This is a genomic window from Luteibacter sp. 3190, from assembly GCF_031456385.1.
In the GTDB taxonomy this organism is placed as follows: domain Bacteria; phylum Pseudomonadota; class Gammaproteobacteria; order Xanthomonadales; family Rhodanobacteraceae; genus Luteibacter.
Genome location: NZ_JAVDUO010000006.1, coordinates 1 through 56,335 on the forward strand (window position 1 = coordinate 1; position 56,335 = coordinate 56,335).

General features: G+C 67.5%; 52 protein-coding genes and 4 tRNA genes (1 of these 56 cut by a window edge). 16 read left to right on the plus strand and 40 right to left on the minus strand.

Going from position 1 to position 56,335, the window contains the following annotated elements:
- From J2X58_RS18075 to J2X58_RS18095, 5 genes are all read right to left on the minus strand, one after another.
- A partial coding sequence (locus J2X58_RS18075) for a GTP-binding protein (RefSeq protein WP_255364620.1) occupies window positions 1-224 on the minus strand: 224 nt, incomplete at its 3' end.
- A gap of 63 nt (window positions 225-287) precedes the next feature.
- A tRNA-Thr gene (locus J2X58_RS18080) sits at window positions 288-363 on the minus strand.
- Window positions 364-389: 26 nt separating this feature from the next.
- Window positions 390-463, minus strand: a tRNA-Gly gene (locus J2X58_RS18085).
- A 17-nt stretch (window positions 464-480) separates the two neighbouring features.
- A tRNA-Tyr gene (locus J2X58_RS18090) sits at window positions 481-566 on the minus strand.
- A gap of 251 nt (window positions 567-817) precedes the next feature.
- Entirely contained in the window at window positions 818-1,303 is a 486-nt protein-coding gene (locus tag J2X58_RS18095; RefSeq protein ID WP_090055000.1) for an acyl-CoA thioesterase, read from the minus strand.
- 101 nt (window positions 1,304-1,404) lie between these two features.
- On the opposite strand from J2X58_RS18095, the gene J2X58_RS18100 reads away from it, so the two are divergent.
- Genes J2X58_RS18100 through J2X58_RS18110 form a run of 3 tightly spaced genes read left to right on the plus strand, consistent with a single transcriptional unit; the run spans window position 1,405 to window position 4,092 of the window.
- Entirely contained in the window at window positions 1,405-3,315 is a 1,911-nt protein-coding gene (locus J2X58_RS18100) for a SpoIIE family protein phosphatase (protein ID WP_310050124.1), read from the plus strand.
- Complete coding sequence (locus J2X58_RS18105; protein ID WP_310050126.1) at window positions 3,296-3,715, plus strand: ATP-binding protein; 420 nt, start codon at window positions 3,296-3,298, stop codon at window positions 3,713-3,715. Before J2X58_RS18100 ends, J2X58_RS18105 begins: the two co-directional genes overlap by 20 nt.
- Window positions 3,712-4,092 carry an STAS domain-containing protein gene (locus tag J2X58_RS18110; RefSeq protein WP_090055002.1) on the plus strand — a complete coding sequence of 127 codons (381 nt, stop codon included), beginning with the start codon at window positions 3,712-3,714 and terminating at the stop codon, window positions 4,090-4,092. Before J2X58_RS18105 ends, J2X58_RS18110 begins: the two co-directional genes overlap by 4 nt.
- A gap of 4 nt (window positions 4,093-4,096) precedes the next feature.
- Here the strand turns inward: J2X58_RS18110 and J2X58_RS18115 are convergent, their stop codons facing one another.
- The 9 genes from J2X58_RS18115 to J2X58_RS18155 all read right to left on the minus strand — a co-directional run bounded on the left by J2X58_RS18115 (window position 4,097) and on the right by J2X58_RS18155 (window position 12,351).
- The gene (locus J2X58_RS18115) at window positions 4,097-4,564 is read right to left on the minus strand and encodes a MarR family transcriptional regulator (protein WP_310050129.1); all 468 of its coding nucleotides are present in this window, start codon (window positions 4,562-4,564) and stop codon (window positions 4,097-4,099) included.
- Window positions 4,565-4,772: 208 nt separating this feature from the next.
- Window positions 4,773-5,864 carry a redox-regulated ATPase YchF gene (gene ychF / locus J2X58_RS18120; RefSeq protein ID WP_090055005.1) on the minus strand — a complete coding sequence of 364 codons (1,092 nt, stop codon included), beginning with the start codon at window positions 5,862-5,864 and terminating at the stop codon, window positions 4,773-4,775.
- Window positions 5,865-5,897: 33 nt separating this feature from the next.
- Window positions 5,898-6,476 (minus strand): aminoacyl-tRNA hydrolase, encoded by a 579-nt coding sequence (pth, locus tag J2X58_RS18125; protein WP_090055007.1) that lies wholly within the window; start codon window positions 6,474-6,476, stop codon window positions 5,898-5,900.
- Between the two features lie 51 nt (window positions 6,477-6,527).
- Window positions 6,528-7,169 (minus strand): 50S ribosomal protein L25/general stress protein Ctc, encoded by a 642-nt coding sequence (locus tag J2X58_RS18130; protein WP_090055008.1) that lies wholly within the window; start codon window positions 7,167-7,169, stop codon window positions 6,528-6,530.
- Window positions 7,170-7,248: 79 nt separating this feature from the next.
- On the minus strand, window positions 7,249-8,187 hold the full coding sequence (locus J2X58_RS18135; RefSeq protein ID WP_090055010.1) for a ribose-phosphate diphosphokinase: 939 nt from the start codon (window positions 8,185-8,187) through the stop codon (window positions 7,249-7,251).
- 72 nt (window positions 8,188-8,259) lie between these two features.
- Window positions 8,260-8,336, minus strand: a tRNA-Gln gene (locus tag J2X58_RS18140).
- 66 nt (window positions 8,337-8,402) lie between these two features.
- Window positions 8,403-9,791, minus strand: coding sequence for a 4-(cytidine 5'-diphospho)-2-C-methyl-D-erythritol kinase (ispE, locus tag J2X58_RS18145; RefSeq protein WP_310050133.1), 1,389 nt, complete (start codon window positions 9,789-9,791; stop codon window positions 8,403-8,405).
- 158 nt (window positions 9,792-9,949) lie between these two features.
- A complete protein-coding gene (lolB, locus tag J2X58_RS18150; protein ID WP_254779188.1) occupies window positions 9,950-10,582 on the minus strand; it encodes a lipoprotein insertase outer membrane protein LolB in 633 nt (210 codons plus the stop codon).
- Window positions 10,582-12,351: a tetratricopeptide repeat protein gene (locus J2X58_RS18155; RefSeq protein ID WP_310050135.1), complete on the minus strand. Its 1,770-nt coding sequence runs from the start codon at window positions 12,349-12,351 to the stop codon at window positions 10,582-10,584. The genes lolB and J2X58_RS18155 overlap by 1 nt, the downstream gene beginning before the upstream one ends.
- Window positions 12,352-12,443: 92 nt before the next feature.
- Here J2X58_RS18155 and hemA point away from each other — a divergent pair, with 92 nt between their 5' ends.
- From hemA to ppk2, 3 genes are all read left to right on the plus strand, one after another.
- On the plus strand, window positions 12,444-13,715 hold the full coding sequence (hemA, locus tag J2X58_RS18160; protein ID WP_090055016.1) for a glutamyl-tRNA reductase: 1,272 nt from the start codon (window positions 12,444-12,446) through the stop codon (window positions 13,713-13,715).
- 43 nt (window positions 13,716-13,758) lie between these two features.
- The gene (prfA, locus tag J2X58_RS18165) at window positions 13,759-14,841 is read left to right on the plus strand and encodes a peptide chain release factor 1 (protein ID WP_090055017.1); all 1,083 of its coding nucleotides are present in this window, start codon (window positions 13,759-13,761) and stop codon (window positions 14,839-14,841) included.
- Window positions 14,842-15,000: 159 nt separating this feature from the next.
- Window positions 15,001-15,771, plus strand: coding sequence for a polyphosphate kinase 2 (gene ppk2, locus J2X58_RS18170; RefSeq protein WP_310050139.1), 771 nt, complete (start codon window positions 15,001-15,003; stop codon window positions 15,769-15,771).
- Here the strand turns inward: ppk2 and J2X58_RS18175 are convergent.
- The 12 genes from J2X58_RS18175 to J2X58_RS18230 form a co-directional block, all read right to left on the minus strand.
- Window positions 15,765-16,679 (minus strand): hypothetical protein, encoded by a 915-nt coding sequence (locus J2X58_RS18175; protein WP_310050141.1) that lies wholly within the window; start codon window positions 16,677-16,679, stop codon window positions 15,765-15,767. The two genes, ppk2 and J2X58_RS18175, sit on opposite strands and share 7 nt — an antisense overlap.
- Window positions 16,680-16,733: 54 nt before the next feature.
- Window positions 16,734-17,249, minus strand: a complete 516-nt coding sequence (locus tag J2X58_RS18180; protein WP_310050143.1) for a hypothetical protein — start codon at window positions 17,247-17,249, stop codon at window positions 16,734-16,736.
- Window positions 17,250-17,444: 195 nt separating this feature from the next.
- Window positions 17,445-17,876, minus strand: coding sequence for a hypothetical protein (locus J2X58_RS18185; RefSeq protein WP_310050145.1), 432 nt, complete (start codon window positions 17,874-17,876; stop codon window positions 17,445-17,447).
- A gap of 273 nt (window positions 17,877-18,149) precedes the next feature.
- On the minus strand, window positions 18,150-18,602 hold the full coding sequence (locus tag J2X58_RS18190; protein ID WP_310050148.1) for a hypothetical protein: 453 nt from the start codon (window positions 18,600-18,602) through the stop codon (window positions 18,150-18,152).
- A gap of 168 nt (window positions 18,603-18,770) precedes the next feature.
- Entirely contained in the window at window positions 18,771-19,301 is a 531-nt protein-coding gene (locus tag J2X58_RS18195) for a hypothetical protein (protein ID WP_310050150.1), read from the minus strand.
- Between the two features lie 1,174 nt (window positions 19,302-20,475).
- Window positions 20,476-21,333: a cytochrome c oxidase assembly protein gene (locus tag J2X58_RS18200; RefSeq protein WP_310050152.1), complete on the minus strand. Its 858-nt coding sequence runs from the start codon at window positions 21,331-21,333 to the stop codon at window positions 20,476-20,478.
- Between the two features lie 2 nt (window positions 21,334-21,335).
- Window positions 21,336-23,189, minus strand: coding sequence for a Gldg family protein (locus J2X58_RS18205; protein ID WP_090180906.1), 1,854 nt, complete (start codon window positions 23,187-23,189; stop codon window positions 21,336-21,338).
- A 2-nt stretch (window positions 23,190-23,191) separates the two neighbouring features.
- A complete protein-coding gene (locus J2X58_RS18210; RefSeq protein WP_090180908.1) occupies window positions 23,192-23,926 on the minus strand; it encodes an ABC transporter permease subunit in 735 nt (244 codons plus the stop codon).
- The gene (locus tag J2X58_RS18215; RefSeq protein ID WP_090180910.1) at window positions 23,923-24,858 is read right to left on the minus strand and encodes an ABC transporter ATP-binding protein; all 936 of its coding nucleotides are present in this window, start codon (window positions 24,856-24,858) and stop codon (window positions 23,923-23,925) included. Before J2X58_RS18215 ends, J2X58_RS18210 begins: the two co-directional genes overlap by 4 nt.
- A gap of 118 nt (window positions 24,859-24,976) precedes the next feature.
- Window positions 24,977-26,362: a polyketide cyclase gene (locus J2X58_RS18220; protein ID WP_090055034.1), complete on the minus strand. Its 1,386-nt coding sequence runs from the start codon at window positions 26,360-26,362 to the stop codon at window positions 24,977-24,979.
- 228 nt (window positions 26,363-26,590) lie between these two features.
- Entirely contained in the window at window positions 26,591-27,232 is a 642-nt protein-coding gene (locus tag J2X58_RS18225; RefSeq protein WP_090055035.1) for a response regulator transcription factor, read from the minus strand.
- On the minus strand, window positions 27,229-28,494 hold the full coding sequence (locus tag J2X58_RS18230; RefSeq protein ID WP_090180912.1) for a sensor histidine kinase: 1,266 nt from the start codon (window positions 28,492-28,494) through the stop codon (window positions 27,229-27,231). Before J2X58_RS18230 ends, J2X58_RS18225 begins: the two co-directional genes overlap by 4 nt.
- 189 nt (window positions 28,495-28,683) lie before the next feature.
- On the opposite strand from J2X58_RS18230, the gene J2X58_RS18235 reads away from it, so the two are divergent.
- From J2X58_RS18235 to J2X58_RS18255, 5 genes are read left to right on the plus strand one after another with little or no spacing between them, the layout of a single operon-like run.
- A complete protein-coding gene (locus J2X58_RS18235; RefSeq protein WP_090055039.1) occupies window positions 28,684-29,280 on the plus strand; it encodes a GNAT family N-acetyltransferase in 597 nt (198 codons plus the stop codon).
- Complete coding sequence (minC, locus tag J2X58_RS18240) at window positions 29,277-30,050, plus strand: septum site-determining protein MinC (protein WP_310050158.1); 774 nt, start codon at window positions 29,277-29,279, stop codon at window positions 30,048-30,050. The genes J2X58_RS18235 and minC overlap by 4 nt, the downstream gene beginning before the upstream one ends.
- A gap of 33 nt (window positions 30,051-30,083) precedes the next feature.
- Window positions 30,084-30,896 carry a septum site-determining protein MinD gene (gene minD / locus J2X58_RS18245; protein WP_090055043.1) on the plus strand — a complete coding sequence of 271 codons (813 nt, stop codon included), beginning with the start codon at window positions 30,084-30,086 and terminating at the stop codon, window positions 30,894-30,896.
- A 2-nt stretch (window positions 30,897-30,898) separates the two neighbouring features.
- A complete protein-coding gene (gene minE, locus J2X58_RS18250; RefSeq protein WP_090055045.1) occupies window positions 30,899-31,162 on the plus strand; it encodes a cell division topological specificity factor MinE in 264 nt (87 codons plus the stop codon).
- Between the two features lie 8 nt (window positions 31,163-31,170).
- A complete protein-coding gene (locus J2X58_RS18255) occupies window positions 31,171-31,689 on the plus strand; it encodes a hypothetical protein (protein ID WP_310050161.1) in 519 nt (172 codons plus the stop codon).
- 113 nt (window positions 31,690-31,802) lie between these two features.
- On the opposite strand, the gene J2X58_RS18260 is transcribed toward J2X58_RS18255, so the two are convergent.
- Window positions 31,803-33,071, minus strand: a complete 1,269-nt coding sequence (locus J2X58_RS18260) for a multidrug effflux MFS transporter (protein WP_090055049.1) — start codon at window positions 33,069-33,071, stop codon at window positions 31,803-31,805.
- A 113-nt stretch (window positions 33,072-33,184) separates the two neighbouring features.
- Between J2X58_RS18260 and crcB the strand changes: the two genes are divergently transcribed.
- Both crcB and cfa read left to right on the plus strand, forming a co-directional pair.
- On the plus strand, window positions 33,185-33,574 hold the full coding sequence (crcB, locus tag J2X58_RS18265) for a fluoride efflux transporter CrcB (protein ID WP_090055051.1): 390 nt from the start codon (window positions 33,185-33,187) through the stop codon (window positions 33,572-33,574).
- A gap of 53 nt (window positions 33,575-33,627) precedes the next feature.
- Window positions 33,628-34,752: a cyclopropane fatty acyl phospholipid synthase gene (gene cfa, locus J2X58_RS18270; RefSeq protein ID WP_090055052.1), complete on the plus strand. Its 1,125-nt coding sequence runs from the start codon at window positions 33,628-33,630 to the stop codon at window positions 34,750-34,752.
- Window positions 34,753-34,771: 19 nt separating this feature from the next.
- Here cfa and J2X58_RS18275 read toward each other — a convergent pair whose 3' ends face one another.
- Complete coding sequence (locus J2X58_RS18275; protein WP_310050165.1) at window positions 34,772-35,056, minus strand: hypothetical protein; 285 nt, start codon at window positions 35,054-35,056, stop codon at window positions 34,772-34,774.
- A gap of 148 nt (window positions 35,057-35,204) precedes the next feature.
- Between J2X58_RS18275 and J2X58_RS18280 the strand changes: the two genes are divergently transcribed.
- Window positions 35,205-35,411 (plus strand): hypothetical protein, encoded by a 207-nt coding sequence (locus tag J2X58_RS18280; protein ID WP_090055055.1) that lies wholly within the window; start codon window positions 35,205-35,207, stop codon window positions 35,409-35,411.
- On the opposite strand, the gene J2X58_RS18285 is transcribed toward J2X58_RS18280, so the two are convergent.
- The 9 genes from J2X58_RS18285 to recQ form a co-directional block, all read right to left on the minus strand.
- Window positions 35,386-35,805: a hypothetical protein gene (locus J2X58_RS18285; protein WP_310050168.1), complete on the minus strand. Its 420-nt coding sequence runs from the start codon at window positions 35,803-35,805 to the stop codon at window positions 35,386-35,388. The genes J2X58_RS18280 and J2X58_RS18285 overlap by 26 nt on opposite strands.
- 213 nt (window positions 35,806-36,018) lie before the next feature.
- Complete coding sequence (locus J2X58_RS18290) at window positions 36,019-38,454, minus strand: GH92 family glycosyl hydrolase (RefSeq protein WP_310050170.1); 2,436 nt, start codon at window positions 38,452-38,454, stop codon at window positions 36,019-36,021.
- 24 nt (window positions 38,455-38,478) lie between these two features.
- On the minus strand, window positions 38,479-39,858 hold the full coding sequence (locus J2X58_RS18295; RefSeq protein ID WP_090055897.1) for a glycoside hydrolase family 125 protein: 1,380 nt from the start codon (window positions 39,856-39,858) through the stop codon (window positions 38,479-38,481).
- A gap of 53 nt (window positions 39,859-39,911) precedes the next feature.
- Window positions 39,912-42,587 (minus strand): glycoside hydrolase family 2 protein, encoded by a 2,676-nt coding sequence (locus J2X58_RS18300; protein WP_310050172.1) that lies wholly within the window; start codon window positions 42,585-42,587, stop codon window positions 39,912-39,914.
- The gene (locus tag J2X58_RS18305; RefSeq protein ID WP_310050173.1) at window positions 42,587-45,211 is read right to left on the minus strand and encodes a TonB-dependent receptor; all 2,625 of its coding nucleotides are present in this window, start codon (window positions 45,209-45,211) and stop codon (window positions 42,587-42,589) included. The genes J2X58_RS18300 and J2X58_RS18305 overlap by 1 nt, the downstream gene beginning before the upstream one ends.
- A gap of 640 nt (window positions 45,212-45,851) precedes the next feature.
- The gene (zwf, locus tag J2X58_RS18310; RefSeq protein WP_310050176.1) at window positions 45,852-47,669 is read right to left on the minus strand and encodes a glucose-6-phosphate dehydrogenase; all 1,818 of its coding nucleotides are present in this window, start codon (window positions 47,667-47,669) and stop codon (window positions 45,852-45,854) included.
- The gene (locus tag J2X58_RS18315) at window positions 47,666-49,492 is read right to left on the minus strand and encodes a glycoside hydrolase family 15 protein (RefSeq protein WP_310050177.1); all 1,827 of its coding nucleotides are present in this window, start codon (window positions 49,490-49,492) and stop codon (window positions 47,666-47,668) included. The genes zwf and J2X58_RS18315 overlap by 4 nt, the downstream gene beginning before the upstream one ends.
- Before the next feature lie 131 nt (window positions 49,493-49,623).
- Entirely contained in the window at window positions 49,624-51,282 is a 1,659-nt protein-coding gene (ybaL, locus tag J2X58_RS18320; protein WP_310050180.1) for a YbaL family putative K(+) efflux transporter, read from the minus strand.
- Window positions 51,283-51,478: 196 nt separating this feature from the next.
- Window positions 51,479-53,296, minus strand: coding sequence for a DNA helicase RecQ (recQ, locus tag J2X58_RS18325; protein WP_310050182.1), 1,818 nt, complete (start codon window positions 53,294-53,296; stop codon window positions 51,479-51,481).
- Between the two features lie 179 nt (window positions 53,297-53,475).
- On the opposite strand from recQ, the gene J2X58_RS18330 reads away from it, so the two are divergent.
- Window positions 53,476-53,763 carry a hypothetical protein gene (locus tag J2X58_RS18330; RefSeq protein WP_310050184.1) on the plus strand — a complete coding sequence of 96 codons (288 nt, stop codon included), beginning with the start codon at window positions 53,476-53,478 and terminating at the stop codon, window positions 53,761-53,763.
- Between the two features lie 3 nt (window positions 53,764-53,766).
- Here the strand turns inward: J2X58_RS18330 and J2X58_RS18335 are convergent, their stop codons facing one another.
- Window positions 53,767-54,135, minus strand: a complete 369-nt coding sequence (locus J2X58_RS18335) for an MGMT family protein (protein WP_310050310.1) — start codon at window positions 54,133-54,135, stop codon at window positions 53,767-53,769.
- A 73-nt stretch (window positions 54,136-54,208) separates the two neighbouring features.
- On the opposite strand from J2X58_RS18335, the gene J2X58_RS18340 reads away from it, so the two are divergent.
- Entirely contained in the window at window positions 54,209-54,613 is a 405-nt protein-coding gene (locus J2X58_RS18340; RefSeq protein WP_090055074.1) for a hypothetical protein, read from the plus strand.
- A gap of 335 nt (window positions 54,614-54,948) precedes the next feature.
- On the opposite strand, the gene J2X58_RS18345 is transcribed toward J2X58_RS18340, so the two are convergent.
- Together J2X58_RS18345 and J2X58_RS18350 are read right to left on the minus strand one after the other, a co-directional pair.
- A complete protein-coding gene (locus J2X58_RS18345; RefSeq protein ID WP_090180960.1) occupies window positions 54,949-56,073 on the minus strand; it encodes an inorganic phosphate transporter in 1,125 nt (374 codons plus the stop codon).
- A gap of 13 nt (window positions 56,074-56,086) precedes the next feature.
- A protein-coding gene (locus J2X58_RS18350; RefSeq protein ID WP_090055078.1) for a pit accessory protein crosses the window boundary here: on the minus strand, window positions 56,087-56,335 show its 3' end. 381 nt of this gene lie beyond the right edge of the window; only the last 249 of its 630 coding nucleotides appear in the window; its start codon lies beyond the right edge, outside the window; it ends in the stop codon at window positions 56,087-56,089.

A 56,335-nucleotide genomic window follows, 5' to 3' on the forward strand; every position in this document is an offset into this window, starting at 1 on the left:
CGGGTCGGCGATTCGTATTCCACGTGCGCGGTCGAGATCGTGATGCCGCGCGCCTTCTCTTCCGGCGCCGCGTCGATCGAACCGTAGTCCTTGAATTCACCGCCGAAACGCTCGGCGCCGATCTTCGTCAGGGCAGCCGTGAGCGTGGTCTTGCCGTGATCGACGTGACCGATGGTGCCGACGTTGACGTGCGGCTTCTTACGTTCGAACTTACCCTTTGCCATGAGCGCTAAACTCCGCTGGAGCCAATGAGATAGTAAAAAAGGAACCGCCGCGGACGACGAAGATGGTGCTCATGACTGGAATCGAACCAGCGACCTCTTCCTTACCAAGGAAGTGCTCTACCGACTGAGCTACATGAGCACGTGACGCAGTGCGCGTAGAAACAATGGAGCGGGAGACGGGAATCGAACCCGCACAATCAGCTTGGAAGGCTGAAGTTCTACCATTGAACTACTCCCGCACCGCGCGGAACTCGTATGGTGGAGGAAGGTGGATTCGAACCACCGAAGGCGTAAGCCAGCAGATTTACAGTCTGCCCCCGTTGGCCGCTTGGGTATTCCTCCAACAAAGAACGCCTATTGTCGCGAGCGTCCTGGAACCTGTCAACAACTTCCGCACGTGGAAATCACGCGTGGCGACCGTTTCACAACGGTGTCGACGACCCGCCGGGACGGGTTCCGGTCGGGGGCCGCGAAGTGTAGCGACGACGCCCGACGAATGAAAGGCCTCCGTCGCAGGTAACGCTGTGGGAAGCGCGCTCGCGCGCGAACGGGTGCTTGCCGCGTCCCACAGGATGGCCTCTCCGGCTGATGGCTCAGGCCTCGCGCGTCGCCAGCACGAGCGGCTCCATGGCGCGCGACATCTCCATGAGCTTCAGCGCGTATTCCTGTAGCCGGACGTCGCGTTCCTCCACGGGCTTCCATGGCGGTACCGGCGTCGGCTTGCCGCCGTCCGGCTTGTCCAGCGCCACGAACACCATGACGCAGCTGGTCGCCAGGCGCTGCTCGCCGCTGCGCAGGTCGCGGGCGAGCACGTCCACGGACAGGTGCATGCTGGAGGTGCCCGTATGGATCAGCCGTGCCCTCACGGTGACCAGGTCGCCAATGAGGATCGGCGCCAGGAACTGGATGCCGCTGACCGACGCGGTGACGCAATAGGCGCCGCTCCAGCCCACCGCACAGGCGTAGCCGGCCTGGTCGATCCACTTCATCGCCATGCCGCCATGCACCTTGCCGCCGAAATTCACATCGGTCGGCTGGGCCAGGAAACGAAACTCGACTTCACGCTGGGTGCCGGGCATGCCCTTACCTTGCTGGGGGAAAGTCTCATTATGACGTTCCGGCGGCTTGCCGGGCTGCTCCGGCGGGCATAGATTCGGGTCATAGCCCACCGGAGCCACCCATGGTCCTTCGCAGCGTCGCAACGCGGCTCGCCCTGGGCGTCCTGCTGGGCTCGGCGATCGTGCTGATCGTGACCGGTGGCCTCATGCTCTCCCACACCCGCGAGCAGATGCTCGCGCAGACCGAGCAGGAGGCCTCCGCTGTCTCAGGCTGGGCCGCGACGCGCATCCAGGGCCGTCTCGACGCCGTCGCCCGCGTGGCGCGCGTCCTGGCTGGCGTCCTGAAGACGCGCCGCGACGAGGCCCCTGCCCTGATCCGCGACACCCTGGCCGTGAATCCCGAGATCGTGGACATCACGGCGGGCTTCATTCCCCACAACGGCGCCGCCCGGGAGGCCGACGCGGCGATGGCGCGCCGCGCGCCCGACGGCGCGCTGAGCATGGGCAGTCGCCTCGCCGATCCCGAAACCTACTGGACAGCCCCTTGGTTCGTCCGCGGCCTCAATTGCGAGCACGGCTGCTGGCAGTCGCCCTTCCACATGGCGGGACGCAACGACACGCTGGTCGGCTATTCGGTCGCCATCCCGGGTTCCACGACGTCGGTCGCCGGCGTGGCGGACGTCACGATCAGCCTCGGCTGGCTGCAGCAGCTGCTGGGCGAACTGAACAAGCCCGATCACGCCGCGGCGTTCGTGGTGGATGCCGACGGCATGTTCCTCGCCCACGACTGGACGTCCTACGTCGGCACGCGTGGCAGCAAGCCCTTCGTCGCCGCGCTGAAGGAACACCGCAACCCGGTCCGCATCACGCCGGAGATGGGCGGCCGGGTGAGCGAGCCGGTCTGGGTCTACCTGGTGCCGATCGCCGGCACCACCTGGACCGCCGGACTGACCATGCCGGAGCGCGAGGTGCTCGCCGACCTCCGCCGCACCTACTATGTCGACATCCTCCTGGGCCTGGTCGCCCTCGCCGGCGTCTCGCTGATCGCGCTGGTCATCACGCGACGGATGATGGCCCCGCTCGGCATCCTTTCCGATCGCGCGGAGGACGTGGCCCGGGGCGAACTCGACTTCGCGCTGCCCGACGTGCGCCGCAAGGACGAGGTCGGGCGCCTGACGCGCGCCTTCGACCAGATGCGCCGCCAGCTCGCGGGCCACATCGACAGCGCCAAGCAGCTCGCCCGCGAGCAGGAGCGCATGGCCAGCGAACTGGACATCGCCCGGCAGATCCAGCTCGCGCTGATTCCCGAGGCGCACTGGCTGGCGGACGACGGGCGCGTCGAACTGCACGCCGCCCTGCGCCCGGCGAGCGCGGTGGGCGGCGATCTCTACACCTACTTCGCGCTCGGCGCGAAGCACATCTGCGTGATGGTGGGCGACGTCTCCGACAAGGGCATCCCGGCCGCCCTGTTCATGGCGCGCACGATCACGCTGGCGCGCACGATCGCCACGCACGCGCGTTCGCCAAGCGACATCCTCGGCGCGCTGAACCGCGAGCTGTGCAAGGGCAACGACACGTGCATGTTCGTCACGCTGCTGTGCGGCGTGCTGGAAACCGAGACCGGCCTCCTCACGCTGGCCAGTGCCGGCCACGAGCAGCCGGTGCTGCACGCGGGCGGCAGCGCGCTGTTCGTGGACGTCGAAACGGGCCCCGCGCTCGGCCTCGACCGCGATGCGCGTTACCCTGTGCGCGTACTCACGTTGCTTGGGGGCGACACCGTGCTCATGTACACCGACGGCGTCAGCGAGGCGCACGCGGCCAACCAGAAGCTCTTCGGGTCGCACGCGATCCTCGACAGCGTCGCGCGCCTGCAGGATGGCGCGACGCCCGAGGCCTACGTGGAGCAGGTGCTCGGCGACGTCGACGCGTACGTCGCCGGCGCGCCGGCATACGACGACATCGCCTTGCTCGCCCTCACCTGGCACGACAGTCGCGTGACGGAGGTGCCGCTCGATGCGGTTGCGCATTCCTAACCGGCTCGAGGACGTCTTCCTCGCGCTGGACAGGGCCGAGGGAACGCTCGACCGCGCCGAGGTCGATCCGTCCTGCCGCGCGGACGTGCGCCTCGTGCTGGAAGAGCTGCTGGTCAACACCGTGCGCCACGGCTACCCCGACGGGCGCGAGGGAAGCATCGAGATCCTGCTCCGGGTGGAGACGGACGTGGTGCACCTCGAGCTCCGCGACGACGCGGTGCCCTTCGATCCGCTGCAATACGAAACACCCGAACTGCCCGGCGACATCGCGCACCGCGAGATCGGCGGCCTCGGCCTCCACCTCGCGCGCAGCATCGCCAGCGACTTCCACTATGCGCGCGATGCCGACGGCAACCGTGTCGTCATCCGCTTCGACCCTTCCGACGAGCCCGCCACATGACCCTCATCGTCCGCAGCGAAACCCCTTCGACCCACCGCACCGTCGTCTGGCTGGAGGGCCGCCTCGACGCGGCGAACTACGCGGCGCTCGACGAGGCGCTGCGTGACATCACGCCGCTGGTGGACAACGGCGGCACGCTGGTCGTCGACCTCTCCGCGCTCGAATACATCAGCAGCGCCGGCCTGCGCAGCCTGGCGCAGTTGCGCAAGAGCATGCACGACCGCGACGCCCGCACGCTGCTGCTGAACCCCCAGCCCCAGGTGAAGAAGGTCTTCGAGATCGTGAAGGCCGTGCCGATCGCCGAGGTATTCGCCACCGTGGCCGAACTCGACCAGTACCTCGACCACATGCAGCGCCAGGTCAGCGGCACCGGCTGAACGATCAGCGGCGGTTGTTCTCGACGAGGCCTGAGCGCAGGGTCTCGAGCTGGTCCTTCAGGCTGACGAGCGTGTCGACATCGCAACCGGTGGCGCAGAACACGTCCACCGGCACGTCGGCCGCCTTCTCGCGCATCGCGCTGCCCGCGTCGGTCAGCGTCACGATGACCTGCCGCTCATCCTCGGTGCCGCGCGTCCGCTCCACCAAGCCGGCGGCCTGCAGGCGCTTCAGCAGCGGGGTGAGCGTCGCGGAATCGAGGAACAGGCGCTCGCCCAGTTCCGACACCGTGATGCCGTCGCGCTCCCACAGCACCATCATCACCAGGTACTGCGGGTAGGTGATGTCCAGGTTCGCCAGCAGCTGGCGGTAGAGCTTGCCCATCGCCAGGTTCGCCGAATACAGGGCGAAGCACAGCTGCCCGTCGACCGTGCGGGGCACCTGGGTACCGGCGGGAATGGAGGGCTTGCTCATGCCCCCGGAATCTAGGGGCGAGGCAGTTCGATTGCAAGCGATTGAATTGCCCGCCAGTAGGCTGGAGCGGGACGGGCCGGGACGCCGATGGAACCTCGAGCTGGCAGGAACGACACGCCTCGCGAAAAGCTGTCGCGGCCGGGTCCGCTCCCACAGGGGCACTCCACGCTGCCCCTGAAAAAAACCCCGGCGGGGCCGGGGTTCGTCGTTACACGTTGAAGCGGAAGTGCAGGACGTCGCCTTCCTTGACGATGTAGTCCTTGCCTTCGAGACGGAGGCGGCCGGCTTCCTTGGCTCCCTGCTCACCGTTGAACTTGATGTAGTCGTCGTAGCCCACCGTTTCGGCGCGGATGAAGCCGCGCTCGAAATCCGTGTGAATGACGCCGGCGGCCTGCGGCGCCGTGGAACCGGCGCGGACCTGCCACGCACGGACTTCCTTCTCGCCGGCCGTGAAGTAGGTCTGCAGGCCGAGCAGCTTGTAGCCGGCGCGGATCACGCGGTTGAGGCCCGGCTCGTCGAGGCCGAGGTCCTTCAGGAATTCGTCGCGGTCGGCGTCGTCGAGCTGCGAGAGCTCTTCTTCGATCGCCGCGCAGACGGGCACGACTTCCGCGCCTTCCTCCACCGCGCGGGCGCGCACGGCGTCGAGGTGCGGATTGTTCTCGAAACCGTCTTCCGCGACGTTCGCGATGTACATCAGCGGCTTCATCGTGATGAGGAACATGTCCTTCACCAGCGCCTTCTCGTCGGCGTCGAGGCCGGCGGCGCGCGCGGACTTGCCCTGGTCGAGGGCGTCGCGCAGCTTCTCGAGCACCGGCTTCTTCGCCAGCGCGTCCTTGTCGTTCGCCTTCGCCGAGCGCGTCGCGCGGTCGAGCGCCTTCAGGACGGATTCGAGATCCGCGAGCGCCAGCTCGGTGTCGATCGTCTCGATGTCGGCGATTGGATCGACCTTGTTCGCGACGTGGATGACGTTCCCGTCTTCGAAGCAACGCACGACGTGCGCGATGGCGTCGGTCTCGCGGATGTGCGCGAGGAACTTGTTGCCCAGGCCCTCGCCCTTCGAGGCGCCGGCCACGAGGCCCGCGATGTCGACGAATTCCATCGTCGTCGGGATCACGCGCTGCGGCTTCACGATGGCCGAGAGCGCGTCGAGGCGCGGATCCGGCACCGGCACGATGCCCGTGTTCGGCTCGATCGTGCAGAACGGGAAGTTGGCGGCGGCGATGCCGGCCTTGGTCAGCGCGTTGAAGAGGGTGGACTTGCCGACGTTAGGCAGGCCGACGATGCCGCATTTGATGCCCATGGCGAATCTGTGTCCGATGAGATGTGGGAGTGGTCAGGCGACCGTGTGCAGGCGCTTCATGGCTTCCTCGAACTTGCCATCGAGCGCCAGCGGCAGCACGTCGAACGCGCGCCCGATGCCGTGCATGATGGCGTCCTCGTCGGCCGCGCTGGGACGTCCGAGCACCCAGGGGGTGACCTTGTCCTTGTGCCCCGGGTGGCCGATGCCGACCCGCAGGCGGTGGAACTTGCCGTGACCCAGGTGGGCCATGATGTCGCGCAGTCCGTTCTGGCCGCCGTGGCCGCCGTCGAACTTCATGCGGACGGTGCCGGGCGAGAGGTCCAGTTCGTCGTGGGCGACGAGGCACTCTTCCGGCGCGATCTTGTAGTAGCGCAGCGCCGAGGCGACGGCGATGCCGCTCTTGTTCATGAACGTCGCGGGCTTGAGCAGCCAGACCGTCTCGCCCCCGATGCGCAGCTTGCAGGTCTCGCCGTGCAGCTTGCCGTCGAAGGTCCAGCGCTCTCCCTGATCCATCGCCAGGGCGTCGACGCACCAGAACCCGGCGTTGTGCCGGGTCCTGACGTATTCGGCCCCGGGGTTACCGAGGCCGACGATAAGACGAAGTGTCGCCATTGCGAGAAGCGGAGCCGGCCCGCGGCGCGGAGGCGCGCGGGCCGGTGCCGATTACTTCTTCTCTTCGGTCGCGGCGGCGTCGCCACCTTCGGCGGCCGTCGGATCGACTTCTTCCTGGATCGCGGCCACGGTGACGACGGCGACGTCGTGCTCCTTGCCGAGGCCCAGTTCCGGGATTTCCACGCCGGCCGGCAGCTTGAGGTCGGACAGGTGGACGATGTCGCCGGCCTTCAGGTCGGCCAGGTCGAGTTCGATGAACTCCGGCAGGTTCTTCGGCAGGCACGAGACGGTCACTTCCGTCAGGTTGTGCGAGATCACCAGACCGGCGGTCTTGCCGGCCGGGGACTTCTCCTGGTTCAGGAAGTGCACCGGAACGGCGACGCGGACGGCCTCGTTCTCGTTAACGCGCTGGAAGTCCATGTGCAGCATGAGCTGCTTGAACGGGTGCTTCTGCCAGTCCTTGATCAGGACGCTCTGCTTCTTGCCGTCGACCGTCAGTTCGATGACCGACGAGTAGAACGACTCGAAACGCGAACCGAGCAGGATGTCGTTGTGAAGGACCTGGATCGCCTGCGGGGCTTCGCCCGCGCCGTACACGATAGCCGGCACGTAGCCCGCAATGCGAAGGCGGCGGCTCGCACCCTTCCCTTCGATCTTGCGGCTCGTGGCGGTGAGCTGATGATTGGTAGCCATGGTGTTGCCTCAAGTAAACCGCCTCGCGGCGGTGGGTAAAGGACTCCCCCGCGACCAGGGGAGCCCGAAAAAACGAAGATCAGTCGATGTAGAGCGAGCTCACCGATTCGCCGTAGGCGATGCGGCGGATCGTCTCCGCGAGCAGTTCCGCGACCGACAACTGACGGATTTTCGCACAGTTACGGGCGTTGTCGCGCAACGGCAGCGTATTGGTCACCACCAGCTGGTCGAGCTGGGAGTGCTCGATGTTGTCGATCGCGGCCCCCGAGAGCACCGGGTGGACGCAGTAGGCGACGACCTTGCGGGCGCCCTTTTCCTTCAGCGCGGCGGCCGCGGCGCAGAGCGTGCCGGCGGTATCCACGATGTCGTCGACCAGGACGCAGGTCTTGCCGTCCACGTCGCCGATGATGTTCATGACCGTGGCCACGTTCGCCTTCGGGCGGCGCTTGTCGATGATCGCGAGGTCGGCGTCGTCGAGGCGCTTGGCGAGCGCACGCGCACGCACCACGCCGCCGACGTCCGGGCTGACCACGATCAGGTCGTCCATGCTGTGGTGACGCCAGATGTCGGCCAGAAGCACCGGCGAGGCGTACACGTTGTCGACCGGGATGTCGAAGAAGCCCTGGATCTGGTCCGCGTGCAGGTCGATCGTGAGCACGCGGTCCGCGCCGGCCGTGGCGATCATCTTCGCCGCCAGCTTCGCCGTGATCGGCACGCGCGCCGAGCGCGGGCGACGATCCTGGCGGGCGTAGCCGAAGTACGGCATGACCGCCGTGACCGTGCCGGCCGAGGCGCGCTTGAGCGCGTCCACCAGCACCAGCAGGTCGAACAGGTTCTCCGCGCTGGGAGCGCCCGTCGGCTGGATCACGAAGACTTCCTGCTTGCGGACGTTCTCCTCGATCTCGATCTGGGCTTCGCCGTCGCTGAACCGGCCGATGAGGGCCTTGCCGAGCGGGATGCCCAGACGGGCGGCGACATCGTCGGCGAGCGCGCGGTGCGCGTTGCCGCTGAACAGCATCGGGGTGGACGTATCCACGGAGGAACTCCTGGCGTTTGGTGGGTTGGTGTTCGGCTCTGCCACCGCGGACGGTGGCTGGGGCGGCAGGATTCGAACCTGCGCATGCGGGAATCAAAATCCCGTGCCTTAACCAGCTTGGCGACGCCCCAACAATTCGTTCCGGCGAGCCGTGCGGCGCGCCCTCGCTTTGCCGCAGCCCGCGGCCCTACCCGACGTTACGACACGATTCCCTTCGCCCCGATCCGGTTCCGCGCGACGAGCAGCGGTGACGGATCGATGCCCGCGGCCACGTGGGCCGTGAAGCCCCCGGGACAGCGCGAAGCGACGCCGAGCGCCGCCTCGTGGGTTCTCGTTTCCAGGAAGACGCAGCCGCCGCTGCCGGACAACCGCGCATGACCGAAGCCACCCAGCCAGTCCAGCGCCGCTGCCACCCGCGGGTGCCTCGCGCGCACGACCGGCTCGAAGGCGTTTTCCGCCGAAGCCCCGGAAACAAAGGATGAAATTGTCGCCCGCGGGGCCTGGCGTGTCAATTCGGGCGCCGCGAAAAGCGCCGCCGTGGGGACGTGCTCCCGGGGGTCCACCACCACGTACCAGCGGCGCGGCAGGTGCATCGGGGTCAGCGCCTCGCCCACCCCCTCGGCCCAGGCGGAACGCCCGCGGACGAAGACCGGCACGTCGGCGCCGAGCGAGAGGCCGAGCGCGGCCAGCGCGTCCTCGTCGAGGCCCGTGTTCCATAGCGTGTTGAGACCGACGAGCACCGACGCGGCGTCGGAACTGCCGCCCCCCAGGCCGCCGCCCATCGGGATCCGCTTCGACACCTCGATCTCGGCGCCCATCGCGGTGCCGGTATGCGCCGCCAGGAGCCGGGCGGCCCGCACGGTCAGATCGGCCTCCTCGGGCACGCCGGGAACGGCCTTCGGACGCGTGATCGCGCCATCCGTCCGCACCCGCAGGCGGACCTCGTCGCCCCAGTCGAGCAGGCGGAAGACCGTCTGCAGTTCGTGGTAGCCGTCCTCGCGGCGGCCGACGATGCGCAGGAACAGGTTGAGCTTGGCCGGTGCCGGCCAGACGGTCCAGTCGCCTTCCGCCAGCGGTTCGAGCGGCCGGCTCATGAACACGCGGAGGTGGTCGGGGAAGCCGTTCTCGCGATCGCGCCGCAGCGCTCGCGCGAAGTCCGGCGCATGCTTGTCGACCACCGCGAAGCCATGCTTCGCGTAGAACGGCGCGTTCCAGGGAACGTCGGCCAGCGTGCCCAGGTCCACCCGGCGATACCCCGCCTCGCGGGCCCACGCGCAGGCGTGCTCGAGCAGCGCCGCGCCGATCCCCTTGCCGCCGAAGGCAGGCAGCACGTCGATCTCGGCGATCCCGATGGCGTGCTCGGCCCCGTCGGTGTCGAGGCACACGAAGCCGACCACGTCGCCGTCGACCACCGCCACCCAGACCATGCCGCGGGCGATCAGATCGCGCACCGTGTCGACGGGCAGCGACATGCCCGAGTAGGAAGGCCATGCCTCGTGCCCCCGGAAAAGCTCGACGGCCGCGCGCTCGATCGCGCAGAGGCGTTCGGCGTCGTCGTCGTGGGCGCGGGAGATGGTGAAATGCATGGCGGAGCCGCGTTACGGAAGCCGCGCAGTATAGCGGCGGCCCTCCGCGATCGATGACGGATAGGCCCCCGCGTAGGAGCGGACCTGGCCGCGATGGGTGCTTGCCGCAAGCACCCATCGCGGCCGGGTCCGCTCCTACGGGGCAATAAAGGTGGGGATCAGCGGCCGAACGACCAACTCTCGATCGACAGGCGGACCTTGTACGGCGGCCGTTCGGCGAAGACGCGCGAGGGCATCGCCGGCTGCCTGTCGGTGTCCCATTGCCGGTAGTCGACGGTCCAGCCGTCCTGCACGAGCCGCGACGGCAGGCGATCCGCGCCGAAGGCGATGTCGGCGGGGCCGGTATCCGCGCGCAGGCCGAGCACCCAGCGTTTCAGTTCGGCGAGCGGAATCTGCCAGCCCACGGTCTGCGCCATGAGCGTCTCGGCGTCGGGGCCGCGGCGCGTCCCGCCATCGAGGCCTTCCAGTTCGGCGCCCGCGGGCCCGCCCGTCAGGCGGAACGTGCGGCCGGTGACGGGACCGCGCACGACGAACTCGTAGCGATCGCCGTCCTGGCGCCAGCTCAGGCTGCCCGACCCGGAATCCTTGTCGCTCGCCACCGAAAGGCGGCCTTCGAGCGTCCAGTGATCGGTATCGGCGAGCGAGCGCTCGCGTTCTTCCTGCAGCCCAAGCGTCACCGCGTCGCCGGGCTGGCGCACCGGCGGGCGCGTGGTGGCGCAGGCGGCGAGGAAGAGGATCGACAGCGCGGCGAGAACACGGATCGGATGCGGCATTCGCGAAAGGGGCGCCATCAGGGTTTCAGTTTCCGCTCGGTCTTTTCGAGCGACGCGTTCCTGGGGTCGATGCGGCGGACCTCGTTGAGCAGCTTGCGCGCCTCGTCGTGACGGCCGCGGCTCCACAGCACTTCGGCGAGATGCACGCCGATGTCGCCATCCTTGCGCTGCGCCCAGGCGCCGCGCAGGGTGGCTTCCGCCTGATCGAGCCGGCCCTGGCGGAATTGCAGCCAGCCCCAGGAGTCGGCCACGGACGGATCGTCGGGACGCGCGGCGCGCGCCGCCTGGATCAGCGCCTGGGCCTCGCCGAGGTCGCGGTCGTTGTCGGCCAGCGTGTAGCCGAGCGCGTTGCTCGCCTCGATGTCGCCGGGCTTCAGCTCGAGCACCTTGCGGAAGTCGCTCACGGCGCGGTCCACCTGACCCGCCTCGGCGTAGGCGAGACCGCGGCCGTAGAGCATGTCGGTGTCGTCCGGCTTCACACGCAGCGCCTTGTCGTAGGCCGCGGCGGCCGCGTCGAAGTGGCGCCCGTCCATGTTCAGTTCGCCTTCGAGGGCGTAGGCCTGGCGCAGCTGCTCCGGCCGGTCGGCGTAGGTGGTCTGCAGTTCCGCCACGATCTCCTGCGCGTCGTCGTCCTTGCCCTGTTGATGCAGCACCACGGCACTGCGGACGGAGGCATCGAAGATATGCGGGTCGTCGTCGCCCACGGCGGCGTACCAGTCCAGCGCGTCCTCCTGCTTGCCCAGCAGCTCGGCGAGCTGCCCCAGCACGAAGGCGTTCTCTTCCTGCACCGCGTCGGGGCGGCGGCGGATCTCCTGATACAGGCGGCCGACCGCGGCCTTGTCGCCGGCGCGCGCGGCGAGGCTCATGCGCAGGGCGTAGGTATCCGGGTTCTGCGTCCCCGTGGCGAGGAGGGTGCCGGCAGTCTTGAGATCGCCGTCCTGAATCAGCAGCGTGGCGTAGGCGAGGCGCAGGCGCGGGTTCTTCGGGTCCTTCGCGACCGCCTTCGCGAAGAGCTTGCGGGCGCCGGCCTTGTCGCCGGCGCGATAGGCCTGCTGGCCAGCCCACGCGTAGGTCGTGCCGTCATGGAACTTCGCCAGCGCGGCCTCGCCGATGCGCTTCGCATAGTCGTGCCGGCCGAGGTTCTCGCCCAGTTCGCTCATGGCGAGCCAGGCCGTGGCGTCGTCGGGCAGGCGCTGCGGGGTGGCGATGCGCTCGAGCAGCACGCCGGCCTGCGCCGCGTCGCGGGCGCCGACGACGATCCGGCCGAACTCGCGCCAGGCATCCGGGCTACCGGAGGCGACGAGGATCTCCAGCTGCCGCTGGGCTTCGTTGGTGTCGCCACGGTCCAGCGCCATCCGGGCGCGGCCGCTCGCCAGGTCGGCGGGCGTGGCGCCCAGCGCGGCCCAGCGGTCGAGCGCCTTGCCGGCGGCCGCCTGATCGTGGACGGCGAGGGCCAGCTCGACCGCGCGCGAGGCGACTTTCGGGTCGTCGCCGATCGCCGCGGCCTTGCCGTAGGCGTCCGAGGCGGTCTTGAGATCGTTGGACGCCAGCGCGAAGTCGCCGGCCATCAGCTGCGCCTGCAGGTCGCGCTCGGGCGGGACGATGGCCACGTGCAGCCGGTCGAGCGGCTGGACGCCGGTCCGGACGGCCTGCGGGGCCTCGCCCGGCGAGGGGCCATGGCCCGTGGTGGCGCAGCCGGCCAGGACGACGCCGAGGGCGCCGGAAATCACAAGATGCCGCACTCGCTTGAACTTGGACCGACCGGTCAGCACACTACTCTCCGTCATCTGGAGGACACATCCGGACAATCCCCGGCCCTCCTGTCAGCGCACAATGCGCCCTTAGCTTAGCCGACGCCACTCAAGCCGACCTCAGAGTCATGCCACTCATCGCCCTCGGGCTCAATCACCTCACGGCGCCGGTCAGCCTGCGCGAGCAGGTGGCCTTCGACGCCGCGGTGACACCCGAGGCGCTCGGCGACCTCACCCGGCAACCCGGGGTCGAGGAGGCGATGATCCTTTCCACGTGCAACCGCACCGAGCTGTACTGCAGCGTGGCGGAAGGATTCGAGGGCACGCCCGGCCAGTGGCTGTCGCGCCAGCACCGATTGACCCCGCAACGCCTCGACGAGTTCCTCTACCGTCACGACGAACACGACGCCGTCAGGCACATGTTCCGCGTCGCGACGGGGCTGGACTCGATGGTGCTGGGCGAGCCGCAGATCCTGGGCCAGGTGAAGGACGCCTACCAGCACGCGCGCTCGGCGCAGAGCCTGCGCGCCCCCATGGAGCGGCTCCTGCAGCACACCTTCGCGGTGGCCAAGCGCGTGCGGACCGATACCCGCATCGGCGCCCACACGGTGTCCGTCGCCTACACCGCCGTGCGCCTGGCCGAGCAGGTGTTCACCGACCTGCGCCAGGCCTGCGTGCTGCTGATCGGCGCCGGCGAGACCATCGAACTGGCCGCGCGCCACCTCGCCGACAAGAACGTGCGCCGGCTCATCGTCGCCAACCGCACCCTCGAGAACGCCCAGGAGCTGGCCGGCCGCTACGCCGGCTACGCGATCTCGCTGGCCGACCTGCCCCGCCACCTCGCGGAGGCCGACATCGTCATCACGTCGACGGCGTCGCGCCTGCCGGTGGTGACGCGCGCGATGGTCGCCGACGCCATCGCCGCGCGCCGGCGTCGCCCCATGTTCATGGTGGACATCGCCGTGCCGCGCGACATCGAGCCCGAGGTGGCGACGCTGGACGACGTCTACCTCTACGGCATCGACGACCTGCGCCAGGTGATCGACGAGAACCGCCGCTCGCGGGAGCTGGCCGCCCGCGAGGCCGACGCGATCATCGATCTCCAGGTCGAACGCTACATGGCCTGGCGCCGCGCCCTCACCCTCCGGAATCCGGCGGTGGACATGCGCGCGGCGGCCGAGGCGCAGCGCGACGAGGTCCTCGCCCGGGCCCAGGCCATGCTGGGCAAGGGCCGTCCGGCCGAGGAAGCCCTCGCATTCCTCGCCAACACGCTGACCAACAAGCTCCTGCACACCCCCAGCGCGCGGCTGCGCGACGCCGCCATGGCGGGCGACCTCGACCTCCTCCACGCGGCCGGCCGCCTGTACGGACTGGACCCGGACGACGACGTTTCCGCATGATGTACGGCTTGGGACTCGCCCAGAGCCGGACCTCACGCACCGCATGACCCCCTCGATCCGCCGCAAACTCGAAGCCCTCGCCGAACGTCACGAGGAGATCGGCCTGCTGCTCGCGCAGCCGGACGTGCTCGCCGACGGCCAGCGCTTCCGCGATCTGTCGCGCGAATACGCGCAGCTCGAACCCGTCGCCCTGTCGCTGAAGGATCACGACGAGGCCGAGCGCGAACTGGCCGAAACGCGGGCGATGCTCGACGATCCCGAGATGCGCGACATGGCCGCCGACGACATCGCGCGGATCGAGGCGCACCTCGCGCGACTGGACGGCGAGCTACAGGTGCTGCTCCTGCCGAAGGATCCGCGCGACGAGGGCAACCTGTTCCTGGAAGTGCGCGCGGGCACCGGCGGCGACGAAGCCGCCATCTTCGCGGGCGATCTGTTCCGCATGTACGCGCGCTACGCCGAACGCCAGCGCTGGCACGTGGAAATCCTCAGCGCGAGCGACGGCGAGCACGGCGGCTACAAGGAAATCGTCGCCCGCATCGAGGGCCGCGGCGCGTACTCGAAGCTGAAGTTCGAGTCCGGCACGCACCGCGTGCAGCGCGTGCCGGAGACCGAATCGCAGGGGCGCATCCACACGTCCGCCGCCACCGTGGCCATCCTGCCCGAGCAGGACGAAGTCGGCGACATCGAACTGCGCGACGCCGACCTGAAGGTCGACACCTTCCGCGCCTCGGGCGCGGGCGGCCAGCACGTCAACAAGACCGACTCCGCGATCCGCATCACGCACCTGCCCACGGGCACGGTGGTCGAATGCCAGGACGAACGCAGCCAGCACAAGAACCGCGCCCGGGCCATGAGCCTGCTCAAGGCGCGACTTCTGGATGCCGAGCGTAGCAAGCAGAGCGCGGCCCAGGCCGAATCGCGCCGCCTGCAGGTCGGCTCCGGCGACCGCAGCCAGCGCATCCGCACGTACAACTTCCCGCAGGGCCGCATCACCGACCACCGCGTCAACCTCACCCTGTACCGCCTGACCGAAGTCATGCAGGGCGACCTCGACGAGCTGATCGACACCCTCACCCGCGAGAACCAGGCCGACGAGCTGCAGACGCTCACCGCGGGCGGTTGACCGTCCTGCGAGCACCCATCGCCGATACGATCGGCTCCCCCCTTCGGTAGTCATGCTGCTACCCGAGGGTGGTGTCGGCGGTCCGGTGTCGCGTCGAGGCTGACGACACCGTGACGCTCACTGAGGCACAGTTCGCGGACCACACGGGAGGCATCCGGCATGGGCAAGAAAAAGAAGTACGAAAAAGCGCTCGAGGAACTCCAGGTCGAGCTCGTCGGCCTGACGCGCTGGCTCAGGCACACCGGCAAGCGCATGGTCGTCGTCTTCGAAGGCCGCGACGCAGCCGGCAAGGGCGGCACCATCAAGGCGATCACGGACAAGCTCGACACGCGCGCCGCGCGCGTCGTGGCGCTCTCCAAGCCCACGCCGACCGAAGACACGCAGTGGTATTTCCAGCGTTACGTCGCGGAGCTGCCGGCGGCGGGTGAACTCGTGCTGTTCGACCGCAGCTGGTACAACCGCGCCGTCGTCGAACCCGCCATGGGCTTCTGCACCGAGGAGCAGTACGACCGCTTCATGAAGGCCTGCCCCGTCTTCGAGAAGATGCTCGTCGACGACGGCATCATCCTGCTGAAGTACTGGCTCTCGGTCGATCAGAAGGAACAGGAAGAGCGCTTCGCCGAACGCGCGGCGGATCCGCTCAAGCGCTGGAAGCTCTCGCCCGTCGACATCAAGGCGCGCGACAAGTACGCCGAGATCGGCGACCTGCGCGACGCCATGATCCAGCACACGGACACCGAGGACGCCCCGTGGTTCGTCGCCGACTTCAACGACCAGAAGACCGGCCGGCTGAACCTCATCCGCCACCTGCTCGACCGCATTCCCGACAAGCTGACGCCGGACAAACCCTTCGACCTGCCGCCCCTCGCCGGCAAGCCGAAGAAGGACAAGGTCACCGCGAAGGCACAACGGGTGCCCGAGGTCTACTGATCGCCACGATCGCCCGCTGAATCGAGCATCTTCACCAGGGTCAGCAGCTCGTCGCGCGGTGCGTCGGCGAGCTGCCGGATGGAGATCTCCGACCATTCCGCGATGCCTTGCGCGTTCGGTCGGGCGACGAGAGCCGAAGGGCTTTCGTCGCGGAGGGGCCCGTAGGATGGAAGCACGGGAAGTTCGAGCGCGTTTTCCGCTGCCACCGACGCACCGTACGCGGCCAACGATGCCGTCGACGCCCACCCCCTCCAGGCGCGCTCCGCGTCACTCATGCCCGCCGAAATCCGGGCATCGCCCAGATAACTCAGCGCCTCGTGCCAGGGTCCACGGCGCTTTTCGTCCATCGAAGAGGCAAGTTCGTAAACGCTGGTTCTGAAGGATGTGTCGCGCTCGCTCATCGTCATGGAGGCCAGGTGCCGCTCGACCGAAGTGAACGCTCCCGAGTCGTCGAATGCGATCTGCGAGAGGGTCATTCTGTCGAGCGACTCGAACGGATTGGCCGCCGACACATCGGCGTGGATCTTCGCGCCACCGTAATAGATCACCGATACGCAGTTGCTCGCTTGCCTGGCGAGCGTCAGCCTGTCGCTGGACCCGTCGCGAGGGACCTCGTCGAAGACATCCGCGCGGATGCCCTCCGCGCGGATCTGGCTACCGATCGACGCGACGAAGTCACTGAACGTCGCTGCCGCCGCCTCGGGATCAACGATACGCCCCCGCCCCACCGACGCAAGCGCCAGACCGACGCGGGACAGCGAAAGACCGCCACCCGCGGGGTCCGCGCGCCCTGCCGCCTCTTGCTTCGCGAGCATGTCGGTGTAAGGTGCGCCATTGACGATGCGCACCGTATCTCCCGCCCGCATCTCCCTGTCGATCGACAGGCAATCTGCACGAACAAGTTCCATGTGCCCTCCTTGCGCGAATGCCGCGGCAACGAGCCGCGACGCGGTTGAATGCGGTTACTGCGAAATCATGAAGGTGACTTCGTAGTCGTAAGGGGGTGACCATGGATGGAACACGTTCACCCAGCAGAAAGGGCTGAGGACTTGTCCGTAACCGGCACCGTTGCCGGCATAAACGGGACCCGTGGACGTCACTTCATGACCAGCCTGAAACAGGCAGCCACCGGGTACCTGTCCGCTCGCAAAGTCGGCACTGACGCTGCTACTGAAGCTGCCCATCCAGAGCGTGACGGTCTCGGTGCGCCATGGATCGATCACATGAGGAAGGCCGTACGTCGACGAGACGTTTGTGATTGGCTTGGCCGTGTTGTTCGTGATGTTCACTTTGACGTTCATCGCAGAGGCGGGCAATGCGAAGGCGCACCAAAGCACTGACAGCACTGCGGCTTTTGCGGGACCTGCCCGACCTCGCCGCGACACATGAGTCCTCAGGGCAACTTCGCCCGACAACACCAGCGGCTGCCGCCCGCGATCTTCGGGCGCAAACTCGTTACCATCGATCAATCGTGTCATGCCATTTCCTCCCGTGAGCGAACAAGCCGCATCGAATGCGACGGCGCTACCTGTTCGCATCTGAACGATTCGCCGTAGAAGGGCATCGGCACGTCGACGGAAGGGTTTTGGCGGCGGTCGACGAAAACGGTGTAGGTATCAGCACAGGGTGGCGAGCGATTTTTCCCGCTCTGCTTCAGCGATCAAGAAGGCCCATCAGACACGGTCCTCGCCGTCCGCGACTAGCGCCCATCCTTTACGAAAGAGAATCTCGCCCCCAAAGTGGCTGTCGGAGTACTCGCGCACGATAGACGGCCGATCCTCGAGCGAGCGCCACACCGGTACTGCCTGGCAGATAAGCGACTGCACATCGCCGAGCTCGGCCAACCGGAAAGCAGTACAGTGCTTGGGATCCGGCTCGGTTCCGAACCATTCGCGATCCAACCACCCGAACGAAACGACTTCGATGTTGTAGTCGTTGTCGTTCGCCAGAAACGATCTTCCGAACTCGCCGAAGAAAACCCTCCCATTAAGCTCTACAGAAAATATCGTGATGGGTGGCTCATCGCGCCCCTTACTTCCGCCTGCATAGCGCACCCGACCTCCCGGGAAGTCGATCCAATCAAATGTGCCGCTGTACTGACTCATGGCCATGCTCCTACTTCCCAGGTTTGTTCCTTTGAATCCCGTCAAGCGCTATTCGCCACTGGACCGTTCCACTTATGGGCTTCTCAAAAATCATTCGAATCATGTCATCTGCTCGATCGCTGCAACGTCATGCGCGGATAGTCCCTACCTTGCCGCTTTAGACGATGCCTCCAGTCTTAGCAAACGACCTAGCTGAGAGCCGCCGAGCGACAGCCCTGATTTCGTCGACAGATCGAGCTTTTGCAATCTGTTCGAATTCCCTTTCGTATACGCTCATGAGGAGGCGCCCTGCTCCTGCAGCAATGCCCACCCCTCGCGGAATGACACCTCGCCCATGAAATGGGACTGAGGCGACTCAATCAAAAACGACGGTTTCGAGTCATCCTCATAAGCGCTCCAGACATGAACCGCCTGTAAGACCAGCGCCTGGGCGACTCCCAGTTCGCGCATCGTAAACAATGAGCAGGCACCAGGCCGTGGCGTCCAGTCGTCGTCGATGACCCCGACACTCGTCCATCCAAACGAAACAACCTCAACATTGAAGTCGCGCCGGTTTGCCAGGAAGTCTCGCTTGATGATGCCAAGGTCGATCTTGCCGTTGATATCTGCAGCAAACAGCTCAACCGGAATGAAATCTCGACCGCGCGCACCTCCGCCCTCCCGCAGATACCTGATCCGGTCTGAAGGAAAGTTGATCCATTCAAACGTCTTATCTTTGTAGCCCACGATTTGATCCTTACCGATGGTGAGAAGGGCCGTCGTGCTCCGACGGCTTGTTCCACACGCCTCCGCGGTCGCGAGGAAGTGTTAGCGATCGGGCTCGGATGTTCCGATCATTTTCGTCCGTGAAACCGCTCAGGGAGCGTTACACGATCTGCCTCGATGCCAGACGTACTAGCGGGCCAAGAGGACCTGGGCGAACGCTCTCGTATGGCTGTTCGAATGTCCCTGGGGTGTCGGCTGCCCGGACGCATTCAATTCGCGCTCCAGCCCAGCGGAAGCGTCCTCATCAGCCTTGATCAGCGCCCAACCGTCGCGAAAAAAAATGTCACCGATGAAATGGGATCGGCTTGACTCACGTAGGACGAAGGGTCTTTGCGCGAGCTTGCGCCACGCCGGCACTACTCGACCAATGAGCTTCTGCACATCAAGCAGCTCATTAGCCGTGAACGCCGCACACTGCCTGGGATCCGGCTCGGTGCCGAACCAATCTCCTTTCGGCCATCCAAACGAAACGATCTCGACGTTGTAGTTGTTCCTATCGGGAAGGAACAGTTGCCTGATCTCGCCGTAATAGGTATGGCCGTAGATATCAACGGCGAACGTGTCGATATGCGGCTCATCTCTTCCTTTACTACCTCCCGCATAGCGCACCCGACCTTGCGGAAAATCGATCCAATCGAATGTGTCGCTGTACTCGCCCATGATGCTGCTCCTTGTTCGTGGGGTGGTGTTTTCGAATCCGGCCGAACGCTCTCGCAAACCGACCCGTGCCATTCATCAGGCTAGAAACTGAGTCGAATCATGTCAGATGCCTGACCGGTGCAAGAGCCTGAAAGATCGGTGCGCCACTCCGATCCATGCGCAACAATTGGTTGCATAGCATGACACCTCCGTGTGGCTATTCGGGTAAATGCTCACCCATTGAGACTTGTCGTAGCGAGCCTCTGCATCTTAGGCAATGGCGAGCGTTCGCGAATCGCGAAGATTCTGAAAAGTGACACGCATGACGCGGCGGCGCGCCTTGTGACTGATGGTCCCGCGAGCACCCATCGCGGCCAGGTCCGCTCCAACGCACCTTGCGACGAAAGCGTCTGTCCGACGTGCTGCCTCGGTGATCGGAGAGGTGCCGGGCTGTGCCCCTCAGAGCGAGTTCGGTCGCCTGCGACCGCATGTCTGAGCGCTGAGGGGCACAGCCCGGCGCCTCCACGCCAGACGACACGGTATGCGACGCACGCGCGGTGGCGACACCGAGCCTAAGTCGTGTCCGCTCCCTCAAGACCCACCAGACGCGCGCCGCGGCGCAGGCGACCGATGCCCGCTCTGCATACGCCGTGGGGTGAGCGCCCATCGCGGCCAGGTCCGCTCCAACGCACCTTGCGACGAAAGCGTCTGTCCGACGTGCTGCTTCGGTGATCGGAGAGGTGCCGGGCTGTGCCCCTCGGAGCGAGTTCGGTCGCCTGCGACCGCATGTCTGAGCGCTGAGGGGCACAGCCCGGCGCCTCCACGCCGGGCGACATGGTGTGCGACGCAAGCGCGATGGGGAACGCCGAGCCTACGTCGTGTCCGCTCCCTTCAGACCCATCAGACGCGCGCTGCGGCGCAGGCGACAGATGCCCGCTCTGCATACGCCGTGGGGCGAGCACCCATCGCGGCCAGGTCCGCTCCTACCAGGCGCCTCGCGGCGCAAGCGTCTGTCCGACGTGCTGCCTCGGTGACCGGAGAGGTGCCGGGCTGTGCCCCTCGGAGCGAGTTCGGTCGCTTGCGACCGCATGTCCGAGCGCCGAGGGGCACGGCCCGGCGCCTCCGCGCCCGGCGACATGATGTGCAACACCAACGCGATGGCGACGCCGAGCCCGTCGAGGCGACCGGAGGGGGCTTACGAATGCGTGACCGTGTGGCGACGGGGATGCACGGGGCGACGCGGCAGGCGCCCGTTGCGCGAGAGGCGCAGCCATTGCTGGAGGGCGAGCAGGCCTCCGGCCGATTCGATCATCGCGGCGGGGACCCACATGATGACGCCGCCGATGAGCTGCCCGGTGAGCACGTTCATCGTGAACGCGCGGCCGCAGATTTCGAAGATCGGATAGAGATCGGTCTTCGAGAAGGTGACGATGGCGCCGGCGACGATCTGCGGCGTCATCGTGATCGCGGGCGACAGGACGCGCCAGCCCGGGGCCATGCGTCCCGGTGGCTTGGGCCGGTGATCGAGGACGATCCACCAGTAGGCCAGGCCCGAGATCATCATCGACCAGTTCATGAGTCGATACAGACGCCAGTCGAGCATCGCCAGCGTCTGCATGTCGGGGATGAGCCAGACGAGGATCAATGCGACGAACGACGCCGTGACGAACGCGGGGTTGAGCGCGACGGCCGAGAACGCCCGCCAGGCGAGCGAGTGTCCCGTGCGGCGCAGGCGGACGCGCCACGCCAGGGGAAGGCCAGCGCGCAGCACGCTGCCCGGATACGCCGCGACGATCAGCAACGGCGCAAGGTGATGCAGCAGCACCTGCTGGATGCGGTGCATGAAGAATTCATGCTCCGCGTAATAGTCGAAGTACGTATGCAGCGCGACGTACACGATCGTCATGCCGACCCAGAACGCCGCCTGCCTGGCTGGCGGCACGCGGAGGCGCCGCGCGCCGCGCACGTAGAGCCAGGCCGCGCCGACGAAGAGGACGAGGAACACCCAGGAGAACTCCCAGGGCACGATCCACTTCATCGCGACGGACGGCACAGTCAGAGCACGCGCCGGCTTCGGCGTGTCCGCCGCCAGCCGTAGATCAGGCCGATGATCGCCACCAGGCCCGGCACCAGCACGATGTTGATGAACTTCAGTCGCAGGCCCAGCGCGTCGATCTCCGCGTTGAGCTGGTGCTGCACGTCGCGCAGCTCCTTGCCGATGGCGAGCTTGCGCTGCAGGTACTGCTCGACCTCGCGACGCTGTTCCGCCGTGGCGGTCGAGGGGCCCGTGCCATTCTTCGTGGGCTGCAGTTCCGCGAGGCGGCGCTGCGTGTCGTAGAGCTCGTTCTCCAGCTCGCGCTTCTTGACGAGGAACTTGCGGTCCGCCGCCGCCTGCAACGAGCGCACGCGCGTGAATGGCCGCTGCGAGTTCACGCGACCGCGGATCGAAAGGAGTGCGGTGGATCCACCGAGGTTGTCGACGATGTTGGCCACGAAGTCGCCGTTGTTCGCGAACGGCGTCATCTGCTGCTGACCGAGCAGCGGCTGCACGTCGATCCAGAGGCGATCGGAGAGCAGATCGGTGTCCGCGATCAGCACGACCTCGCCGGGGGCCGCGGCCTGGTCGAGATGGCCCTTTTCGCGGCGCTCGGGGAACGCCGTGCGGAACGTGTCGCGCAGGCGACCCGCGATGACGTAACGCTCGTGCGTGGGCTCGTAGTTCTCCAGAAGCGTCGACGGATCGCCCGTCGCGTCGCGCACGCGCTGCGCCGGGACGACGGCCGCCTCGTCGGAGGTCTGCACCAGCGGCGTGAAGCGCGCCTTCGTGTCCTGCGCGAGTTCGAAGAAGCCCGCGGTCGAGAAGTTCACGCGCTGCAGGCTTGCCGTGACCACGTCGTCGTGGTTGAGGTCCTGCGCGCCGAGGCCGAGCATCGCCGGGTGGGCCACGGTGTTGCCGTTGAGCTCGATTGTCAGCGCCTGCGAGCGGTCGAGAACCACCTTGGTCGGGTCGTACAGCACGCCCCACGTTTCGAACAGGCGGCGCAGGTCGGAGTCGTGGTCGTCCACGATGCCGCGCGAGTCGATCAGCGGCGCGTTGTCCATCTCCGCGTCGGGATCGACGAACACGACGAGGTGCCCGCCGCGCAGCACGTACTGGTCGATCGCGTACTGGGCATCTTCCGTCAGGTGCTTCGGGTGGATCAGCAGCACGACCTTCAGCGCGTCGTCGATGTGCTTGAGGCTCGCGGGGTCCAGCGTGGTCACGTCGGCGAGCTGGTCGAGCTGGCGCACCACGCCCCAGGCCGGCTCGCCGATCACGAGGTTGCCTTCCACCGGCAGCGTGCTGATGACGCCGAGGCGCGGCTTGGTCGGCATGCCGAGCTCGTAGAGCAGCTTCGCGATGTCGTATTCGACGAAGGGCTCGCGGGCCGGGTCGAAGAACGGGATCGACTGAGGCGGCACGTCGCCCGAGCCATCCATGCCGACCAGCCCGAAGAACACGCGCTCGCCGTTGCTGCCGCCGCTGGCCGGCGAAAGACCATAGCTCTCGGCGGCGTCCTCGTCGTCGGAATACGGCACGGGATCGATGACCCTGAAGCGCACGCGGCCATGGGCGCGCACGGCGATCTCGCGCAGCATCTCGTGCACGCGCTGCTCGTAACTGCGGATCTGCGGCAGGTCGCGCGTCGCATGGTCCGAGAAATAAAGGGTCAGCGTCAGCGGCTTCCGCAGGCTGTCTACGATCTGCTGGGTGCCCGGCGTCAGGGTGTAGATGCGGTCCTCGGTGAGGTCGACGCGCGCGGTGCGCAGCGACATCGAACTGAAGGCGATCGTCACGAGGAACAGCACCGCGATGCCGAGCAGCGCGAGCCGGAGCCGGAAGGAGCGCGTCACATGCAGGTGTCGCATCGTCAGCGCGTCCGCTTCAGGTCGAGCACGATGACGCTGGCGCCAAGCCAGGCGACGATCGTTGCGAAGAAATAGACCAGGTCGCGCAGGTCGAGCACGCCGCGTGCGATCGCGTTGGCGTGACGCGAAATGCTCAGCTGGCCCAGCGCGCCGATCAGCCGCGGCGGGAGCGAATCCTGGAAGAAGTCGACGACCTGCGGCTGGCCCACGAGCAGGAGCAGGAAGCACACCGCCGCGGTCAGGATGAACGCGACGATCTGGCTACGCGTGGACGCCGACATGCAGGTGCCGATCGCGATGAACGCGCCGGCCATCAGCCAGCTGCCGACGTAGCCCGCGAGGATGACGCCGTTGTCCGGATCGCCGAGGTAGTTGACCGTGATCCAGATGGGAAACGTCAGCACGAGGCAGATGCCGATGAACGCCCAGGCGGCGAGGAACTTGCCGAGCACCGCCTGCGCGATCGACGCCGGCAGGGAGAACAGCAGTTCGAGCGTGCCGGAGGCGCGTTCCTCCGCCCACATCGGCATCGTCACCGCGGGCACCAGCACGAGGTACAGCCAAGGGTGCATGTCGAAGAAGGGCTGCAGGTCGGCGAGGCCGCGGTCGTAGAAATCGCCCGCGTAGAACGTGAGCAGGCCCGCGAGCACGAGGAAGATCACCATGAAGACGTACGCCACCGGGGTGACGAAGTAGCTCCACAGTTCGCGCCGGGCGATCGCCGAGACCGCCGTCATGCCTGTGCCCCGCGCGGCTGCGTCGTGATCTGCCGGAACACCTCGTCGAGGCGTCCCTGCTCCAGCTGGATCTCCGATACCTGGAGGTTCTGCGTGCGCAGCAGCGCCTGGACATCCTCGAGGATCGGCAGGCCGGGCCGCGGGAACACGGTCACGCGACCGTCGAGCGGATCGACCTCCACCATCGCGACGTTGGGAATGCGCGCCAGCATCTCGCGAGACACGCCGCTGCCCTGCGCGCTGAACGAGACCGCGCCGTGGTAGCGCGAACGCGCCTCGAGCTCCGCCGGGGTCGCATCCGCGAGCAGCTTGCCGTTGGCGATGATCGCCACGCGATTGCACAAGGCGTGCACCTCTTCGAGCAGATGGGTGGAGATCAGGATCGTGCGCTCACGCGCCATGGCGTCGATCAGCATGCGGACCGAATGCTTCTGGTTCGGATCGAGGCCGTCGGTCGGCTCGTCGAGCATGAGCACCGGCGGGTCGTGGAGGATCGCCTGCGCCAGGCCCACGCGGCGGCGCAGGCCCTTGGACAGCGTGCCGATCGTCTGCTCGAGCACCTCTTCGAGTTCGAGGCGCGAGACCACCTCGTCGAAGCGGCGGAAGGCCACGTCGCGCTCGAGGCCGCGAACGCGGATCATGAAGACGAGGAACTCGCGGATCGTCATCTCGCCGTAGCTGGGCGCGCCTTCGGGCAGGTAGCCGAGTGCGCGCTTGGCGGCGAGCGGCTCCTTGCGGATGTCGTGGCCGCAGACGCGCGCCGTGCCGGACGTCGGCGTGAGGAATCCGGCGATCATGCGCATCGCCGTGGACTTCCCCGCGCCGTTGGGACCCAGCAGCCCCAGCACCTGCCCCGGCTCGGCGCGCAGGCTCAGCGAATCGACCGCGGTGAGCGGGCCATAGCAGCGGGTCAGTCGGTCGGCTTCGATCATTGCCGCGAGTGTAACGGGTACGAGGTGTGCTGCGTTCCACCCGGGTCGGGCCGTCGCGATCGCAAAAAAAAACCCCGCCGTCGCCGGCGGGGTTTCTGTGTCTCGCGAGGCGCGGCGCTTACTGCGCGGCGGTGCCCGCCGGTGCCGGGGCGGTACCGGCCGGGGCCGGTGCCGTGCCCGCGGCGGCCGGGGCCGTCGAGGAACCGGCCGGAGCCGACTCTTCAAGACCCGGCTGCTTCATGCCGGCTTCCTGCTCCGGGGTCTGGTCCGGAATGTTGTCGCCCTGCAGCGGGAGGTAGATCTCGAACTTCTGCTCGTCGTAGCCCTCGATCGTGCCCTTGTTGTTCACCGGCGCCTTCACCTGGATGTCGTAGGCGCGGTAGGTCACGTCGTCGTACTTGTAGCCGTGGGTCTGCGAGTACGCGGTCAGCATCTGGCGGGTCTGCGGGAGACCGGCGCCCGTGCCGTTCCACTCGGCCTTCAGCGCCTTGCCACCGAAGGCCAGGACGGCCTTGACGTTGCCGTCGACGATGACGCGGCCGAACTTGTCCTTGCTGCCCGGAGCGGCACCGGCATCGGCGGCGGCCGGCGCGGCGGCGGTCGAAGCCTCGGCCGGAGCGGCGGCGTCGAGCGCCGGACGCTGGGCGGCGGTGAGCTCGACGTCCTGGCCGTTGATCTTCAGCGTGGTCGCGTCGATCTCGGCGGCGACGTCGAACGTGTAGTTCTGGTCACCCCAGTTCGTGGTGAAGGTGATGCGCGGACCGACCACGTTCACGCCGAGCTTCTTGGCGGCGGCCTGGATCTCGGCCATCGCCTTGTCCGACGCGGTGTCGACGTCGTCGAGCGTGCGCGGCGCGGTGGTGGAGACCAGCAGGACCGGCTTGGCCGGGGTTTCGACGATCGACGGAACCATCTTGCTGTAGTCGATGTTGGGAATCGACGCCATCAGGTTCTGCAGGTTCGACAGGCTGAACTGGATCAGCGCGTCGGGATCGCCGTGGATGTAGAGGTTCGAGAAGCGGTTGATCAGGTTGAAGCCGTACGAGACGTCGTAGGCCCAGTTCACCTTCACGAGCTTCTGGCTGCGGCCGGTGCGCTCGAGCTTGATCGTGAACTTCTTGTCGTCACCGCGCCAGGCGTTGTCGACGTTCCAGACGATCGTGCCCTTGCCGGCATCGGTGACCTGGGCGAAGTTCGGGTCGATCGAGGCGATCTCGAGCGAGCCGTCGCCGACCTTCTCGTCAGCGGCCTTCCAGGAGATCTTGGAGCCGACGCCATAGGCCTTGCCCGACAGCTCGAACTGCACCTTCGGATCGAAGGAGCGCAGGACGGTGTAGTCGGGGAAACGACGGAAGTTGCTGAAAACGTCGTAAACCTGGCGCAAGTCCTTGCTGATCAGCATTTCGCGCTCGACATGTCCGGTCGAGGGCATGGCCACGCCGACCACGACACCGAGTACGGCGACGATGACGAGGGCGACAATAAATTCTAACAGACGCGTCATTCCACGGTTCTCCGAACGTCTCACGAACGGGCTCCACGCACGGCATGGACGCCGGGTGGTCACCCCTGAAGAATCGGCCCGTGGCAGGGGTTCGCCCGCGCCGAAAGAGCCGATGGTACTTGCTCGCGGCGGGGAACGCCATTGGGTTGCCTGCCCTTTTTCGCAACCCGGCACAAGCGGGTTTTCGGCCGGTGTGACAGGGCTCCCGGCCGATCCTGCCGCAATCGGTCAGACGATCCCGAGTTCGAGGGCCTTCAGGACGGCGCGCGTACGGTCGCGTACGCCGAGCTTGGAGAGGATGTTGGACACGTGGTTCTTCACCGTCCCCTCCGCCACGCGCAGGGAATTGGCGATTTCCTTGTTGCTGTAGCCGCCGGAGAGCAGCCGCAGGATCTCGGTCTCACGCTCCGTGAGAGGGTCCGGCTGTTCCAGGCTGGAGAACTGGTTCTGGATCCGGCCCACGCCCGCCAGCAGCCGCTGCGTGACCATGGGGGCGACCAGCGACCCGCCGGCGGCGACGGTCCGGACGGCCTCGACGAGCTGGTCGAGCGAGACGTCCTTGAGCAGGTAGCCGCGGGCGCCCGCCTTCAGGCCCGACAACACGAGCTGGTCGTCGTCGAAGGTGGTCAGGATGATCGTCGGCGGCAGTTCGTTGCGGGCACCGAGTGCCTGCAGGACCTCGAGGCCGCTCATGTTCGGCATGCGCAGGTCGAGCAGCACGACGTCCGGGCGCACGACGGGAATCTGCTGCACCGCCTGCGCGCCATCGGCGCATTCGGCCACCACGCGGATGTCGCCCGCGAGGTCGAGCAGGGAGCGTATGCCCTGGCGAACCAGGTTCTGATCGTCGACGAGGCAGACGGAAATCATGGGAGGTCCTCGGAAGGAACGGAGAGTGTGGCACGCGGCGCCTGCCCGGACGCGTCGTCCGGGGCGGGCTCGAGGAGCTGTCGCGCGGGCGTATGGGCGAGCGTGGATTCTTCGCCCAGCGGCAGGCGCGCGGTCAGCGCGAACCCGCCGGCCGGGTCGGTCCGGAACGTGAGCGTGCCACCGAACTCGGCGAGGCGCTCGCGCATGCCGTTCAGGCCGTTGCCGGGACGGAACTCGCCGCTTCCGCGCCCGTCGTCGCGCGCGTCGAGGCAGAGCTCGTCGGGGCCGGTGTGGCGGAACGTCAGCCAGAGGTGGCGGGCGTTCGCGTGGCGCACGGTGTTCGTCAGGATCTCCTGCACGCAGCGCAGCAGCATCTGCGCGCGGCGGGGATCTTCCACGCCGAAGCGCGGCGGCACCGAGAGGCGGACGTCCAGACCGGGCACTCCCTCGGTCAGGCTGCGCAGGGCCTGCGTGAGGTCGATCGCATCGTCCTGGCGCAGTTCGCTCACCACCTCGCGCACGTCGGCGAGCAGTTGCTTCGCCGTGCTCTGCGCTTTCAGCACGTGCTCGCGGGCGACGTCGTTGGTGAGGTGGCTGGCGACCTCGAGGTTGAGGCTCAGCGCGGTGAGGTGGTGGCCGACCAGATCGTGCAGGTCGCGGGCGATGCGCATGCGCTCGGCGATGCGCGTGGACTCCGCCAGCAGCGCGCGCGTGGCGCGGAGCTCGGAATTCAGGCGGCGCAGTTCCTCGCGCTCCTCCGCCTGCTGGCTGGCGACCATCGAGGCGATGAAGACCAGCGCCGAGAAACCGAAGTACAGGCACGCCTGCATCAGCGCGCTGATCACGCCCCATCCCGGTACCTCGGCGAACACGGGCACCAGCGCCACGTGCGCCACCACCATCCACGCGATGCCCAGCGGCAGGCTGACCAGCCACGGCACCACGGTGGCGACGATGATGAGCAGCAAGGCGCCGACACCGCTCTTGCTGAGCGCGCCGATCGCCAGCGCGGTGCCCGTGAGGATCACGAGCACCGCGACGCGCGTGGCGCCGTTGAGGCGCGCGCCCAGCTGGTTCGTCAGCAGCCAGTGCACCAGGCCGAAGACGAGGTAGCACGCGGTCCAGGCCAGCAGCGCCATGTCGCCGATCGCACCCGGACCCGAGCCGGCCCGCTGCATCGACAGCGGCAGGCCGGCGCACAGGAACACGAAGTACGTCGCGTAGCGAAGCAGGCGGACGTGGTTGAACTGGACCTTGGACATGCCCGCATCATAGGGCTTCGCGCGGCCGGCACCACCTGACTGAAGTCACGTGCCCGCGGCCGGCAAGCGTCGGCTTTACAACGGTTTTACAAGCCCGGCGCGCTCCCCGGCGAGACCCGGGCGTGCCATAATGCCGCGCATTCGGCGGCCCGGGGGTCGCTTTTCCAGATCACTCCAGCGGAGCAACGAATGGCCCTTGCCATCCGCGACGTGCGCGAGCACGACCTGGGTGCCGTGCTGAGCCTCAACAACGAGGCGGGCACAGGCATCCTCGCCACGGACCTCGACCGCCTGCGTCACCTGTACCAGATCGCGCACTACTTCCGCGTGGCCGAGCAGGACGGCCGCATCCTCGGCTTCCTCATCGCCATGCGCCAGGACGCCGGGTACGCCAGCCCGAACTTCCGCTGGTTCCAGGCCCATTACGAAAGCTTCGTGTATATCGACCGCATCGTGATCGCGTCCGAATCGCGTGGCCACGGCCTGGGCCGGATCTTCTATTGCGATGTGCAGAGCTATGCAGAGGTACGCGTGCCACTTTTGACCTGCGAGGTGTTCCTCGAACCCCGCAACGACCAGACCGTGCTCTTCCACGGCACCATGGGCTTCCAGGAAGTCGGCCAGCAGAAGATGGGCGCCGACGGCCCGATGGTGAGCCTCCTCGCGCGCGAGCTGCCCAGCTTCCCGTTCGTGCGCGAGCGCTACCTCGAGCAGGACGGCCTGCCGGCCGTCGACTGGCTGGCCGAGCGCCGGCGCCCGGCCGACGCCGCGGGGGTGGCCGCATGAACGCCCGCGCCGAATCCCTCGAAGCCGCCTGCGACCTGCGCTTCGGCCAGGTGGGCATCGCCTGCGTGCGCCTTCGCCGCGTCGACGCCGCCGCGCTGGTGGAGGAACTGGAACGCCGCGTGCGGTCCGCGCCGCAGATGTTCGCGCGCGCCGCGGTGGTGCTCGATCTGTCGCACCTGCCGAAGCTGCCCGACGACGGCATGGTCGACGCCCTGCTCGAAGCCATCCGCAGCGCCGGCATGCTGCCCGTCGGCCTGGCCTACGGCACCAGCGAGACCGAAGCGCTCGCCGAGCGCATGGGCCTGCCGCTCATCGCCAAGTTCCGCGCCCAGTACGAGCCGGCGCAGGGCGACGCGGCGGCGGCGGTCGCCGCGCCATCGCGCAGCGAGCCGGTGCACGCAGCGCCCGCCGCCACGCACGACGCCGACACCGGCGGTACCGTCACCGCGCAACACCATGGCGAAGGCACGGTCCGCTCGGGCCAGCAAGTCTACGCGCGCGAACGCGACCTCGTCGTCAGCGCCACCGTCGCCAACGGCGCCGAAGTGATCGCCGACGGCTCCATCCATATCTACGGCACCCTGCGTGGCCGCGCCATGGCCGGCGCGCAGGGTGACGAATCGGCACGCATCTTCTGCTCCGACTTCCGCGCCGAACTCGTCGCGATCGCCGGGCATTACCGCGTGTTCGAAGACATGCCCAAGGAATTCGAAGGCCAGGCCGTGCAATGCTGGCTCGAGAATGGAAAACTCATGATCGCGCGGCTGTGACCACAGCCGCCTCGCAATACTCGGAGACATCCCTTGACTGAAATCATCGTCGTCACCTCCGGCAAAGGCGGAGTCGGCAAGACCACCACCAGCGCCTCCCTCGCCACCGGCCTCGCCATGCAGGGCAAGAAAGTCGCCGTCATCGACTTCGACGTCGGCCTGCGCAACCTCGACCTCATCATGGGCTGCGAGCGCCGTGTGGTTTACGACTTCGTCAACGTCGTGCACGGCGAGGCCACGCTCAAGCAGGCCCTGATCAAGGACAAGCGCCACGAGAATCTTTTCGTGCTCGCCGCGTCGCAGACGCGCGACAAGGACGCCCTCACGCAGGAAGGCGTCGAGAAGGTGCTCGACGAACTGACCAAGGAAAACTTCGACTTCGTCGTCTGCGACTCCCCCGCCGGCATCGAGAAGGGCGCGCACCTCGCGATGTACTTCGCCGACCACGCCGTCGTCGTCGTCAATCCGGAAGTCTCCTCGGTCCGCGACTCCGACCGCATCCTCGGCCTGCTCGCGAGCAAGACCCGCCGCGCCGAAAAAGGCGAGGCGCCGATCAAGCAGCACCTGCTGCTGACGCGCTACAACCCGAACCGCGTCGAAGCCGGCGAGATGCTCAGCGTCAAGGACGTCGAGGAAATCCTCGGCATCTCGGTCGTCGGCGTGATCCCGGAATCCGAGAACGTGCTCGCCGCGTCCAACGCCGGCGTGCCGGTGATCCTCGACGACAACTCGAACGCCGGCGCGGCCTACAAGGACACCGTCGCCCGCATCCTCGGCGAAGAGCGTCCGCTTCGCTTCCTCGAGCCGGTCAAGAAGGGCTTCCTCAAGCGCGTCTTCGGAGGTTGAGCATGGGTATCCTCGATTTCCTGAAGCGCAAGCCCGAGCCGAGCGCAGGCGTCGCCAAGGAACGCCTGCGCATCATCGTCGCCCAGGAGCGCTCGACGCGCGGCGGCCCCGACTACCTGCCGCTGCTGCGCAACGAGCTGCTCGAAGTCATCCGCAAGTACGTCAACGTCGACGTCGAGGCCGTGAACATCAACCTCGAACGCGACAGCGGCCATGAGGTGCTCGAACTTTCGGTCGCGCTGCCCGACGGCAAGCCGGTCGTCTGAGCCTCGCCATGGACGACACCTCCGCCGGGGCCGCCACGGTCCCCGGCAGCGACCCCGCCGACGCGGTGCTCCGCGTCGGCGAGATCGGATTCGACGAACCACGCGCCCTCCTCGCCCGCTACGGCCTGCGCCTCGTCGCGGTCGCCGACGGCGAGCCGATCCCGGGCAGTTTCTGGGGCGACACCGAGGCCGGCATCATCGGCACCACGGTCTACGCCCGCGCGGACACGCCGGTGCACTCGCTGCTCCACGAGGCATGCCACCTGATCGTGCTGCCCGAGGCGAAGCGCGCGCTCGTGCACACCGACGCCACCGATTCCATCGAAGAAGAAGACGCCACCTGCTACCTGCAGATCGTCCTCGCCGGGCAGCTGCCGTCGGTGGGCTCCGAGCGCCTTATGGAGGACATGGACCGTTGGGGTTACACCTATCGGCTCGGTTCCACGCGCGCGTGGTTCGAGCAGGATGCGCCCGAGGCGCAGGCGTTCCTGCGTGAGCGCGGGTTGCCCACGAACGCCCACTCGTAGGAGCGCGCCCTGCGCGCGACAGCTTCTCGCGACGAGGTAACAGGTCCTGCAACGCCCGGCCCCCAAAGATGTCGCGCGCAGGGCGCGCTCCTACGGAGCCGGTACGGCCCGGCTCAACCCGGCTCGTTGCGCTCGACCTGCGACGGCACGCTCGTCGCCGCCACGGCTGTGGCGCGCGCCACGCGTCGGCGCTCGATGCGCGTGTACCAGGTCCAGGCACCAAGGCCGATGAGGCACATCGCGGTGGAACCGAGGGCGAGGTTGAGCATGTTCCCCGACAGGGCCGGCGAGAGGACGCCGGCGACCAGCGCCGTGAAGGCGAGGCTGCCGAAGGCCTGCACCGAGGAAACGCCGCCGCGCTGATCCGGGAAGCGATCGAGCAGCAGCAGGGTCAGCGTGGGGAAGGCCAGCTGCACGCCCAGGCCGTACAGCGCCAGCGGCAGCGTCGACCACGGCACGCGCGGCGCGTCGAGCACCACGGCGAGCAGCAGGTTGAGGGCGCACGACGAAAGCATCGCCATGTAGCCCCAGCCCACGGTGCGCATCGCGCTGACGCGGCCCGCGACGCGGCCCGAGACGAAGGCGCCCGTGACCATGCCCGTCACGACGGGCACGAACAGCCAGGGAAAGCCATCCGCCCCGAGGTGCAGCAGATCGCGGATCAGATGCGGTGCCGATGCCACGTAAAGGAACAGGCCGGAGAAGTTGATCGAACCCGCGATCGCCAGCGGCCAGAACGGCCGGTCGCGAACGATGCGGCCGTAGCCGGCGAGCAGCGGCTTCGGCCGGAAGACCGTCCGCCGCTCCTCGGGATGCGATTCGACGAGGAAGTACCCGACGGCCAGCGTCAGCGCCACCGTGAACGCCGACAAGGCCCAGAAGATGCCCCGCCAGCCGTCGATCCCGAGCAGCCAGGCGCCGACGATCGGCGCGATCGCCGGCGCGATGCCGAAGATCATCATGACCTTCGACATCATGCGTTGCGCCTCCTCGCCCTGCATGGTGTCGCGCACGACGGCGCGACCCACGACGATGCCCGCGCCGCCGGACAGGCCCTGCAGCACGCGGCAGCCGAGCAGGAAGGCGAAGCTCGGCGCCAGGGCCGCGCCGATGGACGCGGCCGTGTAGATCGCCATCGCGACGACGATCACCGGCTTGCGGCCGTAGGCGTCGGACAGCGCGCCGTGAAACAGGCTCATCACCGCGTACGCCATCAGGTACACGCTCAGCAGCTGCTGGAGCCCGACCGCGCTCACCTGGAAGTCGCGACCGATGTCCGGAAAGCCCGGAAAGATGGCGTCGATCGAGAACGGCCCGATCATGGTCAGGGCCGCGAGCAGCAGGGGCAGATAGCGACGCGGGTCGCGGGTCGCGGAGGACATGGTCCTGCAAGGCCGTGCGGGGAGAGATCGGTGAGTATACCTGCGGGGTCCGGCTCGCGGTCAGGCGGCCATCGGCCCATACTCCGTCCAACCCATGTCCACGAGAGGGTCGCGTGAGCTACACCGGATTCCTGGCCGTCGGCATCGGCGGCACCCTCGGCTGCTGGTTGCGCTGGTGGCTCGCCGTCGCGCTCAACCCGTTGTTTCCTTCCGTTCCGCTGGGAACGCTCGCGGCGAATCTCGCCGGCGGACTCGTGATGGGCATCGCGCTGGCGTTATTCGACCACTTCCAGGCCTTGCCCGTAGAGATGCGGCTCCTCGTCGCCACCGGCTTCCTCGGTGGCCTGACCACCTTTTCGACGTTTTCGGCCGAGGCGTCGATGCTGCTCCTGCGGGGGCAGTACGCGTGGTTCGCCGGACACATCGCGGTCAACCTTCTGGGTTCGATCACGCTGACGGTCATCGGCCTCACCGCGACACGTGGAGTACTCAAGCACTTCTAGCAAGGCGCCGACGCCGCGCGGGGCGGCGCACGAGGGTCACAAGGAATCCATCCATGAGCCATGATTCTTCTTCTCTCAAAGCACGTGCGCAGGACCTGCTCCAGCACGCCGGGATCACCCTCGGTGGCAACCGCCCAACGGACATCGTCGTGCACGACGACCGCACCTACGCCCGGGTCTTCGCCCATGGGTCGCTGGGCTTCGGCGAGGCGTACATGGACGGCTGGTGGGATGTCCCCGACCTGCCGGGCTTCTTCTCCCGCGTGCTCTCGTCGCACCTCGACGACTCGCTGCGCACCCTCGACACGCTGATCGCGCACCTCAAGGCGCGGTTCCTCAACCTGCAACGCGGCGACCACGCATGGGATGTCGGCAGGCAGCACTACGACCTCGGCAACGATCTGTTCGAGGCGATGCTCGGCAAGCGCCTGGTGTATTCATGCGGCTACTGGGCCAACGCCGACAACCTCGACGACGCGCAGGAAGCCAAGCTCGACCTGATCTGCCGCAAGCTCCAGCTACGGCCCGGCCAGCGCATCCTCGACATCGGCTGCGGCTGGGGCGAGGCGCTGAAATACGCCGCGGAGCGCTATGGCGTCAGCGGCGTGGGCGTGACCATCTCGAAGGAACAGGCGGAGTTCGCGCGGGAGCTGTGCAAGGGCCTGCCGATCGAGATTCGCCTGCAGGACTACCACGAGCTCGACGAACGCTTCGATGCGATCCTCTCGGTGGGCATGTTCGAACATGTCGGGGGAAAGAACTACCGATCGTGGTTCGAAGTCGCGCGGCGTTGCCTGCACCCCGAGGGACTCGCCCTGCTCCACACCATCGGCAGCAACGGGACGCCGGGCCGTCCCGACCCGTGGATCGAGAAATACATCTTCCCGAACTCGGTCATTCCGTCCATGAGCCAGGTCGCGACCGCCCTCGAAGGCCTCTTCGTCGTCGAGGACTGGCACAACTTCGGACCCGACTACGACCGCACGCTGATGGCCTGGCAGGCGAATTTCGACGCGGCCTGGCCCCGGCTCGCGGGCCATTATGACGAACGGTTCCGGCGCATGTGGCATTTCTACCTCGGCTGTTCGGCCGGCGTGTTCCGCAGCCGGCGCGACCAGCTCTGGCAGCTGACGCTCTCGCCGCAGGGCGTCCCCGGCGGCTATCGGGTGCCCCGCTGACGCGGAGCAGCCCCCGAGGTCAGCCCTGCGACTCGGCCACGTTGAAGGGCAGCACGCCCGTGGCGTGGCCTTCGGCGGCGGGGCGTCGCGGCTGCGCCGGGCGGGGCGACGACGGGGCGGTGCGTCCGAGCGTGATGTTCTTCGACGCGCGGACCTCGCGGTTGGCGAAGGTCCAGATCTCGCCCGTGGCGGTGATGAACACCGTCCAGTACAGGTCGGATTCCGGACCGTAGTCGATCAGGAAATGGGCGAAGCCTTCGCCCTTGGGCGTGTTCATCGGAAGTGGCGGATTCAGCTGCAGCATGGGTTCCTCCTCGGTGCCCTCATTTGCAGCGAACGTTCGTGGCGAGCGAGTGAACGTGCCGTGGTTCACGCCTCACCCGTCGCGACCGCCCTTTTCTCCCCCGCCCCGGTAAAATGCCGGTCCAGTCACCCAAGCAGGAACACAGGGCGTGCAACGTAACTTCGCCGTATCCGTCGTCCATCCCGGCGGCAAACCCGCGCTCGAGATCGAGTTCAACGAAAAGGTGCACAACCTGGCCGGGGACTCGCTGTGGCTGTCCCTGGAAGACGGCACATCGGAAGAGGACGCCGAGAGCCTGCGCGCCCTGCTGGCCCGCATCGGTCACCGCATCACGGTAACGAACGTACGCTCCTGACCGGAGCGGCCGCGGTGTCCTTCACGGCCACCGCCAGGGGTACCACGTGGGGCGACAGGCGGTGGTGGTTAACGCCGTGGACCTTGCCGCAGCCCAGGCAATGCCGGATGAGGCCGAGGCCCCGCCGCGCCGCGCGCGGCGAACCGAGCAGGCAACCGCACACATAGCAACCGGCGATCGCGCCGCGGTCCCAGAGGCGAAGGCGCAGCGTCTGCACCGCGCCGATCGTCAGCGCGACGACGAGCGCGACGCCGAAGGTCCACGCGGGAAGGTTCGAGTAGAGGGAAAGCGTGCCGAGGTCGCCCGGCATCTGCTGCGCGGCCTTCAGGCCCGCGGCGGCCATGCCGCCCGCTGCCAGGACGAGAACGCCCGGCAGGTACATTCGAAAGACCATACGCCCGGCGTACGACATGACAGCCCCCTCTCCCTACCGGGTCCTCCCGGCGGTGGTGAGATTGTCGGTTGGGCGGTCTACCGATCGTGAACGGCGCGGACGAAATCGTTTGACCCTTCGCTAGCTCGGCCTTGGAGGGAGCCGATCGTATCGGCGATCTCGCGGCAGCGAGCCGATGGCGGATGAGGCCAAAGCCCCACCCGCCTCGGGCACTCACGCCTTCGCGGGCGCGCCGAACGACGGCGGACGGTCTTCCGGCGCCTTGCCGAACGCCTCGTTGGGCTTGTCGCCCATCACGAACGACAGCGTGCCGCCGGCGGTCAGGTCCTTGTGGGAGATCCAGCTCTTCGTCCAGGGCTTCCCGTTCCAGGTGACCGACTGGATGTACGGCCGGTCGGGGCCGTTCTCCTTCGTCTCGATCACCAGCGTGCGACCGCCACCGACCTTCACCTCGGCACGGTCGAGCAGCGGGCTGCCGAACACGTAGTTGGTGCTGACCGGGTCCACGGCATACAGGCCCATCGCGCTCATGATGTACCACGCGCTCATCTGGCCGCAGTCCTCGTTGCCGGGCAGGCCGTCGGGCTCGGGCAGGAACATCGTGTCGAGCAGCATGCGCACGCGCGCCTGCGTCTTGTGATGCGCACCGGTGTACGCATAGAGGTAGGGCATGTGGTGCGCCGGCTCGTTGCCGAACGCGTACTGACCCACCATGCCGGCGATGTCCGGCGGCGCGTTGTCCGGCAGCACCGGGTCGGCGTTGAACAGTCCGTCGAGCTTCTTCTCGAAGCCCTCGGCGCCACCGAACAGGTCCATGTAGTTGTAGACGTCGTGCTGGTTGAGGAACGTCGCCTGCCACGCGTTGGATTCGGTGAAGTCGCGCCAGCGCTTCGAGTGACCGATCGCGATCGGATCGAACGGCTGGATCCAGCTGCCGTCCTCCGCGCGCGGCCGGACGAACTGCATGTCCTTGTCGAACACGTTGCGATAGTTCTGCGAACGCTTGCGCAGCAGCGCCGCGTCGTCGGCATGACCGAGCGCCTCGGCCATGTGCGCCACCGCCCAGTCGTCATAGGCGTACTCGAGCGTCTTGCTGACCGCCTCGCCTTCCTTGTCGCTGGGGATGAAGCCCATCTTCCGGTAGTACGGCAGGCCGAAATAGTCGTCCTGCATGGCCCGGCGGCGGAACACCGGCCAGCCCTTCGCGTAATCGATGCCGGTGAAGCCCTTCGCCTGTGCCTCGGCCACCACCACCGCGGAGTGGTAGCCGATCATGCAGACCGTCTCGATGCCCTGCAGCGGCCACACGGGCGCGCCGCTCGGGCTCTCCACGGCCAGACGGACGAGGCCGTCGACGAGGTCGGGCACGCGTTCGGACTGGTACAACGTGAACAGCGGGTGCTCGGCGCGATAGGTGTCCCACAGCGAGTAGGTGCTGTAGTTGTGGCGGCCTTCCGGCAGCGTGTGGATCGCCTTGTCCATGCCGCGGTAACGGCCGTCGATGTCGCTGAAGACGGTCGGCGCGAGCATCGTGTGGTACATCGAGCTGTAGAACGTGCGCATGACCTTGTCCGACGAGGACTGGATGCGGATCTTCGACAGCTCCTGCTCCCACTCGGCTTCGGCGGATGCGCGGATGACGTCGAAATCCCAGCCCGGCATTTCGCCGTCGACGTTGCGCATGGCGCCGTCGATGTCCACGCCGGAGATGCCGACCTTCACCAGCAGCGGCTCCTTCGACGCGTCGTCGAAGTGCAGCGCGGCCTTGAGGTGGTCGCCCTTCGCGGTGGACGTGCCCTTCGGCAGCGCCTTGTCCTCGGAGTACAGCGTGACGCTGCTCACCGGGCGCGAGAGCTTCATCGCGAAATAGATCACGCGGCCGGCGGCCCACTGCCATACGCGACGACCGCCCACCAGCGTGTCGCCGTTGACCAGCGTGAGCTCGGCGTCCGTGACGTTGGCCGGCTTGTCCATCGCGTCGGCGAAGCCGTGCGTGAGGTCGACGAGGAGGTGCGCCTCGCCGCTCTTGCCGAACGTGTAGCGATGCATGCCCGCGCGCAGGGTCGCGGTCATCTCCGCGAGGATGTCGAAGCGCGTCAGCTTCGCGCGGTAGTAACCGGGATGCGCCTGCTCGCCGGTGTAGTGCGAGCGGTAGCCCTTGACGCCCGTCTTGTAGCCCTTCTCGGCCTTCTCGCCGCTCTGCTTCCTCGCGTCGAAACGCGACACGTAGTTCACGCCGTCGAAGTCGCGATCGCCGGGCTGCAGCAGGACGGGACCCATCGACGGCATCACGAGGAAGTCGAGCATGTCGCTCGCGCCGGTGCCGGAAAGATGGGTGTGCGAGAAGCCCATGATCGACCCGTCGCCCTGGTGGTAACCGGACGAGCCGTCCCACTGCGCGTTATAGGTATCGGGGCTCAGCTGCACCATGCCGAACGGCCGCGTCGCACCCGGGAAGGTGTGACCGTGGCCGCCCGTGCCGACGAAGACGTCGACGTGACGCAGGACGCCATCGCCGGCGGTGCCGCCGCCGGTCGATGGCGCGTTCAGGCCATCCTGCACACCATGGGCCAGCGCGGTGAGGGAGCCGAGCTGACCGACGGCCGTGACGGCGGCCATTCCCTGCAGAAAACGTCGACGGGTAACCATGAAACCTCCAGCGTGGGCGACGCGTCAGACGCGCCGCAGGGTATCGGGATGCTTGTCGGCGAGGTGAACGATCAGCTCGCCGAAGAGGGTGTTCGCCCAGGCGAACCACGAACGCGTGAACTGCTTCGGGTCGTCCTGGTCGAAGGCTTCGTGCATGAAGCCGGTGCCGGCATGGGTCGTCTTCAGCCAGTGCAGGCACTGGCGGATCTCGGCCGTATCGTCGGTGGTGAAGGCCTTCATCATGATCGACATCGGCCAGATCATGCGCAGGCCTTCGTGCGGACCGCCGATGCCCTCGCCCGCGCTGCCCTTGAAGAAGTACGGATTCTCCGCGCTCCACACAGCGGCACGGGTGCGCGCGTAGCGCGCGTCGCGCGGCGTGCACTCGAGGTACGGCAACGCCAGCAGGCTCGGCACGTTGGCGTCGTCCATGAACAGCGTGTTGCCGAAGCCGTCCACTTCGTAGGCCCAGTAGTCGCCCTGCGCGCCCTTGATCGTGCCGTACTGCTCGAGCGCGGCGGAAATCTCGTCGGCCATCGCGTTGCATTCGTTCGCGAAGACCTGGTCGCCGAAGAGCGTGCCGTGCATCTGCGCCAGGCGGCGCAACGTGACGACGGCGAACAGGTTGCCCGGAATGTTGAACGGATAGACGGTCGCGTCGTCCGAGGGACGGAACATCGCATGGATCAGGCCCACCGGGCGCGTCGGCTGGCCGTAGCCGTCGAGGAACTGGCTCTCGGTCGGCTTGGGCGACGTCCGCTGGAAGTGGTACGGGCCGCGGTCGTCCTTGCGCTGCTGCTCGCGGAATGTCTTGACGATCAGCTTCGTCGCCGCGCGCCAGGATTCGTCGAACGGCTCGCGGTCGCCGGTGGTCTGCCAGTAGCCGTGCGCGAGGCGGACGGGATAGCACAGCGAGTCGATCTCCCACTTGCGCTCGGCGACGCCGGGGCGCATGTCGGTGTGATCGGCCTGGGCCCAGTCGAGCTCGCTCTTGCCGCGCGGATCGGGAAGGAAGGCGTTGGCGTACGGATCCAGCATGATGCAGCGCGCCTGGCGACGGATCAGCCCACGGAACAGCTTGCGCAGCTTTTCGTCCTTGGGCGTCAGCGGCAGGTACGGCCACACCTGTGCCGACGAGTCGCGCAGCCACATCGCGTCGATGTCGCCGGTGACCACGAAGGTGTCTTCGAGACCGTCGAGGCGGCCCAGCTCGACCGTCGTGTCGAGCGTGTTCGGGAAGCAGTTCTCGAACAGCCACGCCAGTTCCGGATCGCCGATCTTCTTCTTCGTCGACGCGATCAGCGCTTCGACCGCCTCGCTGGTGAACTTGCGCTTGGCGAGCGGCGGGCGCTGCGTGGGAAAGCGCGAGGCGGCGGAGGCACCCATGCTCACGGTCGCGGTCATCGCGACACCGGGCACGAGCGAAAGCCATTTGACGAGGTTGCGGCGGCTGGGATTCAAGGCGTGGCTTCCTTCAGGGCATCGACAAGGGAGCGTACAGACAATGTGCGGCGGAGCGTATCGATATCAACGTCGCCTTTCACGACGATGTCGACACTTTCGCCCGGCAACAGGTCGAAAGCGTTCTCGTCGAGACGTACGTCGAGATCGCCGGTGTCGATCCAGACCGCGCGCGCGAGCCGCTTCGCGGTCACCGTGAGCAGGGTGCGCCCACCCTCGCTGCGAAGTTTCGTAGAGAGCTCCGGACGGGGCAGCGCGAGCGTGCGCGCGGCACCGAAGTAAAGCAGGTGGTGGGCGGCCGGCTTGCCCGCTTCGAGCAGGTCGAACGACACGACCGTCCTGCGCGGGTCGGCACCCTTGAGCAATGTGGCGTCGTCGACGGTGACGGCCTTCGTGCTCGCCAGCGCCGCGGCGCGGACCGGCTGGCTCGTTTCGCGCAGCAGCTTGCCGCCCATGTCGTAGACGCGGGTGCGCAGCGTGGCGTCGAAGTCCGTCGTGCGATCCGAGACCGCGAAGACCTCGGTGCGTCCGTCCCGACGCATCGGGACGACGTCGACGGGCGCGTAGAAGCGCTTCGCGTGGAACTGCAGGGCCTTCCAGCGGTTGAAGTAATCGACGCTCGCCCAGGAGGCGCCCGGCCAGACGTCGTTCAACTGCCAGTACAGCGAACCCATGTTGCGCGGACGCGCGCTGCGCAGGTGTTCCGCCGCCAGTTCGATGCCTTCGGCCTGCATCACCTGGCTCAGGTAGACGAACGACGCGAAGTCCTTCGGCTCGCCGTATTCCTGTCGGATGTAGAGCAGCAGGCGCTGGTTGCCGTCGCCGTTGGCGAACTTCTGGTGCGCGCGCATCACCTTCGATTCCGGCTCCATGTCCTCCGGCTTCGCGAAGGCCTTGATGGTGGCCATGACCGGGAACGACTGCAGGCCGTACTCGGACTGGAAACGCGGCGTGACATCGAGGTAGTGCGAGATCGGCTCGGAGCCCGACCAGACCTTCCAGTAATGGTAGTCGCCGTCGTCGAGCACGTTGGCCTCGCGCTCGAAATCCGTGCCCGGCGAGCTAGCCCAATACGGAACCTCCGGCGAGAGGCTCGTGACGACCTTGCGCAGCGTATCGCCGAACAGCGCGCGCATGCCGTCCTCGATGCGACGCACTTCGTCGGCGTTGACGAACTTGCGGAAGTCCTCGCGGTCCGGCCACGACTCCCAGCCGGTCTGCACTTCGTTGTTGCCCGCCCAGATGACGATCGACGGATGGTCGCGCAGACGGGTGACCTGCTCGGTCGCCTCGATGCGCGTGGTCTCGCGGAACGCGTCGTCGTACGGCGTGATGGCGCCGCCGAACATGAAGTCCTGCCAGATCATCATGCCCATGCGATCGGCCGCCGCGTAGAACGCGTCGTCCTGGTAGGTGCCGCCGCCCCACATGCGCAGCATGTTCATGTTCGCGTCCTTCGCCGAGCGAAGGATCGCTTCGAGGCGCTCCGTCGACACACGCGAGGGGAAGGCGTCGTAAGGGATCAGGTTCGCGCCCTTGGCGAAGATCGGCACGCCGTTGACGACGAACGCGAAGCCCCTGCCCCACTGGTCCTTCTCGCGACGCAGTTCGACGCTGCGCAGGCCGGTCTCGCGATCGGCCTCGGCCAGCGACGTGCCGCCGGCGCTGACGCTGCCGTGGAAACGGTAGAGATCGGGCTTGCCGTAGCCGACCGGCCACCAGCGCTGCGGGTGGTCGATGGCGATGGGCACCTCGACGTGGTTCTCGCCGGCCTTCAGCGCGACGTCGCGCTTTTCGCTGCCGGTCTTGCCGTCCGGCGCGGTCCAGGCGACGTCGAGCGTCACCGTGCCGGCCTTGTCGGCGCGCACGTCGAACTGCGCGGCGAGCGTGGCCGTGTCCGCGTCGACGTGCCGCTGCGCGATGTGCAGATCGGCGAGGCGCAGGTTGTCCCAGCTTTCGAGGCGCACCGGGCGCCAGATGCCGAGCGTGACGTAGCGCGGACCCCAGTCCCAGCCGTACTGGTAGTTGGCCTTGCGGACGTAGTTGGAGGTCTGCTTGCCCTTGGGCTCGTCGCCGAAGGCGGAATCGAATTCACCCGGCAGCGAATAAGGCTGCTTCATCAGCCACGGCTGGAGCCGTGCGATCGGGGATTGCAGGTGCACGGTGAGCGTGTTGCGACCGGCACGCAGGGTGTTCTTCACCGGAAGGCGCCACTGGCGGAACATGTTGTCCGCCGACAGCAGCTTCTTCCCGTTGAGGCTGACCTCGGCATAGGTGTCGAGGCCGTCGAATACGAGATCGACGTGGCCACGCCGGAGCGTGTCCGCGTCGACGTCGAAGTCCAGCTGGTAGTCCCAGTCGGAGAGGCCGATCCATTGCAGGCCGGCCTCGTTGTCGCGCCAGAACGGATCGGCGATCCGTCCCAGCTCGAGCAGGTCCGTCTGGACGGCACCCGGCACGTGGGCCGGCTGCCAGTCCGTGAACGGCTTGCATCGCGCGTCGCATGCCACCGGCTTCGTCAGTCCTCCCGACGCACCGCGGAACGAGTCCGCGGCGCCACCGGAAGCGAGCCGGAACCGCCAGCCGGCGGAAAGGTCTTTCTCCGCCGGCGTGGCCGCGCCGGCGACGCCGGCGAGAAGCCAGGCCACCAGCGCCAGCGACGCGCGGCGCATCACAGCTTGAAGCCCATCGTGACGGTGTAGGTGCGACCGTTCTTATAGGCGTTGAGCGGCTGCGCGGGGGTGTTGTTGTAGACGAAGTACGTCTCGTCGAGCAGGTTCGTCGCATCCAGCGACACACGGATGTGGTCGTTGATCTGGTAGCCGACCGACGCGTCGAGCTGGCGGAAGATGCCCGTGATCTGCTGCGACTGCAGCTGGGCGATCGACGTGAAGTACGAGGAGCGCCAGCTGTAGGTCAGGCGCGCGCTCCACGGACCCTGCTCGTAGAACGGCGACAGGTTGAACGAGTTCTTCGAGTTGTACGGCAGCGGGAAGTCGTTGCTGGTGTCCGCGTCGGAGTACGTGTAGTTCGCCAGCAGGCCGAAGCCGTAGCGGAAGTTCTGCTGGTAGCTGATCGACGCGCCCTTGACCTTGGCCACGCCGGCGTTGATCGGCACCTGCATCTGGTACACGTCGTCGCGCAGGTTGGTCAGGTTGTAATGCGTCTCGGCGACGTTCGTGTTGAGGATGTAGCCGGAGATGCGACGGAAGAACACTTCCGCTGCCAGCACGCTGTTCTCCGAGAAGTACCACTCCGCGGACGCGTCGTAGTTGGTCGACTTGTACGGACCGAGGTCGGTGTTGCCACGCGAACCGGTCAGGGTGCGGTCGTCGAGCGCCACGTACGGCGTCATCTGCTGGTAGCGCGGGCGGGCCACGGCCTTCGCGGCGGCGAAGCGCAGCGTCAGGCTGTCGGTCGCGTCGTAGGCGATGTTGAACGACGGCAGCCAGTCATGGTACGAGCTGCGCTTGTTGACCGGGCCGTACGTGTCGCCGCCGAGCGCGTTGTAACCGTTTACCGTGTCGCGGGTGCGGAAGTAGCGCACGCCGAGGTTGCCGCGGTAATCGTCGCCAGCGAAGTCGCCCTGGATGTAGAACGCGCGGTTCTGCTCCGCGACGCTGTAGGTGGCCTTCGGATCGAGCGACACCGTGCCGTTCTTCAGCTGCTGGATGTACGCCTTCATCAGGCCCGGATCGATCGTCGTCCAGTCACCCATGTTGCCGGCCTTGCTGAGGCCGTCGAGGTAACCGCCGGGCGTGCCGCCGTGCGCGAAGTCCGCGAGCGAGAGGCCGCTGCCGTCCTGCGACGGCAGGCGCGCCGCGTAGGCATCCTGGCCGTCGAGGTGGTTGGTGGCCTTGATGCCGACCTCGATCTGGTTCAGCGGGCCCCAGCTGACGTCATGCGCGAAGTCGGCCTGGAAGTAACGCTCGCGGTCGTAGCTCGGCGCGTAGCTGTAGCCGGCGCCGTGCAGCAGCATCGCCGTCGGGTTGTCGGCGTTGTTGTAGTTGATCTGCGGGTGCTGGCCCTTGAGGTTCCAGTCGAAGCCGCCGAAGCCCTGGAACTGCGTGTTCCAGATGCCGTCCGAACCGCCGGTGGAGCCGGTGTAGCCGATCTGGCTCGACGCGGTCCAGCCGTCACCGAACCAGTCGGCGCGCAGGTTGGCGACGCCCGTGTTCACGGTGGAATCGCGCTCGTAGCCGTCGAGGTAGGTCGAGGTGTTGGCGTTGTAGCTGCCGCTGGTGGCGACGCCGTTGTTGAAGCCCAGCGCCGTGGCGTTGGCGGCCGAGCCGGACCACTCGCCGTAATGGCTCTGGTTGAAGTTGTTGAACTTCTCGGTGACGTACAGGCCGGTGAAGTTCAGCTCGAACGCGTCGTTCGGCTTCCACTGCAGGCCGGTCGACACGCCGTCGCGCGTGCGGCGCTGCTGGAACCACGCGGTGTTGATCGCGGTCGGGTACACGCCGTGCTGGTCGGGCGGAACGACGGCCGGATTGAACTGGTGGTCCGGGTTCGTGTCGGTGGGATCGTTCGCGCGCTGGTAGCCGAAGATTTCCGTGCCCTGGCGATCGATGATGCGATCGGAGTGCATCAGCGAACCGAGGACGCCGAAGGTGTTGTCCTTGTTCTTCCAGCTGTAGAGCACCGAAGCGTTCGGCTTGCCCTTGTCGGCGCGGTCGTTGTAACCGTAGCTGACGCTGCCCGTCAGCGTGTTCGCCGGCAGGTCGAGCGGACGGCGCGTGTTGACGATGACGGTACCGCCGATGCTGCCTTCGTCGATGTTCGCCTGCGGGGTCTTGTAGACCTGGGCGTTACCGATGATTTCCGAGGCGAGCAGGCTGTAGTTGAACGAGCGGCTGTCCGGGTTGTTCGGATCCGACGTCCAGTTGGTCGACGCGACGGTCTGGCCGTTGAGCAGCAGGCGGTTCAGCGCGGGATCGGTGCCCAGGATGCTGACCTTGTCGCCTTCGCCGAAGTTGCGGTCGACGCTGAGGCCCGGGAGGTGCGAGAGCGACTCGGCCACGTTCGTGTCCGGGAACTTGCCCACGTCCTCGGCCGAGATGGCGTCGACGATCGAGTCGGAGTTGCGCTTGAGGTCGAGCGACTTCTGCAGGCTCGCGCGGATGCCGGTGACGGTCACGCCTTCGAGATTGGCGGCGTCGGTCTGCGGGGCGGCGGCGGTCTTGTCGGTCTTGGCCGGCGGGGGCGTGGTGCCCGCGTCCTGCGCCATCGCGCTGCCCGTGGCGAACAGGCCGGCCATGATGGCCATCGAAAGCGCGCTGATACGGTGATTCACGTGAAGCTCCTGGGGAGGGAGGGATGCGACGAAGGAGACGACCGCTCACGCGCTCGCCCCCTTCCGTGTGGGGACAATCCGGAAGCGAACGCCGACGCGCGGATCGGAATCCGCGTTGGCCGTCGTTCGTTTCGTTGATTCGTTTCCCGCTGCCGCGACACCGTGCCCCCTCGGGCGGATCGATCGCGTCGGCAACTGCCTATGCAGCGGTATGACAGCGTCGATTCTCAGAGGCCGCTGACAACGTTGTCAACGACTTTTTTAACTCGATCTAAAAATGCGAGTTTCGACGCAAGTGTCTGTAAGTCATCGTCTTTTCTATTTACAGAAAATACTGCGGTGCGCCATAGCGTCGCCGTACTTTGGATCGATCCATGCCCGCGGACGGATCGCTTTGCTTTCCCCTAACCCATTCAGTGGAAAGCGTTATTTCCAGCACCGTCGGAAGTGGCTCCGCGCGGCAGGCTCGCCGCGGCCACTTTGCTGCATCGCAGCGAAAAGTAAGACCTTTCGCGTGAGGACTTTTTTGTATCGCGGACTGGCCCGCTGTCGCGCGTTCGCGCGCGAGCGCGCTTCCCACAGGGGCATCCTGCCGGAGGGACGGATGCTCCCGCATTGCTGGCGGGAGCATCCTGAGGCCTTACTTCGCGCGCTTGGGGGCCGTCTTGCGGGCGGTGGCGGTCTTGCTGGCGACCATCTTCTTCGCTGGCGCCTTCTTCGCGGCCGTCTTCTTCGCGGAGACCTTCCTGGTCGCCGGCTTCCGAGCGGCGGCCTTCTTCGGCGCCGCCGCCTTCTTCGCCGTCGCACGACCACCGCTCTTCTTCGCCGCGGCGCGCCTGGACGGGGCGCCCTCGGACGTCTTCTCGGCCGACGACGCTTCCGCCTTCGGTTTCGCCGTCCGTCGCGTATTCAGTTCCGCGGCGGAGTTCAGCGGACGCCACGAACGTCCGCCCAGCGCCAGCAGCGTATCGGCGGACGCCGGACCGGCGCTGCCCGAGGCATAGTTCGGGAAGTCGGCCGGCGTGCGCTGCGCCCAGTCGTCGAGGATCGGCTGCACGGCGCGCCAGCACGCCTCGACCATGTCGGCACGCTGGAACAGCGTGGCGTCGCCGGTCATGCAATCGTAGAGCAGCGTTTCATAGCCGACGTTCGGCTCGGCGCGGAACCAGTCGGCGTACTTGAAGTCCATGCGCACCGGCGCGAGCTCGACGCGCGGGCCGGGCCGCTTGACGTCGAACTGCAGCGAGATGCCTTCGTCCGGCTGGATCTGCAGCACCAGCCAGTCCGGGCCGAACGCGTCCATGCCGGTGCCGCGGAACGGCGCGAACGGCGCGGACTTGAAGCGGATCGCGATCTCCGTCGTGCGGCGCCCCATGTGCTTGCCGGTGCGCAGGTAGAACGGCACGCCCGACCAGCGCCACGTATCGATCGAGAGCTTCATCGCCACGAAGGTCTCGGTGACCGAGTCCGCCGCCACGTTGGGCTCGTCGCGGTACGAGATGGCGAGCTCGCCGTTGACCGCGCCGGGGCCGTACTGACCCCGGACGGCATCCTCGGGCTGGATCGGCCGGATCGCCTCGATGGTCTCGGCCTTGCGCGTGCGCACGGCTTCGGCGTCGAACGAGGTCGGCGGCTCCATGGCGACCATCGCCAGCAGCTGGAACAGATGGTTGGGCACCATGTCGCGCAGCGCGCCGGTCTGCTCGTAGAACGAACCGCGGCGCTCGACGCCCACGGTTTCCGCCACGGTGATCTGCACGTGGTCGATGCGGTCGCGGTTCCAGATCGGCTCGAACAGGCCGTTGGCGAACCGGAACGCCATGATGTTCTGCACCGTTTCCTTGCCCAGGAAATGATCGATGCGATAGATCTGGTCTTCGCGCAGGACCTTCAGGATGCGCTCGTTCAGCGCGTGGGCAGAGGCGAGGTCGTGGCCGAACGGCTTCTCGATGATCACGCGGCGCCAGAAGTCGCCATCGTGACCGCCGTCGTCGACGAGGCCGGCATCGCGCAGCTTCTCGATGACGTCGCCGAAGAAGCGCTCCGGCGTGGCGAGGTAGAACAGGACGTTGCCCTTCGTGCCGCGCTTGCGTTCGGCCTCGCGCAGTTTGACACCGAGGCTCTGGAACGCGGACAGATCGTCGAAGTCGCCGGCGTGATACGTCATCTGGCCGCTCAGCCAGCCCCAGGCCTCCTCGTCGAGCTTGCCGCCGGAATTGCCGACGAAGCGCTCGAGCGATGTGCGCAGGCTGCTGCGCCAGGCGTTGTCGGTCATCTTGCCGTGGTTGAAGCCGATGACGTTGAAGTTGTCGGACAGCAGTCCGGTGCGGCGCATGTTGTAGAGCGCGGGAACGACGAGGCGACTGGTCAGGTCGCCGGCGGCGCCGAAAATCACGACGGTACACGGGTCGGCCGGATGAGCGCGGGACGTGGCGCGCTTCGGTTGGGCTTGGCTCATGCACGGACTCCTTGGGGATCGATGGCTTCGGGGGTGGCGTGGCTATCCGCCGTCGCGCTGTAACCGTGCGCGAGGGAGAAAGCGGCATTAACCAACGCCACGTGCGAAAAGGCTTGGGGGAAATTGCCCAGCAGCCGCTTCGAACGGGGATCGTACTCCTCCGCGAGCAGTCCGAGGTCGTTCGACAGGCCGATCAGGCGGACGAACAGTTCACGCGCTTCGTCGAGCCGGCCGAGCAGCACGTAATTTTCCACGAGCCAGAAACTGCACGGGAGGAATTCGCCCTCGCCCGGAGGCAGACCGTCGACGCCGCTGCGGGTGTCGTAGCGACGCACGAAACCCTGCACGAGAAGGTCCTCCTCGATCGCGCGGACGGTGGCGGCGATGCGGGGATCGTCGGGGGGAAGGAAATCGGTGAGCGTGACCAGCAGGAGGCTCGCGTCCAGCTCCTTCGATCCGTACGACTGCGTGAAGCAGCCACGCTCGGGGTCGACGCCCTTGGCCAGGATGTCCGCGCGGATCTCGTCCGCGACGGCCCGCCATCGATAGGTGAACGCCGGATCGCGCCCGTGCCTGTCCTGTTCGGCGGCACGCTGGAAGGCGAGCCAGGCCATGACCTTGGAATGGACGAAGTGACGCGGCTCGCCGCGAATCTCCCAGATGCCTTCGTCCGGCTCGCGCCAGATCCGCTCCAGGTGTTCGAGGAACACGGCCTGCACCTCGTCGGCCTCGGGCTGCAGGGTGACGCCGTGGCGGATCGCGTGCGCGAAGGCGCCCACCAGTTCGCCATAGATGTCGAGCTGGAACTGCATGGATGCGGCATTGCCGATGCGCACCGGCTTCGCGCCCTCGTAGCCCGCCAGCCAGGGCACCTCGAACTCCTCGAGGCGACGCTCGCCGGCCAGCCCGTAGAGCACCTGCAGCTGGTCGGGCGAGCCGGCGACCGCGCGCCGGACCCAGTCGCGCCATGCGCTGGCCTCGTCGTGGTAACCGGCGTTCACCAGCGCGGACAGCACGAACGTGGCGTCGCGCGCCCAGCAATAGCGATAGTCCCAGTTGCGCTGTCCGCCCAGCTGCTCGGGCAGCGACGTGGTCGGTGCGGCGACGATGCCGCCCGTCGGGAGATAGCTCAGGCCCTTGAGCACCACCAGCGAGCGGCGCACGATGTCGCTCCACTCGCCCGAGTCGTTGCAGCGGCCGGACCAGCGCTCCCAGAACGCGAGCGAATCCCGTAGCGCGACATGCGCGTCGGTCGCGGGAGGCGGCGGCAGGTGCGACGGCCCCCAGGCGAGCGCGAACGGAACGGTCTCGCCTTCGCGGACGGCGAACCGCGCGACACTCTGCATGCCCTCCCCTTCCAGCGCGACCGGGCTGCGCACCACCAGCAGATCGGGGCCGGCGACCGCGGTCATCGTCTCCTCGTCGAGACGCTTCACCCAGGGCACCGCGTTGCCGTAGTCGAACCGGATGGTGAGGACCGCGTCGAAGTCCACGCATCCTTCGATACCCTCGACGATGCGGACGATGCCGACCTGGTCGCCCTCGAACGGCATGAAGTCGACGACGCGCGCACGGCCCGTCGTCGTGGTCCACACCGTCTCCAGGACGAGGCTGCCGTCGATGTATCGCCGCGTGTTCGTTGCCCCCGCGTCGGCCGGCGCGATGCGCCAGCGACCGTTCGCGTCCTCGCCGATCAGGGCGGAGAAGCAGGAGGCCGAATCGAAACGAGGCAGACACGCCCAGTCGATCGAACCGTTCCGCGCCACGAGTGCCGCGCTGCGGCAGTTACCAAGCATCGCGTAGTCTTCGATCCGGGATGCCATGCCGTCCTCACTGTGCCGATTGCCATCCTGCGAACGGTAGCCTCGGCCGTGTTACAGGGACGTATCGACGGGTGGCGCTTCTTGCTCCCGCTTGGACGGGTCTGCGGCTCGTTGGAGCCACAGGCCGGACGTCAGTGCGCGGACGCCTGCTCCCGCTTCGGCTGCACGGCTTCGAACATGCTGCGCGCCAGCTCCTGTTCACCGTAGATCACCTCGCTGGCGCCAAGGCCGGAGAGGTGCCCGACGCAATCGGGCGAATGCGCGCGGGCGACGATGGGGAGGTCCGGACGCAACGCGCGCGCCGCGCGCACCACCTGCCCGCCCTCGAACGGATCGGGCACGGCGACGATCAGGGCGCGGGCGCCGGCGATGTTCGCTTCCGCCAGCACGGGCGCCGACGCGGCGTTGCCGATGACGAGCTCGACGTCGCCGCGCTCGCGCAGGTCGCGCACGGCGTCCTCGTCGGTCTCGATGACCAGCGTGCGCGCCCCCGTCGCCTGCAGCTCGGCGAGCACGCGACGGCCGACCCGGCCATGCCCGACCAGCACGGTATGACCCGCGATGGCATCGGGGTGATCGTCCGGCGCGTCGGCGTCGTGCTTCGCGATCCAGCGATCGAGCGCGGCGAACAGCAGCGGATTGATGAGGATCGACACGATGGCGGCGGCGAGCAGGATGTCGCGGCCCTGCTCGCTGAGCAGGCCGAGCGATACGCCGAGACCGGCGAGGATGAACGAGAACTCGCCGATCTGCGCGAGGCTCGTGGCGATGGTGAGCGCGGTCTTCGTCGGGCGGCCGAAGAGTCGCACGATGGCGAACGCGGCGACCGACTTGCCGACGACGATGATCAGGCACGCGGCGAGCACCACCCACGGACGATCGACCAGGATGTGCGGGTTGAACAGCATGCCGATGGAGACGAAGAACAACACCGCGAACGCGTCGCGCAGGGGCAGCGTTTCCTCGGCCGCGCGTTGCGACAGCTTCGATTCGCCCATCATCATGCCGGCGAAGAAGGCGCCCAGTTCGAACGAGACGTCGAACAGGTGCGCCGCGCCGAAGGCGACGCCGAGCGCGATGGCGAGCACGGCGAGCCGGAACAGCTCGCGCGAGCCGCTGGCCAACACGGCCTGCAGCATCCACGGGATGAGCCGCTTGCCGACGATGAGCATCAGCGCGACGAAGCCAACCACCTTGCCGATCGTGAGCGCGACCGTGCGGAACAGCTCGCCCATGTCGGGGGCGGCGGCGCCGTTGTCCGCGCCAAGGAAGCCGCCGATCGCCGGCAGGAGGACGAGCGCGAGCACCATCGCGAGATCCTCGACGATGAGCCAGCCGACCGCGATGCGGCCGCGATCGCTGTCGAGCAGGCGGCGCTCTTCCATCGCGCGCAGCAGCACGACGGTGCTGGCCACGGACAATGCGAGGCCGAACACGAAGCCCTCCGCCACCGGCCAGCCGAGGCCCCAGGCGAGCAGCATGCCGAGGCCCGTCGCGACGGCCATCTGCACGGCGGCGCCGGGGATGGAGATCGCCTTGACGGCGAGGAGGTCCTTCAACGAGAAGTGCAGACCCACGCCGAACATCAGCAGGATCACGCCGAGGTCGGCGAGCTCCTGCGCGATGCCCGCGTCCGCCACGTAGCCGGGCGTGAAGGGGCCGGCGACCACGCCGGCGACGAGGTAGCCCGCCAGCACCGGAAGCCGTAGCCGGTGCGCGATGGCGCCGAAGAAGAAGGCGAGGACGAGACCACCGACGATGGTGGCGATGAGTGGCGTGGCGTCGTGCATGGGCGGCTCCCCGAGTCGTCGTTGGCCGCGGGAGGACCGCGGCATGCACCCTCGTCTCGTCACGTCGAAAGTGCGAACGTATCGAATGGGGTCGTCCATGAAGCATTGGGGACGACCCGGCCCGCATGCAACCGTCAGCGAGCTAAATTCTCAATGTTTTCCGGCATTTTCAGAATAGCCTCAAACCACAGGCACGTTAGCCCGCCGCCGTGAGCACCGCGAGGAAGTCCTTTCCGTAACGCTTGAGCTTGTTCTCGCCCACACCGCTGATCGATGCCAGTTCGTCTTCGTTGGCCGGCAGCGCACGGAGCATCGCGAGCAGGGTCGCGTCGTGGAAGATCACGTACGCCGGCACGCCATGCTGCCGTGCGAGTTCGGCGCGGACGCGGCGCAGTTCGTTCCAGAGCGGCTGCTCGATTTCCTCGATGCCCAGCGACGCGCCGGCGGTGGCGGGGCCCGCGCGGCCCGGCGTGCGCCGACCCTTGGCCGGCCTCGCGTCCTCGCGCAGCGACACGCGGCGCTCGCCCTTCAGAACGGGTCCGCTCGCCGCGGACAGGCGCAGCGTGCCGTAGCCTTCGGGATCGGCCTCGATCAGCCCCGCCGCGAGCAGCTGGCGGAAGACGGAACGCCATTGCGTCGCGTCCGAGTCCGCGCCGATGCCGAACACGCTGAGCTTGTCGTGGCCCAGCTCACGGACGCGCTCGCTGGCGTCGCCGCGCAGGATGTCGATGAGGTGGCCCGCGCCGTAACGCTGGCCACTGCGATAGATGCACGACATCGCCTTCTGCGCGGCGACGGTGGCATCCCACGTCTTCGGCGGCACCAGGCAGTTGTCGCAGTTGCCGCACGGCTCCGGATAGGTCTCGGCGAACGCTTCGAGCAGGAGCTGGCGCCGGCAACGCGTGGCTTCGGCGTAGCCGAGCAACGAATCGAGCTTCAGTCGCTCGATGCGCTTGCGGTCGTCGCCGGCCTCCGACTGCGCGATCATCTGGCTCATCGTGACCACGTCGCCGAGGCCGTAGATCATCCAGGCTTCGGCGGGCAGACCGTCGCGGCCCGCGCGACCGGTTTCCTGGTAGTAGCCCTCCATGCTGCGCGGCAGATCGAGGTGCGCCACGAAGCGGACGTCGGGCTTGTCGATGCCCATGCCGAACGCGACCGTCGCGACCATCACGACGCCGTCCTCGCGCAGGAAACGCTGCTGGTGCCGCGTGCGGACCTCGGCGTCGAGCCCCGCGTGGTACGGCAGCGCCTCGACACCCGCTTCCGCGAGCCATGCCGCGGTCTCGTCGACCTTCCGCCGGCTCAGGCAATAGACGATGCCGGCTTCGCCGCGGTGCGCGTCGAGGAAATCGACGAGCTGACGCCGCGCGTTCTGCCGCGGCGCCACGCGGTAGCGGATGTTGGGGCGATCGAAGCTGGAGACGAACCGGCGTGCCTCGTGCAGGCCGAGCCGCTCGACGATCTCCTCGCGCGTGCGGTCGTCGGCGGTCGCGGTGAGCGCGATGCGCGGGACCTCGGGAAACCGTTCGTGGAGCAAGGCGAGCCCACGGTACTCCGGACGGAAATCGTGGCCCCACTGCGACACGCAGTGCGCCTCGTCGATGGCGAAGAGCGCGATCGGGATGCGGTCGAGCAGCGCGAGGAACCGTCCGGTGAGCAATCGCTCGGGCGCCACGTAGAGCAGGTCGAGGTCGCCGGCGAGCAGGAGGTCCTCGACCTCGCGCTGCGTGACCGCATCGAGGCTGGAGTTGAGGTACCTCGCCCGCACGCCGGCCTCGGTGAGGGCGTCCACCTGATCCTGCATGAGCGCGATCAGCGGCGACACGACGATGCCGGTGCCATGGCGCATGAGCGCGGGGATCTGGAAGCACAGCGACTTACCGCCGCCGGTGGGCATCAGGACGAGGGCATCCTCGCCCGCGGCGACGGCCTCGACGATGGCCTGCTGCTGGCCGCGGAACCCGGGATAGCCGAAAACGGAGTGGAGGAGGTCGAGAGCCTGGGACTGCATCCGCGCATGCTAACAAACCGGTGCCCTGCCCCGGCAGCGAGACGACAGCTGAACGGGGTGTAGGCCTACACCGATTTGCGACGAAGGTTGTTTTCTTCTGGGCGCCATCGGCAGCTAATGGAGCCGGGCACGTCGCCCGCACACAACGCGTTTGACATCCTTCAAGAGGGGGGGATCTCATGAACAGAGCGCTTGCCATCGTCGCCCTGCTGGGCGGCATCGTCGCGATCGCGCCGGCCGCGGAGGCCGACAGCGGTCGCATCGCCTTCCATGGCGCGATCGTCGAGCCCGCCTGCGCCGTCCGCGACATGCGGCTGGACTGCCCACGGTCGCGCGAGGCCGCTGCGCAGGTCGTCGCCTTCGACGGCAACGCTGCAAACGGGCGACTCCAATCGGAACTGTTCGACTACGCGCGGGCCCGCGATCCGGACCGCACGTGGCGCCTTCTCGAAGTCACCTGGCGCTGAACATCAGGTCGGGAAACCCCAGATCGCGCGGTCGAGGTCGTGGTCGAGGCCGAACGCGCTCATGGGCACCCGGCCGTCCTTCACCACGACGCCCTCGGCCTTGAGCCGGCGGCACTGCTCGCGGTATCCCGCCGTGCCGGACGGGATGCCGATCTTCCCGTCGGCACGAAGCACCCGGTGCCACGGCAGGTCAAGCCGGTTCGGCGCGTCGCCCAGCACCCGGCCGATCAGCCGTGCGCGCCCCGGATAGCCCGCGCGCGCCGCTATCGCACCGTAGCTCGCGACCCGACCGCGCGGGATCGCGGCGACCGCCTCGATGATCCGTTTCGCCCGGAGCGCGCGGGCCTCGTCGTCGTCGATGTCATCAACCATGGCGGTTTCGTGCATGTCGGCTGGAAGCCGGGAGCGTACCATCGTGGTCCCGACGACGGACCCGTGGACGGTCATGCGACATTTCGAGGCGATTCGCTCCCACGTAGGCGCCATTCACCGGCTGCGCCAGAACGAGCCCTACCTCATCAGCTTCGACCTTGAACTGCCCGACGGGCGGCACCAGGGCATCTATCTGGCCGAACTCGAGGACGGCGACGGGCAGCGCTTCCTGCGGCTGTCGACGCCCATCGGCCCTCTCGCCGGCGTGGATGCGCGCCGCTGCCTGCGCTTCAACTGGGAGCAGCGCACCGGCTATCTCGCGGAGGCCGATCTGGACGGATCGCCCTACCTGCACCTGTGCGAGAACCGCCCCTACGATTACCTCGACGAGAACGAGCTGGCCCGCCTCATCGAAGAACTGGGCGCCACGGGCGACCAGCTCGAGCAAGTGGTCAACGGCGAAGCCGACGCGCTCTAGGCCGCCCGCGCTACAACCGGTAGGAGCGCGCCCTGCGCGCGACAACTCCTCGCGAGAAGCCCAGGACCTGCGGCTCACGGCCTCAAAACATGTCGCGCGCAAGGCGCGCTCCTACGCGAAGACCGGGCGGTGGTATAGGAGCGCGCCCTGCGCGCGACAGCTCCTCGCGAGAAGCCCCAGGACCTGCGGCTCTCGGCCTCAAAACATGTCGCGCGCAAGGCGCGCTCCTACGCGAGGACCGGGCGGTGATGTAGGAGCGCGCCCTGCGCGCGACAGCTTCTCGCGAGGAGCCCAGGACCTGCGGCCCACGGCTCCAAGACAGGCCGCGCGGCCTGTCAGAAGAGCAGGCGGCCCAGCTTGACCAGGCCGTAGCCGATGCCCGCGGTGATCGGCAGCGTCAGGATCCAGGCCCAGACCATGCGCTCGACCACCGACCAGCGGATGGCGTTGAAGCGCTTGGCTGCGCCCACGCCCATGATCGAGGCCGAGACGTTGTGGGTCGTCGACACCGGCACGCCGAGCATCGAGGCGGTGAGGATCACGGCGGCCGAACTGCCCTCCGCGGCGAAGCCGTTGATCGGATGCAGCTTGACCATCTTGTGGCCCAGCGTCTTGATGATGCGCCAGCCGCCGCCCGCCGTGCCTCCGGCCATGGTCAGCGCGCAGACGACCTTCACCCAGACCGGGATCGGGAAGCCGCCGGCCGCCGCCGGGTCATGCGGGATGCGCAGGAAGTGCAGGAACGCGGGAAGGTGGTCGAACTGGCCGGCGGCGGTCGCGCCCGCCAGCGCCAGGGCGATGATGCCCATGCTCTTCTGCGCGTCGTTCATGCCGTGGGACAGGCCCATCGCGCTGGCCGACAGGATCTGCGCCTTGCCGAAGAAGCTGTTGACGAACGGCGTGCGCCCGAAGCGGCGCAGCGGCCCCTTCTGGCTGGAGAAGAAGCCCAGCAACGCGTAGAGCCCGCCCATGATGACGAAGCCGATGACGAAGCCGAGGAAGGGCGAGACGATCATCGGCACGATGACCTTCGGCACGACGCCCTTGCCGAGCCACCAGTGCTCGCCGCCCTGCCACCAGATGATGGAGTGGAAATTGCCGTCCGCGGCCGCCAGCGCGGCGCCGCAGAGGCCGCCGACCAGCGCGTGGCTGGAGCTCGACGGCAGGCCCATCCACCACGTGATGAGGTTCCAGATGGTGGCGCCGAGCAACGCGCTGATCAGCAGGTGCGAACCGACGTCCACGACGCCGGTGTCGATCAGGCCCGAGGCGATGGTGGCCGCGACCGCCGTGCCCCAGAGGGCGCCGGCGAGGTTGGTGACGGCCGCCAGGAGGACCGCCTGGCCGGGCGTGAGTACCTTGGTGGCGACCACGGTGGCGATCGAGTTCGCCGTGTCGTGGAAACCATTGATGTACGTGAACGCGAGTGCGATCAGGACGACCGCGAGGACCATGCTCATGGGACGCCCGCCGTCAGGAGTTCTTGAGCACGATGGAATAGACGACGTTGCCCACGTCGCGGCACTTGTCGACGGCCTTCTCGACCAGCTCGAAGAGGTCCTTCGCGAGGATCGCCTTCAGCGGATCGGAGTTCTCGGCGTAGAGCGTGCGGTACGGATCGAGCAGGAGGCGATCGGCCTCCGATTCCAGGGCCTGCAGCTGGTCGCGGAGCTTCTTGACCGGGTCGATCTTCAGGCCGTGGCGGAGCTGCCCGATCATGTC

Bases quoted from the DNA above. Each gene is read 5' to 3' on its own strand.
- minC (WP_310050158.1), top strand. From the start codon at position 29,277: ATGAACGCCCGCGCCGAATCCCTCGAAGCCGCCTGCGACCTGCGCTTC.
- hemA (WP_090055016.1), top strand. From the start codon at position 12,444: ATGCCACTCATCGCCCTCGGGCTCAATCACCTCACGGCGCCGGTCAGC.
- J2X58_RS18220 (WP_090055034.1), bottom strand. From the start codon at position 26,362: ATGACGCGTCTGTTAGAATTTATTGTCGCCCTCGTCATCGTCGCCGTA.
- J2X58_RS18105 (WP_310050126.1), top strand. From the start codon at position 3,296: ATGCGGTTGCGCATTCCTAACCGGCTCGAGGACGTCTTCCTCGCGCTG.
- J2X58_RS18185 (WP_310050145.1), bottom strand. From the start codon at position 17,876: ATGAGTCAGTACAGCGGCACATTTGATTGGATCGACTTCCCGGGAGGT.
- ispE (WP_310050133.1), bottom strand. From the start codon at position 9,791: ATGCATTTCACCATCTCCCGCGCCCACGACGACGACGCCGAACGCCTC.
- J2X58_RS18260 (WP_090055049.1), bottom strand. From the start codon at position 33,071: ATGTCCTCCGCGACCCGCGACCCGCGTCGCTATCTGCCCCTGCTGCTC.
- J2X58_RS18315 (WP_310050177.1), bottom strand. From the start codon at position 49,492: ATGGCATCCCGGATCGAAGACTACGCGATGCTTGGTAACTGCCGCAGC.
- J2X58_RS18330 (WP_310050184.1), top strand. From the start codon at position 53,476: ATGAACAGAGCGCTTGCCATCGTCGCCCTGCTGGGCGGCATCGTCGCG.
- J2X58_RS18295 (WP_090055897.1), bottom strand. From the start codon at position 39,858: ATGACCGCGACCGTGAGCATGGGTGCCTCCGCCGCCTCGCGCTTTCCC.
- J2X58_RS18300 (WP_310050172.1), bottom strand. From the start codon at position 42,587: ATGCGCCGCGCGTCGCTGGCGCTGGTGGCCTGGCTTCTCGCCGGCGTC.
- pth (WP_090055007.1), bottom strand. From the start codon at position 6,476: ATGGCGACACTTCGTCTTATCGTCGGCCTCGGTAACCCCGGGGCCGAA.
- J2X58_RS18115 (WP_310050129.1), bottom strand. From the start codon at position 4,564: ATGAGCAAGCCCTCCATTCCCGCCGGTACCCAGGTGCCCCGCACGGTC.
- J2X58_RS18155 (WP_310050135.1), bottom strand. From the start codon at position 12,351: ATGACGGAGAGTAGTGTGCTGACCGGTCGGTCCAAGTTCAAGCGAGTG.
- J2X58_RS18175 (WP_310050141.1), bottom strand. From the start codon at position 16,679: ATGGAACTTGTTCGTGCAGATTGCCTGTCGATCGACAGGGAGATGCGG.
- J2X58_RS18205 (WP_090180906.1), bottom strand. From the start codon at position 23,189: ATGCGACACCTGCATGTGACGCGCTCCTTCCGGCTCCGGCTCGCGCTG.
- J2X58_RS18230 (WP_090180912.1), bottom strand. From the start codon at position 28,494: ATGTCCAAGGTCCAGTTCAACCACGTCCGCCTGCTTCGCTACGCGACG.
- ybaL (WP_310050180.1), bottom strand. From the start codon at position 51,282: ATGCACGACGCCACGCCACTCATCGCCACCATCGTCGGTGGTCTCGTC.
- J2X58_RS18130 (WP_090055008.1), bottom strand. From the start codon at position 7,169: ATGGCTACCAATCATCAGCTCACCGCCACGAGCCGCAAGATCGAAGGG.
- J2X58_RS18340 (WP_090055074.1), top strand. From the start codon at position 54,209: ATGCGACATTTCGAGGCGATTCGCTCCCACGTAGGCGCCATTCACCGG.
- J2X58_RS18275 (WP_310050165.1), bottom strand. From the start codon at position 35,056: ATGCTGCAGCTGAATCCGCCACTTCCGATGAACACGCCCAAGGGCGAA.
- J2X58_RS18100 (WP_310050124.1), top strand. From the start codon at position 1,405: ATGGTCCTTCGCAGCGTCGCAACGCGGCTCGCCCTGGGCGTCCTGCTG.
- J2X58_RS18195 (WP_310050150.1), bottom strand. From the start codon at position 19,301: ATGGGCGAGTACAGCGACACATTCGATTGGATCGATTTTCCGCAAGGT.
- lolB (WP_254779188.1), bottom strand. From the start codon at position 10,582: ATGGCGCCCCTTTCGCGAATGCCGCATCCGATCCGTGTTCTCGCCGCG.
- J2X58_RS18215 (WP_090180910.1), bottom strand. From the start codon at position 24,858: ATGATCGAAGCCGACCGACTGACCCGCTGCTATGGCCCGCTCACCGCG.
- J2X58_RS18335 (WP_310050310.1), bottom strand. From the start codon at position 54,135: ATGGTTGATGACATCGACGACGACGAGGCCCGCGCGCTCCGGGCGAAA.
- prfA (WP_090055017.1), top strand. From the start codon at position 13,759: ATGACCCCCTCGATCCGCCGCAAACTCGAAGCCCTCGCCGAACGTCAC.
- minE (WP_090055045.1), top strand. From the start codon at position 30,899: ATGGGTATCCTCGATTTCCTGAAGCGCAAGCCCGAGCCGAGCGCAGGC.
- J2X58_RS18110 (WP_090055002.1), top strand. From the start codon at position 3,712: ATGACCCTCATCGTCCGCAGCGAAACCCCTTCGACCCACCGCACCGTC.
- cfa (WP_090055052.1), top strand. From the start codon at position 33,628: ATGAGCCATGATTCTTCTTCTCTCAAAGCACGTGCGCAGGACCTGCTC.
- zwf (WP_310050176.1), bottom strand. From the start codon at position 47,669: ATGAGCCAAGCCCAACCGAAGCGCGCCACGTCCCGCGCTCATCCGGCC.
- J2X58_RS18345 (WP_090180960.1), bottom strand. From the start codon at position 56,073: ATGAGCATGGTCCTCGCGGTCGTCCTGATCGCACTCGCGTTCACGTAC.
- J2X58_RS18285 (WP_310050168.1), bottom strand. From the start codon at position 35,805: ATGGTCTTTCGAATGTACCTGCCGGGCGTTCTCGTCCTGGCAGCGGGC.
- J2X58_RS18225 (WP_090055035.1), bottom strand. From the start codon at position 27,232: ATGATTTCCGTCTGCCTCGTCGACGATCAGAACCTGGTTCGCCAGGGC.
- J2X58_RS18255 (WP_310050161.1), top strand. From the start codon at position 31,171: ATGGACGACACCTCCGCCGGGGCCGCCACGGTCCCCGGCAGCGACCCC.
- ppk2 (WP_310050139.1), top strand. From the start codon at position 15,001: ATGGGCAAGAAAAAGAAGTACGAAAAAGCGCTCGAGGAACTCCAGGTC.
- J2X58_RS18210 (WP_090180908.1), bottom strand. From the start codon at position 23,926: ATGACGGCGGTCTCGGCGATCGCCCGGCGCGAACTGTGGAGCTACTTC.
- ychF (WP_090055005.1), bottom strand. From the start codon at position 5,864: ATGGGCATCAAATGCGGCATCGTCGGCCTGCCTAACGTCGGCAAGTCC.
- recQ (WP_310050182.1), bottom strand. From the start codon at position 53,296: ATGCAGTCCCAGGCTCTCGACCTCCTCCACTCCGTTTTCGGCTATCCC.
- J2X58_RS18290 (WP_310050170.1), bottom strand. From the start codon at position 38,454: ATGGTTACCCGTCGACGTTTTCTGCAGGGAATGGCCGCCGTCACGGCC.
- J2X58_RS18135 (WP_090055010.1), bottom strand. From the start codon at position 8,187: ATGCTGTTCAGCGGCAACGCGCACCGCGCGCTCGCCGACGATGTCGCC.
- J2X58_RS18095 (WP_090055000.1), bottom strand. From the start codon at position 1,303: ATGCCCGGCACCCAGCGTGAAGTCGAGTTTCGTTTCCTGGCCCAGCCG.
- J2X58_RS18235 (WP_090055039.1), top strand. From the start codon at position 28,684: ATGGCCCTTGCCATCCGCGACGTGCGCGAGCACGACCTGGGTGCCGTG.
- J2X58_RS18180 (WP_310050143.1), bottom strand. From the start codon at position 17,249: ATGACACGATTGATCGATGGTAACGAGTTTGCGCCCGAAGATCGCGGG.